Source organism: Xanthobacter aminoxidans (genome assembly GCF_043193615.1).
Taxonomy (GTDB): Bacteria; Pseudomonadota; Alphaproteobacteria; order Rhizobiales; family Xanthobacteraceae; genus Xanthobacter; species Xanthobacter aminoxidans.
This window is the reverse complement of sequence record NZ_JBAFUS010000007.1, coordinates 1-57,671: the sequence shown is the minus strand read 5'-3', so window position 1 is coordinate 57,671 and position 57,671 is coordinate 1. Positions and strand designations below refer to the sequence as shown.

Below are 57,671 nucleotides of genomic sequence, written 5' to 3'. Positions count from 1 at the left end.
GACAGCGGGTTGTCGAACACGCTGGGCGCGCCCGCCTCATAGGACTTGCGGGAGAGGATCTTCAGGCCCTTCGCATTCATCGGGATGCAGAAGGAGAGCGCATAGGGCTCCTCGCCCTTCTGCAAAGGCTGGATGCAGGTGACGAACACCTCGTTGGCCATGATGCCGCCGGTGGCCAGCATCTTGGCGCCGCGCACGGTGATGCCCGAGGTGTCCTCGTCCACGACGGCGGCGGAGAGGAAGGGGTCGGCCTGCTCGGCCGCATTCTTGGAGCGGTCGGCCTGCGGATTGATGATGACGTAGGTGAGATAGAGGTCGTTGTCGCGGGCGTAGCGGTAATAGTCCGCCAGCGCGCGGGCGCGGGCCGGGTCGTACAGCTCGAACTGGTCGAGGCCCATGTACATGCCGGAGATGCAGGAGGCGACGTGATCCGGCGCGCGGCCGAGGAAGCCGCCATGCAGCTCGGTCCAGGCCTCGAGGCCCCGGCGGCGGGTCTTCAGCTCCTCATAGCTGGTCGGAAGCTGCCAGATGCGGTTGGCGCGGGTGCCGGTGTCGGTCTCGAAGGTCATCAGCTCCCGGTTTTCCGGGGCGCTGTGGAAGTCGAACATCTTCCCGACCGAGGCGATGGACCGGCGGAAGGCGTGGTGGGTGGTGGCATCGGACAGGTTTTGGCCGTCGATGAAGATCTCGCGGCCGTCCTTCAGGCTCTGGATATGCTCGGCACCGGTCTTGATCATGGCAGGGTCCTCAAGTTCGGTTCAGCCGGCGACGGCCGCAAGCGTGCGGTAGCGTCCGGCATGGAAGATAAGCGGCTCGGCGGCAGCCGAGCGATGGGCGACGACGCGGGCGATGAAAACTTCGTGATCGCCGCCGTCGTGGATGGCGTGGGGCACGCACTCCAGATGCGCTGCCGCACCGGCAAGGAGCGGGGCGCCGCCATGGCCGCGCAGGTGGTCCACGCCGGACCACTTCTCGCCCTGGGCACGGGCGAAGCGGCCGGACAGGTCCTGCTGGTCGTGGGCGAGGACGGAGATGCCGTAGGCCGCCGCCGTGCGCAGAGCCGGCAGCGAAAGCGCCGAGCGGGCAACGGAAAACAGCACCAGCGGCGGGTCCAGCGAGACCGAATTGAACGAGCTCATGGTCATGCCGATGAGCGTTCCGTCGGCCGCCTCGGCCGCCACCACGGCGATGCCGGTCGCGAATGCCCCCAGCGTCTGGCGGAAGGCGCGCGGATCGAAGGCGGTGACGCTCGGAGAGCGGGGCGAAGACAGGGGGGGCGGCGAAGACATGGGGCAATGTCCACAGCACTTGATAGCTTTGTTATAAAGCTATTATCAAATGGGTGATGGACGTCAAGCCCCCTGCCCGGCTAAAAACATGTTGGCGTACCGCCCCTCTGCAGGGGGAGGGTCCACGGTGCGCGGGAGCACGCGTTCATGCCTCAGACGAAGAACGGGCGGGGCCGGAGGCCGCTGCCTTTGACAGCGTCACGCGCCGCCTTGCTGATCGATGGTTCGGACACCGAATTCCGTGAGCTGGTGCACGACATGCTGGCGTTCGCGGCCGCCATCCAGGAGGTGCGCAACCGCCTCGGCGGCCTCATCGGACTGTCGGGCACGCAGTACACGATCCTGATGTCCATCGCCCGCCTGACCGGCAAGGTGCCGGAACTGGGCGTCGCCACCCTCGCCGAGCACCTGCACCTGTCGGGCGCCTTCGTCACCATCGAGATCAACAAACTTGTCGCCGCGGGCCTCGTCAGCAAGGCCGTCAATCCCAGCGACCGCCGCCGGGTGCTGCTCTCCGTCACGCCCGAGGCCGAGCAGCGCCTCGCCGAGCTGACGCGGGTGCAGGCGCCGGCCAACGACACCCTGTTCGGCCCGCTCTCGGGGAGCGAATTCCGCGCCATGCGCTCCATCATCGCCAAACTCGCCGGCACCGGCGAACGCACCCTGAAGCTGATCGACTATCTGGCCCCCGACGGGAAAATCGAGACGGCGCGCGAGCAGGTCTCGCCGCTGGTGTGAGGGGGACGCCGCCCTCGCGCCCCGGACGCATGCAGCGACAGCGGAATGCGAGCCGGGGCCCAGCGCAAGGGTTCGCCGCAGGCGGCTCAAACCGAGGGTGTTGGGGGTGTCGCCGGCTTCGCCGACTTTTCCCCTGGGCCCCGGCTCGGCGCTCCGGCTGCGCCGTCGCTGGTCCGGGGCACGGGTTTCGTCCCTCTCCCGGACACCTCCCGCTCACCTTCTACAGATGCCCCGCCACGCCCCCGGCCCGCTCCGACACCATGCGGCCGTCGCTCATCTCGACGATGCGGTCGAAGATGTCCGACCAGCGCGGATCGTGGGTGACGACGCCCACCGCCACCTGCCGCTCGTCGGCCAGCGCGCGGAATACCTCCATCACCTGCCGGCCGCGCGTGCCGTCCAGCGCCGCCGTGGGCTCGTCCGCCAGCAGCAGCACCGGATCGTTGGCCAGAGCCCGGGCGATGGAGACGCGCTGCTGCTCGCCGCCGGAGAGCTGGGTGGGGTAATTGTCCTCGCGCTGGCCGAGGCCGAACTGGTCCAGCAGCTCCCGCGCCCGCTCCCGCGCCAGCTTCGGCCGCACGTCGTTGATCTCCAGCGCGATCTGCACGTTCTCCACCGCCGTGAGGAAGGGGATGAGGTTCGCTTTCTGGAAGATGAAGCCCACATGGGTGCGGCGGAAGTCGCGCAGGCTGTTGAGCTTGGTCTGCGGATCGGCGATGGGCCGGCCGCGGAAGTGGACAACACCGGTGGAGGGCGGCTCCAGCAGGCCGGCGATCATCAGAAAGGTGGTCTTGCCCGAGCCGGAGGGGCCGACGATGCCGGTCAGCTCCCCGGCATTCAGCGCCAGCGTCATGTCCGAGAGCGCGGCCACCGCATTGGGGCCGGAGAGGTAGATCTTGCTGGCGCCGCGCACCTCCATCACCACGTCCGGCGACGGCGGGGCGAGGCGGGGGGCCGGGGCAGCTCCCGCGAGGGCGCTCATGCCAGCACCTCCTGCGCCCGCACCCGCATGGCCCGGCGAATGGCGAACCAGCTGGCAAACAGGCTGATGAGGAAAAGCGTGAAGGCGATCCAGGCGAGGTCGTCCGGCAGCAGCAGCACGGTGCGCGGGAAGTTGGGATAGAGGGTGAAGGAGATGGCCAGCGCCACCCCATAGCCCAGCACGCCGATCCATAGTGCCTGCTGCACGATGAGCCCAATGATGACGCGATCCCGCGCGCCGATGAGCTTCAGAAGGGCGATCTGGTTGATCTTTTCCAGCGTCAGCATGTAGATCGTCAGCGCGATGATGGAGCCCGCCACCAGCAGCGTCATGGCGGTGAAGGCGAGGATCTGCACGCGCAGGCGCCACAGGCGGCCGTTCAGCAGCATGTCGCGCTCCTCGTCCTGGGTCAGCACCTCCACGTCGCCCCACGCCTTGATGCGGCGCTGCACCTCCTTCACGTCGGCATTGGGCTTCAGCTCCACCATCACCGCGGCGATGGAGCCTCCATCGCCCATGCCCATGCGCGAGCGGCCCTTGGCGAGCCGGTTCAGCAGCACGGCCTCGGAGGGCAGCACGCGGTTGATGGATTGCGCATCGGGAATGGTGACGAAGAACATGCCGTCGCCGCCCATGTCCACCTGGCCCTTGGTGAGGCCCACCACCGTGTAGTCGTCATGGCCGAGGCGGATCACGTCGCCCACCAGAAGCCCCGTGGACTGGTCGGCGATGGCCTCATAGCGGGTGGAGCGGAAGGCGCGCCCGTCGATGAGCGGGATCCAGGCGGCGGAATCCTTGGGGTAGTCCACCCCGGTCACGGCGAGGCGCACCGGCTTGCCGTCGATCGTGTATTGCTGGTTGTACTGGATGAAGCGGCGGGTGGAATCCACCCCCGGCACGCCCTCCACCCGCCGGTCGAGATTGGCCGGCACCGCCGAGGTCTCGGCGAAGGGGCCGGAGCGCCCGCCCTCCACCACCCACAGGTCGGCGCCGATGTCGTTGATGATGAGCAGCGCCTCGTGGACGATGCCGCGATAAAGGCCGATCATCCCCATGGTCGCCCCCAGCAGCATGCCGATGCCCACCGCCGTCAGCGCGAAGCGCAGGGCGGAAAAGCGCATGTCCTTCAGGGCGATGTTCATGTGAGAGGCCTCAGGGCAGCTTCGTGCCGAGGCTGACCGGCTGGAAGGCGTAGCGCCCCGCCGGGGCCAGCACCACGTCGCCCTCCTTCAGCCCGCGCGTCACCACCACGTTGGAGCCGCTGATGTAGCCGAGTGTCACCGGCGTCCAGGCCGCGCGGCCGCGCTGCGCCAGCCACACGCCGGCCCGGCCGTCGCGGCGGATCACCAGCGATTCCGGAATGCCGATGACCTGCTCCGGCGATTGCGCCTCCACCGCCACGTTGGCGCGCTGGCCCATGGCCCAGCTCTCGGGCAGGGAATCCAGCGTGATGTCGGCGGTGAACTCGCGCGTCTCCTGGTCCACCTGCCGTGACAGGCGCAGCACCTTGCCGTTCCACACCCGTCCGGGACCGGCGGCAAAGGTGATGCGCGCCGGCTGGCCGGCCTTGATGGTGGCGCGGGCGGACTCGTCGAAGCGGGCGGAAATGATGATGGAGGACAGCTCCACCACCTGCATCAAATTGGCCCCCGGCAGCAGCAGGTCGCCGGGATTGCGCTCGCGGGAGATGACCACGCCATCCAGCGGCGCGCTGATGGTGGCCTCGCCGAGGCGCGCCTCCAGCACCTTCACATTGGCCTCCTGCGAGAGCAGCTGCGCCCGCGCCCGCTCGATGCCGGCCTCCGAGCGCGCCATGTCCGCCTCCGCCTGCTTGAAGGCGGCTTCCGTGGTGGTCAGCTCCGCCTGCGAGGCGGCGTTGAGGCGCACGAGGGTCGTGCGGCGCTCGAACTCGATCTTGGTCTTGTCGAGGACCGCCTGCGCGCGGGCGCGATCGGCCTGCGCCTCCGTCACCATGCGCCCGGCGGCGCTCGCCTCCGCCTGGGCGGCGGCGAGCTGGTTCTGGAGATCGACGGATTCGAGGCGGGCCAGCACCTGCCCGCGCTTCACCGTGTCGTTGCGGTCAGCCTCGATGACTTTGAGAAAGCCCTGGATGCGGCTCGTCACCACCACGCGGTTTATGGCGTCGAGGATGCCGGGGCCGTTGATCTCGAGGCTCATCATCCGCAGGCGCACCTCGTGGTAGGCCACCGGCACCGGCAGCACATACCACCAGAAGCCGGCGCCACCCGCCGCGAGGATGAGGAGCATGACCACGGCGAAGCGCCGCCACCCGGCCGAATGGTCGGGCTTGAGGTGAACGGGCTGGACGCGCTCCGGCTTCACGAGCGCCCCCCGCGACGCGCGACGATGGGGGGTGCAAAGTCTTCGAAGAGGCTCACGCGGGCTGCTCCTCGTCCGCATCGACGATGGCGGTGCAGCCGTCGCCGCCGAGTTCCATCCGGTCCAGCACCTCCTCCAAGAGGCCGCGCCCTTCGGCGGGAGTCAAGGCGGTGAGATCGAAGCCGAGGCGGTAGGCGAGCCCGTCCGTGCTCTGGAAGGAGCGCAGGTCGAACTCGTTGATGGCGTAGCGCATGAGCCGCGAACTGACGGGCGCGACCTTGATGTGGCCGAGGTCCAGCACCTCGCTCTTGCCCTGCCGTTGCAGCGTGGAGGTGGTGGCGCCCCGCGTGAACCGGTCCGGCGCCTGCATGCCGGTCTGGTACAAAGCGAGATACGAGCCGGCGGCGATCACCTCGTCATGCACCACGCCGTCCAGCGCCGCATATTCGAACGGCACGTAGGGCATGGCCCGGTTAAGCTGGTCGGCAAGGCTTGCGGCCAGCGTCTCCAGCTTCGGCAGCGCGCGGGCCGGCGCCCGGAGCAAGGCCGAGCCGGCGACCCAGCTGATGAAGCCGTTGAGCCGGCGATCGGTGCGCATGGCGGTGGGCACGTTGAGCATCACGTCATCCACCCCGCCGCGCGCCGCCACCGTCTGGGCGACGGCGGCGATGAGCAGCGCCGTCTCGGTGACACCGGAGGCTCGGGCACGGGTTTGCAGCCGCTGCTGGCCGTCGGCACTGAGGAAGGCGAACATCTCGCCGGACGGCCCACCCTGGGTGAGGTCGAAGTTCGGCGCGAGGCCCTTGGCCCGGCGGCCGAAGTGCGGCACCGGGGGCGGGTCCACCGCATAGAGGCTGCGCAGATAGGCGTCGCGCTCGGCCATGAAGGCGGGGTCCGTCGCCCGCTCGAAGGTGTTGACGTAGGTCGCGACATCCATCTCCGGCGGCGGCAACGGGATGCCGAGGAAGGCCTGGAACAGCTCTTCCACGAACAGGCCGAGGGACCAGCCGTCGAACACCGTATGGTGTCCGTGCGCCACCACCACGTCGCCCTCCGGCCCGCAGCGCAGGACGGTGATGCGATAGGGCGGGTTGGTGAAGGGGTCCATCTCGTCGTCCATGAGGGCGACGATGCGGGCCTCGACTTCCGCCTCGCCGGCCTCCGGCATGTCCTCCACCACCAGCGGCGGCTCGCCGGGGGGCAGGATGAACACGCGCGGGCGCCCGTCGTCGCCCAGCACGAAGCGCGAGCGCAGCGCCTCCTGCCGTTCCTCCACCAGCTTGAGCGCGCGGCGCAGGCGTTCGAGGTCCATACGCGGGGTGATGCGGAAGGCGCGGTTGACCGTCCAGGCGGACCGGCAGGCATGGCCGGTCTCGGGCTTCAGGAAGGAGCGCAGCAGCAGCCCCTGCTTGAGCGAGAGGGGCACCTCCCGCTCGCCGCTCACATGCACCGGGCTGGACGCCGCCGCCACCGGCTCGGGCACCGCCGCTGCGGTGCGGCGCAGGGGTTCGGCGGGGGCGTGCCATGTGGCGTCGCAGACGCTTGCGGCACTGCCGCCGAGCGCCTCCAGCGTCGCGGCGAAGGCATCGAGGAAGGGGCGCCCGGCGCCAGCGTCGAAGGCCGCCGTGTCGAGGGCGAGCACGAGGCGCACGCCGTCGCCGTCCGCCACCGCATCGAGCCGCAGCTCGTTGAACGGATCGGCCAGCGCCGCCAGCGGGTCGGCGATGCCGAGCGCAGCGAGCGCCGAGGCAGCGGCCGCATCCACATAGGAGAAGCCCAGTTGCCGGAGCGCCGCCCCGGCGGCATTGAGCCTGGCGCCGAGGATGGATTCCAGCGCTGCCGTGTCGATGGCCCGATGGTCGCGGACCATGGCGAGACGCTGGCGGGTGCGGCGCACCAGCCGGTCGGCTTCGCCCAGCCGGTCCATAAGCAGAGGCACGGAGGTCGAGACCGGGCCGAGCAGCCCGTCGCGCCGCGCCGGATCGTGACACTCGATCACCAGCGCCTGTGCGTCGTGCCGCGTGGCGAGCGTGCGCGCAAGGGCGGTGAGCAGCAGCGCCTCCTGCTCGGCCGCCGGCAAGGCGGCGAAGCCGGGCATGTCGATGCGGGCGGTGAGGCGCCCCACCGGCCCACGATTGAGCCCGAAGCCGGCCGGCGCAAGCGCCAGCGAGCGCACCCCGGTCCGGAGCGCGGGCGGCACGGCGCGCAGCACTTCCTTCCAGAAGGCGAGATGGCGCCCCTGCTCCGGCGAGCCATCGGCCGGGCGGCCCTCCGCCGCGAAGGCGGTGAAGGGCGCGCCGGGAGCCGGGGCGGTGTGCACGGCCGTCAGCAAGGCGGCGAGCGCGAAATGGGGCGAGAGCGCATCCGCCGCCGCGCGGTGGGCGCGGGCATGGAGCGTCAGCGCGCCATCGGCACCCTTCGAGACGCCGAACCGCCACAGCGGCCCGGGCTGCGTCACCGGCGCGAGGGCGCCGGCGGAGGCCACCCATTCCAGGTCCGGCGCGCCGTTGAGCACGATGGCGCCGGTCTCGGTGACGGTGAGGCGCAAGGCGTCCTGCGCCGCAGTGAGGTCCGCCAGCGCCTGGGCCAACGCCTCGAAGGCCATGCCGGCCGGGACGGCGCGGGAGGCCGCCACCTCCAGCGCATCGCGCACCGCCTGCGTGGTCATGGGCCGGGTGGCGAGGGCGATGAGCGCCTCCTGTCGTACCAGCGGCCGGAAGGCGAGCGGGCCGGCGCTTCCGGCCGTCCCCTCCCCGCCCGCAGCAAGGGCTTCCGCGCTCGCCGCGCGCGCCTTCTGCGCCGCCTCGAACGTGGCGGCCACCACGCCGGAGAGGCCGGTGATGGTGGGGGTCTGCAGGAACTTGGCCACGGGGATGTTCACATCCACATGGGCCTCGATGCGGTTCTTCAGCTCGAAGGAGGAAAGGGAATCGAGCCCCAGCTCGGACAGCCGCCGGTCGGGCGGGATGTCGGCGGCGGCCACCTTCAGCACCTTCGCCACCTCGCCACGGATGAGATCGGCGAGCATGGCGTCCCACTGCTCGCGGGGGGCGGCGAGGAGATCGGCCTGGATGCGGGAGCGGCCGGCGGAGCGTTGCGCCAGCAGCGGCTTCACCCGGCCGGTGGCGGCGGTGCGGGCCAGCGCCCGGGCGATGGCGGTCCAGTCGGCGCGGGCGAAGGCGGGGTTTTCCTCCTCGGCGCGCAGCAGCGTTCCGAGCGAGGCGGCCGCCTCCGTGTCCGGCACCGGCTTCATGCCGATGCTTTCGAGATAATTGCCCAGCGCCTCGGAGCGGGCGACGAAGCCCGAGCCGGCGATGGAGCCCCACGCCACCGACGAGCCGGCGACACCCCGCCCCTTGCGGAACGAGCCCAGCGCGTTGAGGAAGGCGTTGGCGGCCGTGTAGTTCGCCTGTCCCGGGCTGCCGAGCACCTGCGCCAGCGAGGAGAAGCTGACGAAGAAGTCCGGCGCCACGCCATGCTTCGCCACCGCGCGGTGCAGGCTCCAGCCGCCGCCCACCTTGGGGCGGATGACGCGGCTGATCTGCGCCGCGTCGAGCTGGGCGAGGAAGCCGTCCTCGATCACCGCCGCGCCGTGGACGATGCCCTTGAGCGGCTTGTCGGAGGCGGCATGAGCCGCGATCACCGCCTCCACCGCTTCAGGATCGGTGACATCGAGGGCGAGCGGCACCACCTCGGTCCCCCGCGCCTGGATGGCCGCGATGGCCGGGGCGGAGTCCTCGTCCGGCGTGCCGTTGCGGCCGGCGAGCAGCAGGCGCCCGGCGCCGGCCCGGCTGAGATAATCTGCCACCGCGACACCGAAGCCGCGCAGGCCGCCGGTGACGAGATAGCTCGCCTCGCCGGAAAGCTGCATGGGCTGGGCGAGGTCGATCTCGACCTCCACCTCCGGCTCGTCGAAGGTCAGCACCACCTTGCCGATGTGCTGCGCCTTGGCGAACAGGCGCATGGCATCCGCCGCGCGGGATACCGGGAAGCGCGTCGCCACCAGCGGCCGGTAGGCGCCGCGCGCCACCTCCGCCTCCACCGCCCGCAGCAGCGAGGAGAGCCGCGCGGGGCGCTCGTCGGCGATGGTGGAGAGGTCGATGACGGAGTAGGAATTGTTGTAATAGAGGGACTTGAGCCCGATGGGCTTGTCCTGCGCAAGATCGCGCTTGCCGATCTCCACGAAGCGGCCGAACGGCGCGAGGCATTCCAGCCCCTTGTCGATGCCGGCGCCGGACAGGGCGTTCAGCACCACGTCCACGCCGCGCCCTTTTGTGGCCGCGCGCACGTCCTCGGCGAATTCGAGGCTGCGCGAGTTCATCACATGGACGATGCCCAGCGCCCTGAGGTGGTCACGCTTGGCGTCCGAGCCGGCGGAGGCGAGGATGTCGGCGCCGATGTTGCGTGCCACCTGGATGGCGGCAAGGCCGACGCCGCCGGTGGCGAGATGTACCAGCACCTGCTCCTCCGGCAGCAGGCGGCCGATGTCCACCAGCGAGTAATGGGCGGTCATGAAGGCGGCCGGCAGGGTGGCGGCGTCCTTCAGATCCACCGTATCCGGGACATGCATGAGGAAGCGGGCGTCGGCGGCGGCGAAGCGGCGCAGGAAGCCCTTGCCCATGCCCATCACCCGGTCGCCCGGCTTGAAGCCGGTGACGCCCTCGCCCACCATTTGGATGGTGCCGGCGAACTCAAGGCCCAGATTGCGCCACCACGCGCCCTCGCCGTCCTGCTCGTCCGGCAGGATGGAGGTGGCCGCCATGATGTCACGGAAGTTGAGGCCCACGGCCGCGACCTCCACCACCACCTCGCCCACCTTGGGGGTCGGATAGCGGCATTCGCGCAGCACCACATTGTCAATGACGCCAGGCTGGGTCATCGTCACGGTGAAGTTGGAGCTGTCGGTACCGGCCGCAATCACGCGGTGCTTCGGCGCCTGGGCGGCAAGCTCGCTCTGGCGCAGGCGCGGCACGAGGCGGCCGGGGCCGCGCAGCACGATCTCCGCCTCCGCACTCTCCTCCGCCACGGCCTGGGCCAGCGTTACGCCTGCGGCGATAGCCGAAAAATCCGCGTCCACATGGCGGACGGCGAATTCGGGGCATTCATTGGCGATGGTGCGGGTGAGGCCGAGGAGCGGCGCATCGGCGAGGCCGTCCGTGGTCATGGCTCCGTCGCCGGGCACCCGCCGCCCGGCGCGGCCGAGCACCACGAGGGTGGGCCGCAGGGGGGCGGTGCGCAGCAGGTCGAGCGCCTTGCCCACCGTGACGAGGCCGTTGGCCGCGGACTCCACCGCCGCCAGCAGCGCCTCGGTGGACAGAGCCTCGGCGTCCGCCAGATGGGTGCCGGCGGTGGCGGCATAGATGATGCCGACGAGTCCCTCCGGCGCCGCGAGCATCGCCTCCAGCCGGGCGGTGAAGGCATCGGCCTCCATGGCGAAGAGCGGGGCCGGGTCCATGGTCTCGACCGTGGATCCCTGTGCCTCCAAAGCGGCGACGAGCGGCGCGGTCTCGGCGGCATCGCCGGTCGCCAGCAGCCAGCGGCCGGTGCGCACCGGGGCCGGCGGCTTTTCCGCATCGCTCTCGTAGGTCTCGTCGATGACGACGGCGCCCTCGCCGGTGGACGCCTTCAGCGCGCCCAGCGTCTTCACCTGAAGGTTCTCCACCGCGAGCAGCGGCGTGCCGTCCAGCGCGTAGACGCGATAGATGCCGGTGTCGTCGCGCGGATCGGTGAAGAATTCGCAGATGACCTCGCTCGGCAGCGGGCCAGCCACCATCACCTTGCGGATGCCGATGGGGAGCATGAGGCGATACTTGCCTTCCACCTCCTCCATCTCCGGCAATGGCTCGCCGGGAATCCACAGGCCGGCGTCCACGTCGTCCACCACAAGACCGGCCTGCAGCACCGAGTCGAACAGGCCGGGGAAGGCGACGAACCCCGTCCGCCGCGCCGCCTCGCTGCTGACGATGCGCGCCACCGCATGGCGCGGGCCGGGCAGCCACAGCGCCTCCACGGCCTGGAAGGTGGGGCCGTAATCAAGCCCGTGGCGGGCGGTGAGGCGATAGAAATCCTCCCGCGTGATGGCCGGGGTGCCGGCGAGCACGGCGGGGTCGAACTTCGCCTTCGGCAAAGTGAACGCGTGCTGCCAGCCATAGGCCTCCACGCGTGGGCGCCAGTCCTCATCCGTGTCGCGCTTCAAGGAGGAGATGCGCAGGCGGCTTGTGACCGGATCGTACGAGGTGCGCAGCAGCACCACGTCGTCGGTGCCGATGGAGAGGGCCTCCATGATCTTGAAGTCGCGCAATTCCACCGGGGCCGCGCCGAACAGCTCGCGCAGCGCCGCCGCCATCATCTCCACATAGCCGACGGTCGGGAACAGGCAGTCCCCGCCGGGGCGATGGTCGGCGAGATACTTCAGGCTTTTCAGCGTGAGCTCGTTGGTCCAGGCCGGCTCCGGCCCGCTCTCGCGCCAGCCGAGCAGCGGGTGGCGGTCGGCATCGAACAGGAATTGCTTGGCCTCCAGCGGCAGCTGCACCAGGCGCTCATTGGCCCACGGGCGACGCGGCAGGGCGAGATGCTCCGCGCGGGCAGGCGCATCGGCCTGCGCATCCTTCGCCGCCTCGGTCCAGTCGAAGGCGACGCCGTTCACATAAAGGCTTGCCATGGAGCGGGCCATGACGAGGCGATCATCGCCCTGCCGCTCCAGCGAGGGCACGGCCACCACGGCGGCGTTGCGCTCCTGCGCGATGCCGTGGATCAGCGGCGTCACCGTGCGGTGCGGCCCCAGCTCCAGGAAGGCGTCGATGCCAAGATCGAGGCAGAAATCGATGGCCTTCTTGTAATTCACCGGCTGGCGCAAATTCTGCCACCAGTATTCGCTGTCGAACCGCGTCTCCAGCATGGCGGTGACGGTGGAGACGATGGGGATAGACGGCGGCTTCCAGTCGATCTCGCCCAGCCCGGCGCGGAACTTGGCCTCGCAATCGTCGAGGTGGGGCGAGTGCCAGCCGAAATCCATGGTGAGGCGGCGGGCGGTCACATCCGGGAACAGCCGGCGCACCTCGGCGAGCACCGCGTCCACCGGCGCTTCCATGCCGGAGATGGTCTGGGCGGTGGGGCCGTTATAGGCGGCCACCACCACGCTGCCGTCATCCGGCAGGAGGGGCGCGAGCTGGTCGTAAGTGACGCCCAGCGTCGCCATGGCGCCGCGCCGGGTGCTGCCGTGGGGGATGAGGCCGCGGTGGTAGATGATCTTCGCGCAGGTTTCGAGGTCGATGCAGCCGGCGATGTAGGTGGTCGCCACCTCGCCGAAGCTGTGGCCCACCAGCAGTTCCGGGGTGAGGCCGCGCTCGCGCCACATGCGGTAGAGGCCGACCTGCATGGTGAAGATGGAGGCCTGCGTCACGTCCGCATCATTGATGCGGGTCTTGTCCTCAGCCTTCAGCACCTCCTCCACCACGGACCAGCCGGTCCACGGCTTCAGCACGGCGTCGAATTCGTCCACGAAGGCGCGGTAGGTGGGCTCGGTGGTGAGCAGCTTGCGGCCCATGGCCCACCATTGTCCGCCCTGCCCCGAGAAGGTGAAGGCGAGCCGGCGCGGACGGGCGCGGCCGGTGATGACGTAGGGGGCGACGGCCTCCGCCTCCTCGGCCGGCGCATCGGCGCCCAGCGCCAGCATGCGCAGCTTGTACGGCAGATCCTGCGCGGCGCGGTCGGCGAGAAGGACCGCGCGCTCGCTCAGATGGTCGCGGCTGGTCTTCAGCACCTGCGAGAGGCTGTCATAGGACACGCCGGCGAGGGCGCCGCCCATGTCCACCGCCTCGGCCAGTTCCTCGGCCCAGAGGGCGAGCCCCGGCTTGCCGTTGGCAGAGAGGGGAATGAAGGCGGGATCATCCGAGGGCACGGCCCGCGCGGGCACGGCCTTCGCGGCGCGTCCCCCGCCGTGCCAACTCTCCACCGCCACCGAGGCATTGGTGCCGCCGAAGCCGAAGGAGTTGACCACGCTGAGGCGCACCCCGTCCTCGGCATCGTAGGGCGTCGGCTCCACCGGCACTTTCAGGCCGAGGGCGTCGAACGGGATGTTGGGGTTCGGCCGCTCGAAATTGAGGTTCGGTGGCACGATGCCGTGGTGCGCCGAGAGCACGATCTTGATGAGGCCGGCGATGCCGGAGGCGGATTCCAGATGGCCGAGATTGGGCTTGAAGGAGCCCACCAGCACCGGCCGGTCCACGCGGCCGGCGCCGAACACGCGGCCGATGGCGCTCGCCTCGATGGGGTCGCCCACCGGCGTGCCGGTGCCGTGCGCCTCCACATAGCCCACGTCCTCCGGGTCGATGCCCGTCTGTTCCAGCAGGCTGTTGAGCATGGCCGTCTGGGCCACGTCGCTGGGGGCGGTGAGGGTCGGCGTGCGGCCGTCCTGATTGACCGTCGAGCCGCGCAGCACGCCATAGATGCGGTCACCATCCGCCACCGCGCGGGCGAGCGGCTTCAGCAGCACGAGGCCGCAGCCCTCGCCGCGCACGAAGCCGTCGGCGCGGGCATCGAAGGTGTAGATGGCGCCGGTCGCGGACAGCATGTTGGCGCTGGAGAAGGCGACGAACGGGCCGGGGTCCAGCATCATGTTCACGCCGCCGGCCAGGGCCACGTCGCAGGTGCCCATGGAGAGATGGCGGATCGCCTGGTCCACCGCCACCAGCGCCGAGGAGCAGGCGGTGTCGAGGGCGATGCTCGGGCCGTTGAGGTCAAGCCGGTGGGAGATACGGTTGGCGGCGATGGAATAGGCCGAGCCGGTGCCGGCGAAGATGTCGGTGGCGACGCGCCGGTAGCGCTGGGAATAGCTGAAGTCGGACGTGGAAATACCGACGAACACGCCGGTGCGCTTCTTCTGCAGCGTGCGCAGGGTGATGCCGGAATCCTCGACGGTCTCGAACGCCACCTGCAGCAATAGCCGCTGCTGCGGGTCCATGGACATGACCTCGCGCGGGGCCATGTCGAAGAAGGCGGGATCAAAGTGGAACACGTCGCCGGTGAGGAAACCGCCCCATTTGGAATAGGAGCGCCCCGCGCATTCGGGGTCCGCATCGTAATAATTGCGGTAATTCCAGCGATCGGCCGGAATTTCCCGGATGCCGCATCGTTTGCCGACGAGGAAGGACCAATAATCGGCCCCGCTGGCGATGCCGCCGGGAAAACGGCAGCCGATGCCGACCACGGCGACGGCCAGGGATTCGGTGAGCCGGGGTTCGGCAAGCGTGTGGGAGGCGACGGCTTTCAGCTCGCCGTCGAGCAGATCGACACTGTCCATCGGAAGCGCCCCTTCCGTGTGATCCCGCACCGCAAAATAGGCTCATACCAAAAATGTTGTCATCACCAATTCTTGAGTGAGCGCATAAATACTTTTAAATGGTATTATGATACGAAGTATATTTACCAGACTACCGGTCATTCTGCTTCATTTCCGGGCAGCGTGAATGAAATAAATGCGCCAATACTGAAGCCTGCCCGCGGCCACACCTCCCTGCGGTTGTGCTGACGCGAAAAGGCCGCCGGCACGCAGCGCGCCGGCAGCCTTTTCGGCGATGATGATGGAGGCGGGCTCAGCCGTCCTCTTCCGCCGCCAGCAGCACGAGGTCGCTCAGGGTGAAGCGGTCGAAGTCGCGCAGCTCGCCCGGCGCGAGGATGGAAGCGTCGGAATGGCGCGCCAGCGTCCACAGCGCCTCGGCGACGATGCGGCTGCCCACCGGGCCGAGATGCTTGCCCGCCGGCCCGGCCGGATCGCCCGCCTCGGCGAGGATGTAGAACCACAGCGGCGTCGCCTCGCAGAACGGCAGAGCGGCAACGCGCTGGGCTTCGGGCAATGCGGCGAGCAGCGTGTCGTCGCGCAGCGGCCGGAGGCCGAGATGCTGCGCCACCGCCTGCCCGCTCGGCAGACCGAGCCGGTAGCCGCGCGACAGGTGCCGGAGCGCCGCCGCCTCCACCGTGTCCGGCGCGCCGGCGAGGATGGTGTCGAGCCGCCGCGCCCGCTGCGGCGCCTCCGCCTCCAGCGGCAGGAAGCCTTCCCAGGCGATGATGCGATCCGCCGGCAGGCCGTCCGGGCCGGAGCCGGAGGGGCCGAGGGCGGCGCGGGTGGAGAGCGCCGCCCCTTCCGCGTCCCTCAGGTGGCGGTTGTAGTCGTAGCTGGGCCGGGCGAGGCTGGGGGCGATGGCGAAGGCCGCCGCCCAGAATTCCACCGGGATGAAGATGTCCCCCGGCCGATCCTGCCGCCACAGCAGCGGCCCCTCGCTCATCACCTCCTCCACCACCGCCGGATCGGCGATCTTGGGCAGGAGGTCGAACAGCACCATCCATTGATAGCGCTGCCGCAGCGCCCGGCGCGCCGCCTCGAAGGAGCGGCCGGTGGAGACCAGCGCGTTGTGCGCCTTGAGGAAGGCGACGTGGAGCTGGCTGAGCGGCAGGCTGCGGTCGTTGCGCGCGTCGCTCATGCGCGGCACGCGATCACGGGCCGGGTCGAGGGCGCGGGGCAGGCGCGGCAGGTCGTTGCGCGCGCCCTTGCGCGGCGGCAGCGCCGGCTCGCCCAGCGGGTTGCGCCACACCTCGCCCAGCAGCATCCGCCGCACGGCGGCGGGATCGCGCGGCGCGTCATAGATGGATTCGAGATCGAGGCAGCCGGACCGGCGGTTGAACAGGGTGGAGAAGGTGCCCAGAGGAACGAAGGCCGGGGCGCCCGCGAGCGCCGCCTCCTCCGCCGGCCGGCGCTCCCAGACGAGATCGTTGAGCACGAACTCCACCAGGAAGGCATAGGCGGCGGGAATGTCGGCATCGCCCTCGGCGCGGCGGCGCGGCGGGCGCCCGCTCGGCGCCTCGGCGCAGGCGCCCATGGCGGTGGCGAGGCGGGCGAGATCCTTCAGCGTCCGCGGTCCCTCGCCGATGCCGCGCGAGGGCGTCGCCAGCGTCGGGAACATGCGGCCGAAGCCATGGTCGCTCGGCCGCGCCCCCGCCTCGATGGCAAGGCTCCGGACGCGCGCGCTGATCGCCTCCCGGGTCGAGGGGCGCTGCTCGTCGCTTCCGGTGGTCATCTCAAGGGGCCTTTCGACACGCATTCTGGGGCACGCTCCTCTGATGCCCCCGCCCCGGGGCTCCCCCATACGTCACCATTTCAACGGTTCGGTCAGCATCATCCGAATGGGGGATGACCCCCTTTCGGACGTCTTGCAGCTTGAGGTGGTTGTGCAATGCTGCGCTCACGATCTCCGTGGGCCGCCCGTCGGCATCGGCGGGCGCCAGGGCAAGCCTCAAGGCACACTCTAAGTCGCCGTCCGGTCCTCGCGGGGTGGACCATGGCGGCCCATCGGATCATGGCGACGCGATCGCCGGCCCGGCCGGAGATATCGCCGCGCGAAAAATGGGACGGACATGGGCGAACTCGATCACTACTCCCGCCTCGTCGGGGACGTTTACGAGCTTTCCGGCGATCCCCGTCAGTGGGGCATCCTGCTCGAAGGCGTCACCCGCTTCATCGACGGGCGCGTCGGCCAGCTCGCGGTCTTCAGCCTCAAGCAGCAGACCAAGCCCACCTGGCGCGTGTGGGGCCACGATCACAACGACTACAAGACCTTCCTCTATCGCCACGCGACGGAAGACCCCCGCCTCTCCTACATCCTCTCCAATCCCGGCCGCGTCATCTGCGGCGAGGACGGGGTGGACCCCGACCAGTTCCGCGCCTCGGCCCTGTTCCGCGAGGTGGTGGAGCCCATGGACATCGAGCATTCGCTCGTCTCCTACTTCGCCCAGGAAGCCGACGTGATGGCCACCATCTGCGCCATGCGCGGCCGTGCGCAGGGGCCGTTCGGGCAGGCGGAGCGGCAGAAGCTCGGCCTCGTGGTGCCGCACCTCAGGCGCGCGTTCGAGCTTTACGCGCTGCTCGACGAGGCGAAGGCGAAGGTGGGCGACATCGCCGCCGCCCTCGACATCGTGGATGCCGGCATTTTCCTGGTGGACGCGGAGATGCACGTCGCCCACGTCAACCGGGCCGGCGAGAGCATGGTGAAGTCCGGCGACATCACTGTCCGGCAGGGCAAGCTCGCCTTCCGCGACGACCGCGCCTCCCGGCAGGTGGCCTCCGCCGTCGCGCTGGCACTGGCCGCCGCGCGGGGCGAGGCCAACATCACCCATGCCGAGCACATGGAAGTGCCGCGCGCGGGCGAGGATGCCGGCCCCTACCGGGTGTCGCTGCATCCGCTGCCGGCGGGCGAGGGCAGCCCGCGCCTCGCCACCCGCTCGCAGATCGCGGTGGTGGTGCGCCAGCCCGGACGCGGCGGGGCGGACGTGGCGCGGCGCATCCAGACCACCTTCAAGCTCACGCCCTCCGAGGCGGCGCTGGCGGCGGCGCTGGCGGTGGGGGCCTCCCTCGCCGACTTCGCCCAGCAGCGCAACGTGGCGCTCTCCACCGCGCGCAGCCAGCTGAAGGCGCTCTACGAGAAGACCGGCACCAACCGGCAGGGCGAACTTGTCGCGCGGCTGCGCGAGAGCGTCGACCTGTCGCTGGTCTGACGGTTCATCGCGCACCGGTTCATCGCGCATTCATGGCGCGTGGACATCATACGGCCGCGCCCGAGATGGCGCGGCCGCTCACGATTGAGGGGTTCAAACGGGCGTCTTCCGGCAGGGGCCGCAGACGCAGGACGATCCGGGGGCAAGAATGCTGGGGCGCAAGGGTCTGATCCTCGGGGCGGGGATCATCGGGTTTCTGGGGCTGGCCGCCCTCACCGACGCCATCATGTCGCGCAACGAGGCGCCGGCCGAGCCGGGCAAGGCGCAGCCGCTCGACCAGGGCTGGTCGAAGGAGATGCGCGAGCAGTTCTATTTCACCTCGCAGGGCTCCCAGCTGATGCCCTACGCCATGCTGCGGGCGCTGGAGCAGCCGCTGTCCGACAAGCTGTTCCTCGATCCCGCCCATGTGGCGGAGATGGGCTTCCTGCCGGCGGACGGCCCCTCGGCCCTCAATCCGGACGGCCTGCCCATCGGCTTCGTGAAGGACCCGCGCCCCGGCACGAGCGCGCTCGGCCCCATGGTGGGGCTCACCTGCGCCGCCTGCCACACCGCCGACATCGAGGCGAAGACCGGCGCGCGCATCCGCATCGACGGCGGCGCCTCGCAGGGGGACTACCAGCTTCTGATGGCGCGCCTCAGCAAGGCGCTCGACATCACCCTCGCCGATCCCGCCAAGTTCCACCGCTTCGCGGCGCGGCTCGTGGCCATGGACCCCAAGGCCGTGCGCCCGGCGCTGGAAGCTCTCGCCACCGAGATCCGGCGGCTGGAGGCCGCCTCCTGGACGCCGGTGCCCTACGGCCGCGGGCGGCTCGATGCCTTCGGCCACATCCTGAACGCGGTCTCCGCCACCGCGCTCAACGAGCCGGCCAACTACCGCATCCCCGACGCGCCGGTGAGCTACCCCTTCCTGTGGACCACGCCATGGCAGCGCTACGTGCAGTGGAACGGCGTCGCCGGCAACCCGCTCGGCCGCAATCTCGGCGAGGTGCTGGGCGTGTTCGGCCATCCGGACTTCGCCAACGGCAACCTCAGGGACGCCAGCTCCACGGCGCTCGGCGACAATCTGGTCCACCTGGAAGCCTGGGTCTCCACGCTGAAGCCGCCGCCGTGGCCGGAGAAGGAGCTGGGCAAGGTGGACGCCGCCAAGGCGAAGCGCGGCGCCGAGCTGTTCAAGGCCAATTGCGCCGGCTGCCACGGCGGCCCCGACTATCGCCTCACCCCCGCCGCCGAGACCGAGGGCGGGCGGCAGTGGCTGGCCGTCTCCATGGTGAACATCGACACCGTGAAGACCGACCCGAAGATGGCGATGAACTTCATCACCCGCTACGCCAAGCCCGGCCCCTTCGCGCCCCTGCTCGGGGCCGCGCCGCACTCCCAGGACGGCAAGGAAGTGCTCGCCGGCTCGCTGCTGCTGGCGGCGGTGACCACCCTCACCGAGAACAATCTGCGCGCCCGCGGCATCACCGGCGATGCACGCAAGGCCGCCTATGGCTGGCGCTTCGCCCCCGGCAGCGACACGCCGCAATCCGGCTGGCTGCTGCCGCCGAGCTACAAGGCCGGCCCGCTGGCCGGCGTGTGGGCGACGGGGCCGTTCCTGCACAACGGTTCGGTGCCCACCATCTATGACCTGCTCTCCCCCGAGGAGGAGCGCCCGGCGGTGTTCTATGTGGGCTCGAAGCGCTTCGACGCGGAGAAGCTGGGCTTCGTCTCGTCCTACGACTCGATCCCCGAGGCGGAGCGGGTGCGCGTGTCGCGCTTCGACACCGCCCTGCCCGGCAATTCCAATCGCGGCCACGCCTTCCCCACCGGGGCGAAGCTCTCCCCCGAGGATCGCTACGCCATCATCGAATATCTCAAGGTCCTGGAGGGCCCCGATGTCCGTCCCTGAGGCCGCGGCGCGCGTGCGCCCCTACACGCCCTATCTCGACAAGCTCGCCGCCGTCCGCCCCGCCGAGCGCTGGCCGCTGGCGCGGGGCTGGATTTCCAGCGAGCCCCGCCCCTTCTTCGCCGAGTTGCGCGCCCACGCCCCGGTCTACGAGACCAGCGAGGTGACGCTCATCGCCAAGCGGGCGGACGTGATCGAGATCCTGTCCGTGCCGAAGGTGTTCACCGTCGATCTCTACAAACCCAAGATGGGCGACTTCATGCTCGCCATGGACGAGACGGTGGTGAACTACCGCGACAAGTCCGTGATGCGCGCCATCCTCGCCTGGGACGACCTGCCGAAGATCCGCGCCGCCGTGGCCGAGATCGCCGACGCCGCGCTGAACGCAGCAGGGTCCGAGATTGAGGCGGTGCAGAAGCTAGCGCGGCTCGTGCCCCTGCGCATCGTGCAGCGCTTCTTCGGCATCAAGGGGCCGGACGCCGACCTGCTCGACTGGTCCTATGCCAACCAGATGGATCAGTTCAACAATTTGCCCTACGACGACCGCCCGGACGCCGACGCCATCCATCAGGCGGCGGAGGACAGCCGAGTGAAGCTGCGGGCCCTGTTCGCCGCCCTCATCCCGGCCCGCATCGCCGAGATCAAGGCCGGCACCGCGCCGGACGACAGCCTCACCCGCATCCTCAGCCTCAATCTGCCGGCGGCGGACCATTTCGGCATGGACCGGGTGGTCATCAACATCGGCGGCCTGCTCATCGGCGCCATCGAGACCACGGCGGAAGCCGCCATCAACGCTTTGGCCGAACTCTTCGCCCGGCCGGAAGTGCTCAGCGATGCGCGGGCGGCCGCCAAGGCGGGGGATGACGCCGTGTTCGACGGCTATGTGTGGGAGGCGCTGCGCTTCTCGCCCATCGTCGCCTTCATGTTCCGCGAGGCGGCCTCTACCTACACGCTGGCCAAGGGCACGGCGCGGGAGAAGGTGCTGGGCACGGGCACGGTGGTGCTCCCCCTGAGCCTCTCCGCCATGTTCGACCCGGATTTCGTGCCGGAGCCGGATGCCTTCAAGTCGGACCGGCCGTTCCACACCTACCTGCATTTCGGCTACGGGCACCACGAATGCCTCGGCCGCTATGTGGGCGGCACCATGATCCCCGAGATCGTGAAGCGCGTGCTTCTGCGCCCCGCCGCCCGCCCGCTGGCGCCGGTGGACATGGCGGGCACGCCGTTTCCCCAGACCTATCGCATCGGCCTGACCTAAGGGCCTATAGTTCGGGGATGGCTCCCGTTCCCGACATTCCCCCCGCGCTCTGCCAGCCCGCGCCCGCCGCGAAACCTGCTGCCAAACCTGCCGCAAAGCCCTCGGGCAAGGCGGCGGAGGCGCGGCAGGCGGCGGTCGCCAAATATGGCGAGACGCTCTTCTACCGCGCCGGGGACGACCTCTTCGCCTTCCCCGCGCGCTATGCCCTCGCGCCGCCGGAGCTGGGACTGCTGGGCTGCCTCATCCGCAGCCGGGAGACCGCCTTCGCCTTTCCCCTCTCGGACATGGCCGCTGCCATGGCGGCCCATGCCGCGACCCCGGGCGTCGCGCCGCCGCGTGCGGCAGGGACTGCGCAAGCCGCACCGGCGGCGGATGACCCGACCATCCGCGTCACCGCCTTCCATCTCGGCCCCCACCCCGACTTCGCCGGCATGACCAAGACCATCGCCAGCGTGCGGCGGGAGGACAAACGGCAGGGCTTCCTCAACGATCTGGAGCGGTTTCCGGCAGCGGGCGGCGATTATCTGGTGCGCATCTCCGAGGATCGCGGCGTGCTCGCCCGCCTGCCGGCGCGCCTCGATGCCGCCGACGCCCGCGCGCAGCTCTGGTTCCAGACGCCCGTCTGGTCCGCCGCCGTGGAGGTGCCGGCCAGCAGCCTGCCCCGCTGGGACACCATCCACGCCGCCATCGACGCCTTCGTGGCGCAGCATCTGGTGAAGGGCTATTTCAAGCGCTAGAGCGCCTGGATACCGGCACGGCGCGCAACAAAGTTTTGATTCCCGCGCCCGTTCCCGGTAAGCCTCGCCGGCTGGAGGGCGTGCCGGAAGCCTGCGACGCAGGCGGATCGGGTCCCGCGGTCTCCGTCCCCGAGTTGGAGGGGCGTTTCATCCGGCGGACGGACTTCATCCGCCAGGGCGTCGCGCTCCAGACGCGCGAACGCCAATGACACACAACGACGCTCCCCTCTCCGACGCTCCGATTTCCCTCGCGGATTTGCGTTCCGAGATCGACCGCATCGACGCGGCCATGCACCAGCTGCTCATGGAGCGCAGCGAGATCATCGACCGCCTGGTGCAGGTGAAGCACACGCAGGGCACCGAGGGGGGCTCCGCCTTCCGCCCCGCCCGCGAGGCGGACATGATGCGCCGGCTGGTGGAGCGCCACCACGGCCTGCTGCCGCTCGACACGGTGGAGAGCATCTGGCGCGTCATCATCGCCACCTTCACCTATGTCCAGGCGCCTTATTCGGTCCACGCCGATCTCTCCGGCGGCGAAGCACCCATGCGCGACAGCGCGCGCTTCCATTTCGGTTTCACCGTGCCGTTCCTGCCCCACATGGGCGCGCGCGGCGTGATCGATGCGGTGGCCGGCTCGCGCGGCGATCTCGGCCTGCTGGCCGCCGCCCCCTCTCCCTCCGCCGCCGACCCCTGGTGGACGGCGCTGGAGGCGGAAGGCGCCCCCAAGATCATCGCCCGCCTGCCCTTCGTGGAGCGCGACGACCACCCCGCCGGCCTGCCGGTGTTCGTGGTGTCCCACCCCATCGCGGATGCCGCCGTGCGCGAGGTCCGCGTCTATTCGCTGCGCGTGACGGGATGGAGCGCGGCCGCCGGCCGTGCCATACCCGCCTTCGCCGAGGTGGTGGTGGCGCCGGATGAAGCCCTCGACGGCGCCGCCTTGCTCGTGTCCCTGCCCCCCGGCCATGCCGTGGACGAGGTGACGGGCGCCCTCACTGAAGCGGGCGCGGGCATCCGCGCCGTCGCCGAGGTTGGCAGCCACGCCGCCACCCACAAGGTGGTGCGCCCCGCCGCCCGGCCGTGAAGAAAGATTGTCTGGAGTTACCCGAGATGTCCGCCGTGCTGAACGACCCGATCCCCACCGGCCGGCCTGAGCCGAAGCCGGGCGTGCTCGCCATCGAGGCCTATGTGCCGGGCAAGAGCCACGCGCCGGGGGTGGAGAAGGTGTTCAAGCTCTCCTCCAACGAGACCCCCCTCGGCCCGAGCGAGAAGGCGGTCGCCGCCTTCGCCGAGGCCGGGCTCAAGCTGGAGGACTATCCCGACGGCTCCGCCCGCGCTTTGCGCGAGGCCATCGCCAAGGCCAACGGGCTTGATCCCGAGCGCATCATCTGCGGCGCCGGCTCGGACGAGATCCTGAACCTCGTGACCCACACCTATGTGGGCGCGGGCGACGAGGTGATCTATTCGGAGCACGGCTTCCTCGTCTACAAGATCGCGACGCTGGCCGCCGGCGGCGTGCCTGTCGTGGCGAAGGAACGCGACCTCACGGCCGACGTGGACGCTTTGCTCGCGCTGGTGACGCCGAAGACGCGGCTCGTCTTCCTCGCCAACCCGAACAACCCCACCGGCACCTATTTGCCGTTCGACGAGGTGAAGCGCCTGCACGCGGGCCTGCCCTCCAACGTGCTGTTGGTGCTGGACGCGGCCTATGCCGAATACGTCCGCCGCAACGACTACGAGACCGGGCTGGAGCTGGCGCTCTCCGCCGAGAACGTGCTCATGACCCGCACCTTCTCCAAGATCCACGGCCTCGCCGCGCTGCGCATCGGCTGGGCGGTGGGCCCGGCCCATGTCATCGACGCCATGAACCGCATCCGCGGGCCGTTCAACATGAACACCCCGGCCCTGCTGGCCGGCGCGGCGGCCATCGCCGATGCCGCCCATGTGGAGAAGTCGGTCGCCCACAATTCCAAGTGGCTGCCCTGGCTCACCGGCAAGATCGAGGCGCTCGGGCTGAAGGTGACGCCCTCGGTGGCCAACTTCCTGCTCATCCACTTCCCGGAGGAGCCCGGCCGCACGGCGAAGGAGGCGGATGCCTTCCTCATGCGCCGTGGCCTGGTGCTGCGGCAGGTGGCGAGCTACGGCCTGCCCAACGCCTTGCGCATGACGGTGGGCACGCAGGAGGCCAACGAGCTGGTGGTCGCCGCGCTGACCGAGTTCATGGCGGGCGGCGCGGCGGGGCCCACCAAGTGATCCAGCCCCTCGTGCCGCGCCTCGCCATCATCGGCGCGGGCCTCATCGGCTCGTCGCTTGCCCGCGCCGCGCGGGAGAAGCATCTCGCCGGCACCCTCGTCGTCGCCGACGCCGACCCCGCCGTGTGCGAACGCGTGCGGCAGCTCGGCTTCGCCGACGTGGTGACGCAAGACGCCGGGGAGGCCGCCGAAGGCTCCGACATCGTGGTCGTCGCCGTGCCGGTCGGCGCCTCCGGCAAGGTCGCCGAGGTGGTGGGGCCGCGCCTGAAGCCCGGCGCCATCCTCTCGGACGTGGGATCGGTGAAGGGCTTCGTGGTGGAGGCCATGGCCCCCCATGTGCCGGCCCACGCCCATCTCATCCCCGCCCATCCGGTAGCCGGCACGGAATTCTCCGGCCCCGACGCGGGCTTCGCCACCTTGTTCGAGAACCGCTGGTGCATCGTCACCCCGCCCGAAGGGGCGGACCCTCAGGCGGTGGCGCGCATCGTCGGCCTATGGCGGGCGGCGGGGGCGAATGTGGAGACCATGAGCGCCCAGCACCATGATCTGGTGCTGGCCATCACCAGCCATGTGCCGCACCTCATCGCCTACAACATCGTGGGCACGGCGGCGCATCTGGAGGAGACGCTGACCTCCGAGGTCATCAAGTTCTCCGCCGGCGGCTTCCGCGACTTCACCCGCATCGCCTCCTCCGACCCCACCATGTGGCGCGACGTGTTCCTGACCAACCGGGACGCCGTGCTGGAGATGCTCGGCCGCTTCACCGAGGACCTGACGGCGTTGCAGCGGGCCATCCGCTACGGCGACGGGGATGTCCTGTTCGAGCACTTCGCCCGCACCCGCGCCATCCGCCGCTCCATCATCGAGCAGGGCCAGGAGACCGCCGCCCCCGACTTCGGCCGCCGCGCGGCGGAAAAGCCGAAGCACGAGGACAGCTGACCCTCGGGAAAAGCGCGCCGGCCAATGTGACGCACGGAATATGACGCACAGGCAGGCCCTGTCACACCCGCGTGTCATGGGGCCTGTAGGGACCGGCGTCACCATTCCGCCGAAGTCTCGCGCGACCTGAGAGGGGTTCGCCCCGACACAAGGAAGTAGATTCGGATGCTGGCGCGCCTGCTGCCCGTCGTCATGCTGCTCGCCGCGGCGCTCCTGCCCGGGGTGGCGGAGGCCCATCCCCACGTCTGGGTGACCATGAAGACCGAGGTGGTCTACGGCGCCGACGGCAAGCTCACCGCCCTCAAGCAGGCCTGGACCTTCGACGACGCCTTCACCGCCTTCGCCTTGCAGGGGCTGGAAAAGCAGAAGGACGGCAGCTATGGCGACGACGTGCTGAAGCCGCTCGCCGAAGTGAATGTTACCTCCCTGAAGGAATATGACTATTTCGTCCGGGGGAAGACCGCCACCGGCAAGCTAGCCTTCAAGGACCCGGTGGATTATTACCTCACCTACGAGAACGAGCTGCTGACCCTGCACTTCACCTTGCCGCTGGCCAAGCCCATCGCGGTGAAGGGGGCGGCCACCATCGAGATCTATGATCCGACCGTGTTCGTCTCCTTCTCCTTCGCCGACAACGATCCGGTGAAGATGGTCGCGGCGCCGGCCGGCTGCACGCAGGAAGTCACCTCGCCGGAGCCGCCGGCCAGCTCGACGCTCAATGAGGCCTTCTTCGCCGGGCTCACGGCGGGCAGCACCTACGGCGCCCAGTTTGCGGACAAGATCACGGTGAAGTGCCCGTGAGCGGGTTCCCTGCGGCGGTCCCCGGGCGGATGCGCCGGGCGGGGATGATCGTTCTAGGGCTCGGCGCCGTGGTGCTGTTCGCCCTGCTGGTGGCGCTGGTGCTCTATCCAGACCTCGCCTTCGCGCAGGGTTTCGGCCCGCCCGGGGGCGGCGGACCAAAGGCGACGCCCTTCGGCCTCGGCGGCGGCGGCGCGCCGCCCTCCGGCATCACCGGCTTCATCCTCGCCAAGCAGTCGGAATTCTACCGCGCGCTGGTGGGGGCTGTGCGCGCGGCCAAAAAGGATGGCAATGCCACCTTCCTCCTCGCCGGCCTGTCCTTCGCCTACGGCGTGTTCCATGCCGCCGGCCCCGGACACGGCAAGGCGGTGATCTCCTCCTATCTCCTCGCCGATGGCGGCACGCTGCGCCGGGGCGCGGCCCTGTCGCTGGCTGCCGGCATGGTGCAGGCGGTGGCGGCCATCCTGTTCGTCGGCATCCTCGCGCTGGCGCTGGGGGCGACCGCCGTCTCCATGGCGCAGGCCATGACGGTGGTGGAGGTCGCGGCCTATGGCGGCATCGGCCTGTTCGGGCTTTATCTCGCGATCGTGAAGGGCCGCGCCCTGGTTGCTGCGGCGCGGGGGGATGTCGGCCACATCCATGCCGCCGACTGCGATTGCGGCGACAAGCACGCCCCCGACCCCGCGCTTCTCGCCGGACAGGGCGGATGGAAGCGCGCCGCCGTCGCCGTGGTCTCGGCCGGGGCGCGGCCGTGCTCCGGCGCCATCCTCGTGCTCACCTTCGCCTTGTCGCAGGGCGTGTTCCTGAGCGGCGTCGCCTCCGCTTTCGCCATGGGCCTCGGCACCGCCGCCACCGTGACGGCCATCGCCGCCATCGCCGTCTATGGCAAACGGCTCGCCGTGCGCATCGCCGGGCGGGACACCAAATGGTCCGTCATGGCCCGGCTGGGGGTGGAGCTTGGCGCCGCCCTGCTGGTGATGCTGTTCGGCTTCGGCCTGCTCACCGGCTATCTCGAAAGCGAGCGCCTGCTGCCGGGCTAAGCTCCCGCAGCGCAGCCAAATTCGGTTGCGATGCACCAAAATTCGTCACGCCCAGCTTTTCGGCAATTTCGTTGCGCCTTGAATTGGAACAACGAAATTGCCGGGTGCGACACTCCGTGCCAGCCTAAAGGCGAACGGTGCGCGTGATTTCCACGCGACGCCGTCCCCTGCCCGGCCCCGCTGGAGGCGTCGCGATGGCTCTGAAGCCTGTTTCGCTCGACGACAAATATGACCTGTCCCAGGAGCGCGTGTTCGTGTCGGGCACGCAGGCCCTGGTCCGCCTCGCCTTGATGCAGAAGGAGCGCGACCGGCGCGCCGGCCTCAACACGGCCGGCTATGTCACCGGCTATCGCGGCTCCCCCCTCGGCGGGCTCGACCAGCAGTTCCTGCGCGCCGAGAAGGTCCTGAAGGCCAACGACATCAAGTTCATGTCCGGCCTCAACGAGGATCTCGCCGCCACCGCGCTCTGGGGCTCCCAGCAGGCGGAGCTGCGCGGGGAAGGCAAGTTCGATGGCGTGTTCGGCCTCTGGTACGGCAAGGGGCCGGGCGTCGACCGCTCCGGCGACGTGTTCCGCCACGCCAACAACGCCGGCACCTCCCGCCATGGCGGCGTGCTCGCCCTCATGGGCGACGACCACACCTGCGAAAGCTCCACCACCGCCCACCAGAGCGAATTCCACTTCGTCGACGTGATGATACCGGTGCTGAACCCGGCGGGCGTGCAGGAGATCATCGATTACGGCCTCTACGGCTGGGCGCTCTCCCGCTTCGCCGGCACCTGGGTCGGCCTCAAGGCGGTGAAGGACACCATCGAGTCCACCGGCATCGTGGACGGGCGGCTGGATCGCGTGCGCATCGAGCCGGCGCTGGGCTTCGAGATGCCCCCCGGCGGCCTCAACATCCGCCTCGGCGACACGCCGCTGGCGCAGGAGGAGCGGCTTCAGGAGTTCAAGCGCGACGCGGTGCTGCACTTCCTGCGCGCCAACCGCCTCAACCGCTTCATCACCTCCGGCGGCGCCCGCCCGCGCATCGGCATCGCCACCGTGGGCAAGTCGTACCTCGACGTCCGCCTCGCGCTGGACGAGCTGGGCATCGACGAGGTGCGCGCCAACGATCTCGGCATCCGCATCTGGAAGGTGGCCTGCCCCTGGCCGCTGGAGACGCAGGGCCTCTACGAGTTCGCCAAGGGCCTCGACCTCATCATGGTGGTGGAGGAGAAGCGCTCCCTCATCGAGGTGCAGGTGCGCGAGGAATTGTACGGCACCGCCAACCAGCCCGTCTGCATCGGCAAGAAGGACGAGCAGGGCCGCTGGCTGTTCCCGGTGAAGGGCGCGCTGGACCCCAACGACATCGCCATCCAGCTCGGCCGCCGGCTCCTCGCCTATGGCGACATCCCGGACATCGCCGCGCGCGTGGCGGAGCTGGAGGAGGCGCAGCGGGTGCTCGCCGCCACCTCCGACGTGGCGACCCGCATTCCCTATTTCTGCTCCGGCTGCCCGCACAATTCGTCCACCAAGGTGCCCGAGGGCATGCGCGCCTATGCCGGCATCGGCTGCCACTACATGGTGCAATGGATGGACCGGGAGACCACCGGCTTCACCCAGATGGGCGGCGAGGGCGCCAACTGGATCGGCGAATCCTCTTTCTCCAAGCGCGGCCACGTCTTCCAGAACCTCGGCGACGGCACCTACAACCATTCGGGCTATCTGGCGCTCCGCGCCTCCTGCGCCGCCAAGGTGAACGTCACCTACAAGATCCTCTTCAACGATGCCGTCGCCATGACCGGCGGCCAGAAGCATGACGGCGACCTCACCGTCCCGGTCATCGCCCGGCAGGTGGCGGCGGAAGGGGTGGAGCGGGTCGTCGTCGTCACCGACGAGCCGGGGAAATACCCCGCGAATACGCTCTGGCCCTCAGGCCTCACCATCCACCACCGCGACGAGCTGGACGCCGTGCAGCGGGAGCTGGCGGCCATTCCCGGCGTCACGGTGATGATCTACGACCAGACCTGCGCCTCCGAGAAGCGTCGGCGCAGGAAGCGCGGCCAGTTTCCCGATCCGGACAAGCGCGTGCTCATCAACGAGCGCGTCTGCGAGGGCTGCGGCGATTGCGGGGTGAAGTCCAACTGCGTCTCCGTGCAGCCGCTGGAGACCGAATTCGGCCGCAAGCGCGAGATCGACCAGTCGTCCTGCAACAAGGACTTCTCCTGCGTGAACGGCTTCTGCCCCTCCTTCGTCACCGTGAAGGGCGCCAAGCCGAAGAAGAGCGCGGGCGCGGCGGCCGGCGCCGACAGCTGGCCGGAGCTGCCGGAGCCGGCACATCCCGAGATCCACGGCACCTATGGCGTCATCGCCACCGGGGTGGGCGGCACCGGCGTCGTCACCATCGGCGCCATCCTCGGCATGGCGGCGCATCTGGAAGGCAAGGCCTGCGGCATGATCGACATGGCCGGCCTCGCCCAGAAGGGTGGCGCCGTCTACAGCCACATCCGCCTCGCCAACGACCCCGCCGACATCACCGCCATCCGCGTGCCGGCGCGCGGGGCGGACGTGGTGCTGGGCGGCGATCTGGTGGTGGCCGGCACCAAGAAGGTGCTGGCGGCGGTGAAGCCGGGCAAGACCATCGTGGTGGTGAACACCCACGAGGTGCTGCCCGGCGACTTCACCCGCAATGCCGACTATTCGCTGCCCACCGAGCGCATCAAGCGCACCATCCGCGATCTGGTGGGCGAGCCGCAGACCCACTTCATCGAGGCGAGCCGCCTCGCCCAGGCGCTGTTCGGCAATGCGCTGGCGCAGAACATCTTCATGGTGGGCTACGCCTACCAGTTCGGCGCCCTGCCCCTCTCGGCCGCCGCCATCGAGCGGGCCATCGAGCTGAACGGGGAAGCGGTGGCCATGAACAAGGCCGCCTTCCTCTGGGGCCGCCGCGCCGCCCACGATCCCAAGGCGGTGGAGGCCATCGCGACGCCCAAGGGCACGGTCTCCAGCGACGCCCGGCGCCTCTCCCAGAGCCTCGATGAGGTGATCGCCCGCCGCGTGGCCGATCTCACGCGCTACCAGAACGCCGCCTATGCGGCCCGCTACACCGCGCTGGTGGACAAGGTGCGCGCGGCCGAGCAGGCCAAGACGCCCGGCCGTGGCGGTCTCGCCGAGGCGGTGGCGAAGAATTTCTACAAGCTCATGGCCTACAAGGACGAATACGAGGTCGCCCGGCTCTATGCCGACGGCGCCTTCCGCGCCCAGGCGGACGCGGCCTTCGACGGCGATCTCAGGTTCGAGTTCTACCTCGCCCCGCCGCTCCTCGCCCGCCGCAACGACGCGACGGGGGAGCCGCGCAAGATCACCCTCGGGCCGTGGATGATGAAGGGCTTTTCCCTGCTGGCGAAGCTGAAGGGCCTGCGCGGCACGGCGCTGGATGTGTTCGGCTACACGGAAGAACGCAAGACCGAGCGGGCGCTGATCGCGGAGTATGAGCGCACGGTGGGCGAGCTGCTGGCGAAGCTCGATCCCGCCAACCATGCGCTCGCCGTCGCCATCGCCTCCATCCCGGAGAAGATCCGCGGCTTCGGTCCCGTGAAGGTGCGGCACCTGGAGGCCGCCAAGGCCGAGGAGAAGGACCTCCTCGCCCGCTTCCGCAACCCGCCGGCCCCGACGGCGGTCGCGGCGGAGTAAGCGGGGTTCCCTTCTCCCCGCGCGGGAGAAGGTGGATCGCGGCGCGAGCCGCGAGACGGATGAGGGGGCGCGGGCACAGCTTCCGCTCGCGCAGCGGTCATGCCTGAACCACCGTCATGCCCGGGCTTGTCCCGGGTATCCACGTGGATCGGCTGGGAATAAATCCGCGGCGCCAGGCTCTTTCGGCCCGACGTGGATGGCCGGGACAAGCCCGGCCATGACGACAGTCCTCAACACGATGCGGCCGGAAGGCTATGGCGGTTGCGCGAACGCAGCCGCCGCCCCTCAGTTCCCGCCCAGCATCGCCTTCAGCTCGGCGCGGAACTCGCCCTCGATGTCGGGGCGGGACAGCGCATAGGCGACGTTGGCCATGAGGAAGCCGATCTTCGAGCCGCAGTCATAGACCGCGCCGTCGAACCGCACCGCGTAGAACGGCTCGGTTTCCTTCAGCTTCAGCATGGAATCGGTGAGCTGGATCTCGTTACCGGCGCCGCGCTCCTGCTTGGCGAGCAGGTCGAAGATGCCGGGCTGGAGAATGTAGCGGCCGGAGATGGCGAGGTTGCTCGGCGCGGTGCCGGCCTTGGGCTTCTCGACCATCTGGGTGATGGCCTTGGCGCCCTTCGCCGCATCGGCTCCGGTGCCGACGATGCCGTACTGGTGGGTCTGGTCGTCAGGCACCTCGTACACCGCCACCACGTTGCCGCCGGTCTCGTTGTAGGCCTCGACCATGGAGCCGAGGCAGCCGTGGCCGTTGCCATTGCCGGCCTTGGGCATGTGCAGCATGTCCGGCAGCAGCAGCGCGAACGGCTCGTCGCCGATGATGTCGCGCGCGCACCATACCGCATGGCCGAGGCCCAGGGGCAGCTGCTGGCGGGTGAAGGAGGTGGTGCCGGCCTTGGGCGTGTCGCGGTCGAGCTGTTCCAGCTCCTTGACCTTGCCGCGCTCCTGAAGCGTGCGCTCCAGCTCGAACTGGCGGTCGAAATGGTCCTCGATCACCGCCTTGTTGCGGCCGGTGACGAAAACGATGTGCTCGATGCCGGCGGCGCGGGCTTCGTCCACCACGTGCTGCACGACGGGCCGGTCCACCACCGTCAGCATCTCCTTCGGCACCGCCTTGGTCGCCGGAAGGAAGCGCGTGCCGAGGCCCGCGACGGGTAGGATCGCCTTGCGAATGGGTCTACGCATCTTGAGTAATGCCCCTCCTGAATACCCACGCCCGTCGTCTAGCACAGCTCGGCGCGGACGGCGCCCTGCGCGGCACGCCGCCGCCTGTCAACCTTTCCTGCCCCTATGGCAGCCGAGTGGCAACGGCAGAGATCGCGGCCGTGTTCCCCAACTTCGGTTAATGCCGCCCCAACGGCATACCCGCCGCTGAAACTTGCCATCCATTAACCGCGACGCAACCATATTGCCGCCCAGTAGGAGCCTCAGACGATCATCCCGGCGCCCTCGCGGCAGGCCGGAAAGGGAAGGCTTTCAAGATGGCATCGACGACGCGCGAAAGGACCACCTTCGGAAGCGGCGTGGCCGTGACGCTCGCGCTGTTTGCCGGTCTCGTCAGCCCCGCCGCTGGACAGGCCCAGACGACCGGCTCCATCTTCGGCTTCCCGCCGGCCCAGCAGACCCCGCCGGCCGGCGCCGGCCATCCGCTGATGACGCCGCAGGCCATCGCCCAGGCCGAGGCGAACTTCCCCCAGTGCATCGCCAATCTGTGGCCGCTGGCCCAGTCCAAGGGCGTCTCCCGCCGCACCTTCGAGACGTACACCGCTTCGCTGCAACCGCAGATGAAGATCATGGACTATCTCGACAGCCAGCCGGAATTCTCCAAGCCCATCGGCGCCTATGTGAACATGCTCGTCACCGAGACGCGCGTGAAGAAGGGCCGGGAGATTCTGGAGCGCTACAAGCCCATCTTCGACCGGGCGGAAAAGGCCTATGGCGTCGACCGCTACGCCGTGACCGCCATCTGGGGCATCGAATCCACCTATGGCGACCCGGACGGCATCGGCCGGCGCAACGTGCTGGAATCCACCGCCACCCTCGCCTGCATCGGCCGGCGGCAGGACTATTTCCGTGACGAGTTCATCGCCACCCTGCAGATCCTGGAAAAGGGCGACGTGCCCTACGACCACCTGAAGGGGTCGTGGGCGGGCGCGTTCGGCCCCACCCAGTTCATGCCCACCTCGTTCCAGCGCTTCGCGGTGGACTTCGACGGCGACGGCAAGCGCAACGTGGTGGATTCCATCCCCGACATCATCGCCTCCACCGCCAACAATCTGAAGCTGGACGGCTGGGAATTCGGCAAGGCGTGGGGCTATGAGGTGGCGCTGCCGCAGGGCTTCGACTACCGCCTCGCCAGCCGCAGCAACAAGAAGACGCTGGGGGAATGGAACGCGCTCGGCGTGCGCCGCGCCAACGGCGTCGCCTTCCCGCGCCCCACCGATACCGCCTATCTGCTGCTGCCGGGCGGCGCCAACGGCCCCGCCTTCCTGATGATGCGGAATTTCGACGCCATCCTGAAGTACAACCCGGCCGACGCCTACGCCCTCGCCATCGGCCATCTCGCCGACCGGCTGCGCGGCGGCGGCGCCTTCGTCCAGTCCTGGCCGAAGGAGGAGCGCGGCCTCTCCAAGGCCGAGCGGCAGGAAATCCAGGGCCGGCTCGCCCAGATGGGCTACGACATCGGCAACGTGGACGGCATCCTCGGCCAGAAGAGCCGCGTCGCCATCCAGGACTATCAGGCCCGCGCCGGCCTGCTGCCGGACGGCTATCCCGACCTCGTCCTGCTCCAGCAGATGCGCCGCTGAGGGGCGGGGCGCCGGCTTCGTCTCACCGCGTCTTCGTCATGCCCGGGCTTGTCCCGGGCATCCACGTGGTAAGGCCGGGCACGGACGCCAAACCTTTGCACCAGCGGAACGACGTGGATGGCCGGGACAAGCCCGGCCATGACGGTGGTTCTCGTATCGCGTGTCCCCGCACGCCTCGACCGGCAGAGACGCCCCTCTCACACCAGCCCCTCCACCGCCTCCGTCAGCCGCTCCAGATCCTCCGGGCGGGACAGGCGGTGGTCGCCGTCCTTGATGAGGGAGAACACCACGTCGTCCTCGGCGAGGCAGCTCACGAGGCGCATGGCGTGTTCCCACGGCACGTCCTCGTCCCGCGCGCCCTGAAGGATGCGCACCGGGCAGCCCACCGCGAACGGCGCGCCGAGCAGCAGATGGCGGCGCCCGTCCTCGATCAGCTCGCGGGTGATGACATAGGGCTCCTCGCCATAGAGCGTCGGCTTGAGGAAGCGCCCGGAGGTCTCGATCAGCTCGCGCACCGGGGGCGGGAACTTGTCCCACATGAGGGCCTCGGTGAAGTCCGGCGCCGGCGCCACCAGCACCAGCCCCTTCAGCCTTTTCTCCCCCCGCGCCGCGAGGGCGCGGGCCAGCAGCAGCGCGATCCAGCCGCCCATGGACGAGCCGATGACCACCTGTTCGCCGGAGGTGGCGTGGTCGAACACCGCCAGCGCCTCGTTGAGCCAGCGCGAGACGGTGCTCTCCTCGAACGCCCCGCCCGATGCGCCATGGCCGGAATAGTCGAACCGTACATTGGCCTGCCCCCGCGCCTGCGCCCAGCGGGCGAGGTGCTCGGCCTTGGTGCCGGTCATGTCGGACTTGAAGCCGCCGAGCCAGAACAGGCCGGGCGCCGCGCCGGGGATGGCGCGGATGGCGATGGCGCGGCCATCCACGTCGAGGGTGGAGGCGGTTTCGCCGGGAATGGTCTCGGTCATGGGGGCGTCCGCTCAGCCGAAGGTGGCGAAATAGCGCGCGATGATGCGGGAATAGATGCGGGTCAGCACCTCGAGGTCGGCGACGGGCGTCGCCTCGTCCACCTTGTGCATGGTCTGGCCGACGAGGCCAAACTCCACCACCGGGCAGATGTCCTTGATGAAGCGCGCATCCGAGGTACCACCGGAGGTGGAGGCCTCCGGCCGCCGGCCGGTCTCCGCCTCCACCGCATCCGCCACCAGCTCCACGAAGGGTCCGGGGGCGGTGAGGAAGCTCTGGCTGGCGCCGGGCTGGAAGGCGAGATCGTAGGTAAGGCCGGCGCCGTCGATCCGGCGGATGATCTCGGACTTCAGCGTCTCCAGCGAATAGAGGTCGTTGAAGCGCACGTTGAAGCGGGCGGTGGCCTCGGCCGGAATCAGGTTGAACACCGGATTGCCCACATCGATGGAGACCACCTCCAGATTGGAGGGCGGGAAGAAGTCCGAGCCGTGGTCGAGGGGCGCCGACGTCAGCTCGCCCACCAGCTTCAGGAGGCGCGGAATGGGATTGTCGGCGAGGTGCGGATAGGCGACGTGCCCCTGCACCCCCTTCACCGTGAGGATGCCGGAGAGGCTGCCGCGCCGGCCCACCTTGAAGGCATCGCCCATGGCGTTGGGGTTGGTGGGCTCGCCGAGGACGCAGTGGTCGATGACCTCGCCCCTCTCCTTCAGCCACTCCACCACCTTCACCGTGCCGTCGAGGGCCGGGCCTTCCTCGTCGCCGGTGATGAGGAAGGAGAGGCTGCCGGTCTCCGGCCGGCCATGGCTGAGCGCGGCGGCGAGGAAGGCGGCCACCGCCCCCTTCATGTCCACCGCGCCGCGGCCGAAGAGCTTGCCATCCTCCACGGTGCCGGCGAACGGCCCATGCAGCCAGTGGGCGGGATCGCCCTCGGGCACCACGTCCACATGGCCGGCGAAGCAGAGGTTGGGCGAGCCGGTGCCGATGCGGGCGTAGATGTTGGGGATGGGGATGCCGCCGCTGTCGAAGGTCAGGCGCTCCACATGGTACCCGAAGGCCTCCAGACGGCGGGCGACGATTTCCAGCGCGCCGCCCGAATCGGGGGTGACGGACGGCGCCCGGATCAGTTCGGTCGCCAGCGTCAGCGCATCGGGGACGTTTGCCCGCAGCTCGGGCTTGACGGAAGCATCGGCGGTCATCAGGAAAGCCTCATCGCTACCGGGGGATGACGAGATAGCGGCAAAGGTGCGGGTCTTTCCAGCGCTTTTGTCGCGGTTTGGGGCGACCTTTACGCCTTTATCCCCCATCCGCCACGAGGCTGCCGCCTTCGGGCGACAGGAACGCCGCCGCGGAGGTTCAATATGAAGGTGAAGACGTCCGCGGCCTTTCTGGTCGCGCTCGCCCTGTCGGTTTTCCCCCTGGCCCAGGCCGGCGCCCAGCAGGCCGCCAGCCCGCCGGCGCAGGGACAACAGCAGGGACAGGGCCAGACACAGGGCCACGGACAGGCTGCGCCCGCCGCCGCCGCGCCCAATGCTGCCGCCGCGCCCCCCGCCGCAGCCGGCACCCCCGCGCCCGCCGCCGGCGATGCCACGCCGACGCAGCCGGTGGCCAAGCCCGCGCCGGTGCCGCCCGATCCGACCATCGTCGCCGCCCGCGAGAAGATGGAGGCGGCCCGCTCCGCCCTCGATTCCATCGACGCCGCCCTCGCGGTGGAAGGCCTGCGCCCCGGCGACCTCGATGAACTGCGCCAGCGCCTCGATCCGGCCCGCAAGGACCTCGCCGCCGTCTCCGACCAGATCGCTCCCCGCGTCGCCGATGCGGAGAGCCGCCTCAGCGGCCTCGGCCCCAAGCCCGCCGAAGGCGCCACCGAGGAGCCGACCGTCGCCGCCGACCGCGAGCGGCTCACCAAGATCTCCGCCGAACTCGGCGCCGTCCTGAAGCAGAACCGCGCGCTGGTGCTGCGCGGCGACCAGATTTCCGACCGCATCAGCTCGCGCCGCCGCGCCTTGTTCACCGGCCAGCTGTTCGAGCGGGTGGATTCGGTCCTCGACCCCGACCTGTGGACCAACGCCTTCAACGCGCTGAATTCCGAGTTCCGCGCGCTGCGCTACTTCGGCAACGACTGGCGCGCCTATTCGGTGCGGCGCCTGTCGCCGCTGGCCGTCATCGGCATCGTCATCGGCGGCCTCGCCATCATGGCGGCCGTGGTGGCGGGCGGACGCCTGCTGCGCAAGCGCCTGCGCACCCCCGCGCCGGCCGAGGGCGAGAGCTTCACCCGCCTGCGCGCGGCGCGCGAGGCGATGAAGGTGCTGTTCCTGAACGCCACGGTCGCGCCGGCCGCAGCCATGGCCGCCATCGCCTTCATCGGCGCCTTCGAGATCATTCCGCCCCGCGCCGAGGAGCTGGTGCAGGGCATCCTCATCGCCATCTTCATCAAGGCCATCGGCAACGCCGTGGGCCGCGCCTTCCTGGCGCCGAACGAGCCATGGCGCCGCCTGCCGCCGCTCTCGGACGGCGCTGCCGCCCTCACCTTCCGCTATTTCTCCTTCACCGTGTGGACGCTGGCCATCGCGGCCGCGCTCAACGCCCTGCACCGGGTGCTGTTCGCGCCCGTGGGACTGACGGTGGTGACGAGCGCGATCATGTCGCTGCTCATCGCCGGCTTCATCTCGCGCTTCCTCGTCGGCGCCGCCCGCGCGGAGGCCGATGCGGATACGACGAAGGACTCGGCGACCACCGACGCCGCGGCCATCGCCGCCACCGGCCCGGCACCGGCACCGCCGCGCTACATCCGCCTGTTCGTGTGGGTGGCGGTGTTCGCGCTCATCGGGGCGCTGGTGGCCGGCTACATCAGCTTCGCGGCCTTCGTCGCCGCGCGCATGGTCATCGCCGCCGCCGTGCTCGGCGTGCTCTATCTGCTCTACGCCCTCATCGATGCCTTCTTCGGCGAGGGACTTTCGGCCGAGACCCATCGCGCGCGGATGATCTCCAGCATGCTGGGCCTGAAGCCGGAGCGGGTGGAGCTGATCGGCGTCATCGCCTCCGGCCTGCTCAAGCTCCAGCTCTTTGTCGTCGCCGCCTTCCTCATCGTCGGCAGCTGGGGCACCTCCACCGCCGACATGATGGAGACGGTGGAGCGCGTCTCCTTCGGCGTGCGCATCGGCAACGCCACCATCACGCTGTGGAGCGTGGTCTATGCCGTGCTGCTGCTGCTCGTCAGCCTCGCGGCGGCGCGCGGCCTGCAGAAATGGGTGTCGAGCGCCCTCCTGCCCCGCACGGGGCTTGAGCCCTCGCTGCAATCCTCCATCTCCACCATCGTCGGCTATGTAGGCACCATCATCGCCGTGATGGTCGCCATGGGGCAGCTGGGGCTGAACCTCGAGAACATCGCGCTGGTCGCCGGTGCCCTCTCGGTCGGTATCGGTTTCGGCCTTCAGTCGGTGGTGTCGAACTTCGTCTCCGGCCTGATCCTGCTCGCCGAGCGGCCGATCCGGGTGGGCGACACCATCAACGTGAAGGGCGAGGAAGGCTATGTGCGACGCATCTCGGTGCGTTCCACCGAGATCGAGACCTTCGAGCGCGCCACGGTGATCGTCCCCAATGCCGACCTCATCACCGGCATGGTGAAGAACTGGACGCACTCCAACACCACCGGCCGCATCATCGTCGCCGTCACCGTCTCCTATGACAGCGACCCGGAGGAGGTGCGCGACATCCTGGTCGGCTGCGCCTGCGACCATCCGCAGGTGCTCCAGACGCCGCCGCCGCGCGTGTTCCTGATGAAGTTCGCCGACGCCGGCATCGTGTTCGAGCTGCGCTGCGTGGTGGCCAACGTGGACTATGCGTTGACCGTGAAGAGCGACCTGCACTTCCAGGTGCTCTCGCGCTTCCGCAAGGCGCATGTGGGCATGGTGGCCCAGCCCTGGGCGGCGCTGGCCCGCGCCCCCCGCGACATGGTGCCCCCGCCGCCGTCGCCGCCCGATCCGCTGCAATAGGCCGGGGCCGGGAGGGCCGGGCGCGCTAACGCTTCCTCAACCCTCCCGGCGCACAAGACAGGGGGAATGCCGGGGGCCCGCCCCCCGAAAGCCCGCCCGAAAAGGCCAGCCGGAAGCCGAGACATGCGCGAACAGATTCTCCGCCGCTCCCTCCTCGCCGGTGCCGGCCTTGCGCTTCTCGCCGTCCTCGCCGGCTGCGCCACCACCGAGCAGATCGACACCCAGCCGGCCTTCTACATCAACCTCGCCAAGACCGGTAAGCCGGTGGACGCCGCCGCCGCGGCCTCCCTCCTCTCCGACTACCGGACCGCGCGCGGCCTGCCGGCGGTGACCATCGACGACACGCTGAGCCGCCTCGCCCAGGACCAGGCCAACGCCATGGCCAAGGCGGACAACCTCTCCCACGAAGTGGGCGGGCGCAATTTCATCACCCGCATCAAGGCCTCGGGCTATGACGCGAAGCGGGCGGTGGAGAATGTGGGCGCCGGCTACCACACCTTGGCCGAGGCCTTCTCCGGCTGGCGCGATTCCCCCTCGCACAACAAGAACATGCTGGAGCCGGGCGTGACCCGCATGGGCATCGCCACGGCCAACGCCCCCAATTCCAAGTACAAGGTCTATTGGGCGCTGATCCTCGCCCAGCCGGACGACGCCTCGCGCTGAGGGATTATTGCCCTGAAGGCCCGTGCGCTTGACTCATGGGCCTTCGGTCAAAGCCCGCGCGGCGCCTGAGCGCGGCCCGCACGGCCTCGGTCGAAGGCCGAGGCGGATGGCATGACAGCCAAGCTGCGCATGTTCGTGATCGTGCGGTACGGGCGGAGGGCTTTCCCGCCGGGCCTTTCTCTGGCCTAATCAGCGCGTTGATACGTGACAGGCAGGAGAGGAAGATGAAGCGGATCGCTTTCGTCGTGTGCGCCCTGAGCGTCCTCGCCGGCCCGGCGCTCGCGTGCCCGGGCATGACCAACGCCTCCATCGGCGACACCACCACCACCGCCAGCAATCCGGTGACCCAGAAGGGCGGCTGATTTCGGCGCGCGCGCCTCGGCTTCCTCCCGGAAGGAACCTCCGTTCCCCGGCCCTCGGGCCGGGGCTTTTTTATGCACGGAACGCAAAAGGCCGGCGGGATGCCCCGCCGGCCTTTTATGCTCCTTGCCACGCTCAAGCGCCGCGCGGGCTGATCGCGGGCCCCCTGAGGCAAGCTCACGGGCCCGCCGCGCCCTCACATGTGGATGGCGCGCTTCTCCACGGCCATGGCCGCTTCCTTCACCGCTTCCGAGCGGGTGGGATGGGCGTGGCAGGTGCGGGCGAGGTCTTCCGACGAGCCGCCGAACTCCATCAGCACCGCGCATTCGTGGATCATCTCGCCAGCCTCGGGGCCGATGATGTGGGCGCCCAGCACCTTGTCGGTGGCGGCGTCGGCGATGATCTTCACGAAGCCGTCCGTGGTGTTGTTCACCTTGGTGCGGCCGTTGGCGGTGAAGGGGAACTTGCCGACCTTGTAGGCGACGCCCGCGGCCTTCAGATCGTCCTCGGTCTTGCCGACGGAAGCGACCTCCGGGAAGGTGTAGACCACGCCGGGGATCACGTCATAGTTCACGTGGCCCGCCTTGCCGGCCAGCTGCTCCGCCAGCGCCACGCCCTCGTCCTCGGCCTTGTGGGCGAGCATGGGGCCGACGATCACGTCGCCGATGGCGTAGATGCCGGGCACGTTGGTGGCGAAGTGATGGTCGGTGACCACGCGGCCGCGCGCATCCTTGGCAACACCCGCCTCCTCCAACCCGAGGCCGGCGGTGAAGGGGATGCGGCCGATGGCGACCAGCACCACGTCCGCCTCCAGCACCTCGGCGGCGCCGCCGGCGGCGGGCTCCACCGAGACCTTGAGCGTCTTGCCCTTGGTGTCGACGCCCGTGACCTTGGTGCCGAGCTTGAAGGTGAAGCCCTGCTTGTCGAGGATACGCTGGAAGGACTTGGCCACGTCCGAATCCATGCCGGGCAGGATGCGGTCGAGGAATTCCACCACGGTGACCTGCGCACCGAGGCGGCGCCACACCGAGCCCAGTTCCAGGCCGATGACACCCGCGCCCACCACGACGAGCTTGCCGGGCACCTTGGGCAGCTTCAGCGCGCCGGTGGAGGAGACGATGCGCTCCTCGTCGATGGTCACGCCCGGCAGCGGGGCGACGTCGGAGCCAGTGGCGATGACGATGTTCTTCGTCTCCAGCACCTCGACCTTGCCGTCGGCGTTGAGGGTGACTTCCACCTTGCCGGGGCCGAGAATCTTGCCGGCGCCCATGTAGACGTCGACCTTGTTCTTCTTCAGCAGGAACTCGACGCCCTTCACGTTGCCGTCCACGCCGCGGTCCTTGAAGGCCAGCATGGCGGGCAGATCGAGCTTGGGAGCCGGGACTCCGATGCCCATCTCGCCGAACTTGTGGCCGGCTTCCTCGAACAGCTCGGAGGCATAGAGCAGCGCCTTGGAGGGGATGCAGCCCACGTTCAGGCAGGTGCCACCATGGGTGCCGCGCTTCTCCACCACCGCGACCTTGAGGCCGAGCTGGGCCGCGCGAATGGCGCACACATAGCCGCCGGGGCCGGTGCCGATGATGGTGAGATCGTAGGACATCGATGAAGTCTCCAGACCTCGATCACGCCGTCGTCCGCTCCGGGACCGCATCCATCGCGATGCCGGGCGGCCGGCTCCGATCAAGGTGATGTGGGCTGCCACAGCCCGATAGGAATTCGCCGGCCACCAAGCCGGAAAGGCAAAGGGGAGCCCTTAGGGCTCCCCTCACATCCTCACAGATCCAGCACGAGACGCGCGGGATCTTCCAGGGTCTCCTTCACGCGCACCAGGAAGGTCACGGCCTCGCGGCCGTCGACGATGCGGTGGTCGTAGGAGAGGGCGAGGTACATCATCGGGCGGATCACGATCTGCCCCTTGATCACCACCGGGCGCTCCTCGATGCGGTGCATGCCGAGGATGCCCGACTGCGGCGCATTGAGGATGGGGGTGGACATCAGCGAGCCGTAGATGCCGCCGTTGGTGATGGTGAAGGTGCCGCCCTGCATCTCCTCGATGCCGAGCTTGCCGTCACGCGCCTTGCGGCCGTAGCCAGCGATGGCCTTCTCGATCTCGGCGACGGAGAGCAGGTCCGCGTCGCGCACCACCGGAACCACGAGGCCCTTCTCGGTGCCCACCGCGATACCGATGTTGTAGTAGTTCTTGTAGACGAGGTCCTGGCCGTCGATCTCGGCGTTCACCGCCGGGATGTCCTTCAGCGCCGCGATCACCGCCTTGGTGAAGAAGCCCATGAAGCCGAGCTTGGTGCCGTGCTTCTTCTCGAACGCATCCTTGAACTGGCTGCGCAGGCTCATCACCGCGGTCATGTCCACGTCGTTGAACGTGGTGAGCATGGCGGCGGTGTTCTGGGCGTCCTTCAGGCGGCGCGCGATGGTCTGGCGCAGCTTGGTCATCTTCACCCGCTCCTCGCGGGCGGCGTCGGTCGGCGCGGAGGGGGCGCGCACCGCAACCGGGGCGGGCGCAGCGGCGGCCGACGCGCCGGCGGCGATGGCCGCCAGCATGTCGCCCTTGGTGACGCGGCCGTCCTTGCCGGAGCCGGAGACGTCGGCCGGGTTCACGCCGGTCTCGGCGGCGATGCGGCCAACGGCCGGGCCGTTGCTGCCGGCCGCAACAGCGGCGGCGGGAGCGGCGGCAGGAGCCGGCGCGGGTGCAGCGGCGGGAGCGGGAGCTGCGGCGGCAGCGGCCGGAGCGGCCTCGGCGCCCGAGCCGGCGCCGATATTGCCGAGCAGCGCGCCAACACCGACGGTCTCGCCGTCCTTGGCGATGATCTCGGAGAGGACGCCCGAGGCCGGAGCCGGCACCTCGACGGTCACCTTGTCGGTCTCGAGCTCCACCAGCGGCTCATCGGCCTTGACGGCCTCGCCGGGCTTCTTGAACCACTTGCCGATGGTCGCCTCGGTAACGGACTCGCCCAGGGTGGGCACGCGGATCTCGGTCATTGTGTTCGCCCCTTGAGGGGGCCTCCCTCAGACTTCGGCTTGGGCCGGGCGTGGCGCCCGGCGCTCGATGAGCGACAGAATGGGCATCACCGCATAGGTGAAGCCCAGGTCCGCCTTGATGACGGGATCCCGAAGCGAGAGGCCGGTCGCGGCGGCCTCGTCGGGTACTTCGATGACGGCCATCCCCCAGATGCCCGCCGGGTCCGCCACCGGACCGACGGCGAGGGCCGTGCCGGCCTCCGCCTCGGCCTGCCAGAAGGCGAAGTGCGCGCCCATGGCGTCCATCTCGGCCGCGCTCGCGTCCGAGGGAAAGCTCGGGCGCGGCGGGGAGAGGCGGAGCAGGAAGTGCGGCACGGCGCGTCCTCTTTCGGGGCGGTTCTTCGGGTGTCGGATCAGCCCAGGGCTTCCTCAAGGAAGGCCTTGAGCTGCGCCATGTGCTTGGACATGAGGCCGGTGGCCGTGGCGGCCGACGCCGGACGGCCGGCATAGCGCGGACGCCGCGCGGCACCGCCCGCCTGCTCCAGCACCCACTCCAGATAGGGCTGCACGAAGGCCCAGGACCCCTGGTTCTTCGGCTCCTCCTGGCACCACACGACCTCGGCATTCTTGAAGCGGCCGAGCTCCTGCACCAGCGTCTTGAGCGGGAACGGATAGAGCTGCTCCACGCGCAGCAGGTAGACGTCGTCCACGCCCCGCTTCTCGCGCTCCTCCAGCAGGTCGTAATAGACCTTGCCCGAGGACAGCACGACGCGGCGGATCTTGTCGTCCGGCTGGAGCTTGATGGTGTTCTCGTCCGGGTGCGACTGGGCGTCGTCCCACAGCACGCGGTGGAAGGTGGTGCCGGTCACCATGTCCGACAGGTTGGACACCGCCCGCTTGTGGCGCAGCAGCGACTTGGGCGTCATCAGGATGAGCGGCTTGCGGAATTCCCGCTTCATCTGCCGGCGCAGGATGTGGAAGTAGTTGGCCGGGGTGGTGACGTTGGCCACCTGCATGTTGTCCTCGGCGCACAGCTGCAGATAGCGCTCGAGGCGGGCGGAGGAGTGCTCCGGACCCTGGCCCTCATAGCCGTGCGGCAGCAGGCAGACGAGGCCGGACATGCGCAGCCACTTGCGCTCGCCCGAGGAGATGAACTGGTCGAACACCACCTGCGCGCCGTTGGCGAAGTCGCCGAACTGCGCCTCCCAGAGCACCAAGGTGTTGGGCTCGGACAGCGTGTAGCCGTACTCGAAGCCGAGCACCGCCTCTTCCGAGAGCATCGAATTGATGACCTCGTACTTGGCCTGGGTCTCGGAGAGGTGGTTGAACGGCTTGTAGCGGGCCTCGGTCTCCTGGTCGAGCAGCACCGAGTGGCGCTGGGAGAAGGTCCCGCGCTCCACGTCCTGGCCCGACAGGCGGACCGGGTGGCCTTCCAGCAGAAGGGAGGAGAAGGCGAGCGCCTCGCCGGTCGCCCAGTCGATGCCCTTGCCGTCCTCGATCGCCTTCTTGCGGTTGTCGAGGAAGCGCTGGATGGTGCGGTGGACCTGGAAGCCCTCCGGCACGGTGGTGATCTTCGCGCCGATGGCCTTCAGCTCGTCTTCCGGCAGGCCGGTGTTGCCGCGGCGCGGATCGTCATCCTCGTGGGTGGGCTTGAAGCCGGCCCAGCGACCGTCGAGCCAGTCGGCCTTGTTGGGCTTGTAGGCCTGGCCGGCCTCGTGCTCGGCCTCGAGGCGGTCGCGCCACGCATTGCGCATGGTGTCCACCTCACCGGCAGTCACCACGCCCTCGGCTTCCAGCTTCTTGGTGTACAGCTCAAGCACGCTCGCGTGCTGGCGGATCACCTTGTACATCTTCGGCTGGGTGAACGCGGGCTCGTCACCCTCGTTGTGGCCGAAGCGGCGGTAGCAGAACATGTCCACCACCACCGGCTTGTGGAAGCGCTGGCGGAACTCGGTGGCCACCTTGGCGCAGAACACCACGGATTCCGGATCGTCGCCGTTGCAGTGGAAGATCGGCGCCTCGATCATCTTCGCCACATCCGACGGATAGGGCGAGGAGCGCGAATAACGCGGATTGGTGGTGAAGCCGATCTGGTTGTTGATGATGAAGTGGATCGAACCGCCCGTGCGGTGACCCTTCAGGCCGGAGAGGCCGAGGCACTCGGCCACCACGCCCTGGCCGGCGAAGGCGGCATCGCCGTGCAGCAGCAGCGGCAGCACCTTGGTCCGCTCGGTGTCGCCCAGCTGGTCCTGCTTGGCGCGGGCCTTGCCCAGCACCACCGGATCGACGATCTCGAGGTGCGACGGGTTGGCGGTCAGCGACAGGTGGACCTTGTTGTTGTCGAACTCGCGGTCGGACGAGGCGCCGAGGTGATACTTCACGTCGCCCGAGCCTTCCACGTCGTCGGGGGCCCAGGAGCCACCCTTGAACTCGTGGAACAGGGCGCGGTGCGGCTTGCCCATCACCTGGGTCAGCACGTTCAGACGGCCGCGGTGGGCCATGCCGAACACGATGTCCTTCACGCCCAGATTGCCGCCGCGCTTGATGATCTGCTCCAGCGCCGGGATCAGGCTCTCGCCGCCGTCGAGGCCGAAGCGCTTGGTGCCGGTGAACTTCACATCGAGGAACTTCTCGAAGCCCTCGGCCTCCACCAGCTTGTTGAGGATGGCGCGCTTGCCCTCGCGGGTGAAGGTGACTTCCTTGTCCGGCCCCTCAATGCGCTCCTGGATCCAGGCCTTCTCCTCCGGGGAAGAGATGTGCATGAACTCGACGCCGATGGAGGCGCAATAGGTGCGGCGCAGGATGGCGACCATCTGGCGGACGGTCGCGAATTCGAGGCCCAGCACGTGGTCGATGAAGATCTTGCGGTCGAGGTCGGCCTCGTAGAAGCCGTAGGAGGCCGGATCCAGCTCCGGCGCCTCGCGCGGCGGTGTCAGGCCGAGCGGGTCGAGATTGGCGTGCAGGTGGCCGCGCATGCGGTAGGCGCGGATCATCATCAGCGCCTTGACGGAATCGCGGGTGGCCTGCTGCACCTCGGTGGCGGAGAACTCGACGCCGGACTTCTGCGCCTTGGCCTTCACCTTGTCGGCGATGGCCTTCTCCACCTCGATCCACTGGCCGTCCATGGCCGAGACCAGCTCGCCATTGGCGTGCACCGGCCAGTTGGGCTTCTTCCAGGAGGCGCCGCGGGCGTTCTCTATCACCTGGTTGGGATCGTCCTTCAACGCCGCGAAGAAGGCCTGCCACTCAGCGCTGACCGAATTGGGATCGGTCTCATAGCGGGCGTAGAGATCCTCGATCCAGGCGGCATTGGCGCCATAGAGGAAGGAGGTGTTCAGGAATACGTCGTTCTGTTCCGCGCGCGACATGGGCTTGTTCCCGGAAGACCGTGGCGCCTCACTCTCCTTGAGCGCATTTCGCGCGGAAAATGAAGCCCCAAGGCCGCTCGTCTGCCACAAATCCGGCGCCCGGCCCTTGCCGGACGCCCCGTCACCCCTGCGAGGCTCGTGGCGGCCTTCGACAGCAGTGCTCGACAACCTTCATATGGGCAGGGCGGCCACCGGCCGAAAGGCCGGCGCCTCGCCCCGTCCGAACCGCGCTCGCCAGTCGCCGAACTTCATGGCGATTGCGCGGCGGATGCCCTTGCGGGAGCGGAATTCCAAGGCTTTCGCCCAGGTCCCCGCCCCCCGGTCAATCCTGTTGGCGATCCCCCGGCCGGGCCGGGGGACGGCCCTCAGCCCTTCAGCACCTCGACGAGGGTCTTGCCGAGGCGCGCCGGCGAGGGCGACACGCGGATGCCCGCCGCCTCCATGGCCGCGATCTTGTCCTCGGCGCCGCCCTTGCCGCCGGAGATGATGGCACCGGCATGGCCCATGCGACGGCCGGGAGGGGCCGTGCGGCCGGCGATGAAGCCCACCATCGGCTTCTTGCGGCCCTTCTTCGCCTCATCGGCGATGAACTGCGCCGCATCTTCCTCGGCCGAACCGCCGATCTCGCCGATCATGACGATCGACTCGGTCTTGGGGTCGGCGAGGAACATCTCCAGCACGTCGATGAATTCCGTGCCCTTCACAGGATCACCGCCGATGCCCACCGCCGAGGTCTGGCCGAGGCCTTCCTGGGTGGTCTGGAACACGGCTTCGTAGGTCAGCGTGCCGGAGCGCGAGACGATGCCCACCGAGCCGGTCTTGAAGATGTTGGCCGGCATGATGCCGATCTTCGACTGGCCGGCGGTGACGATGCCGGGGCAGTTGGGGCCGATGAGGCGCGACTTGGAGCCGGACAGGGCGCGCTTCACCTTCACCATGTCGAGCACCGGGATGCCCTCGGTGATGCAGACGATGAGCGGGATCTCCGCGTCGATCGCCTCGAGGATGGCGTCGGCGGCGCCCGGAGGCGGCACATAGATCACCGAGGCGTCGGCGCCGGTGGCTTCCTTGGCCTCGATCACGGTGTCGAACACCGGCAGGTTGAGGTGGGTGGTGCCACCCTTGCCCGGCGAGGTGCCGCCGACCATCTTCGTCCCGTAGGCGATGGCCTGCTGGGCGTGGAAGGTGCCGTTCTTGCCGGTGAAGCCCTGGGTGATGACCTTGGTGTTGGCGTCGATCAGCACGGACATCACGCAGCTTCCTTCTTCACGGCCGCGACGATCTTCTGCGCCGCATCATCGAGATCATCGGCGGGGATCACATTGAGCCCGCTCTCACGGATGATCTGCTTGCCTTCTTCCACATTGGTGCCTTCGAGGCGCACCACGAGGGGCACCTGGAGGCCGACCGCCTTCACCGCCGCGATCACGCCGTTGGCGATCACGTCGCACTTCATGATGCCGCCGAAGATGTTGACGAGGATGCCCTTCACGTTCGGGTCGGCGGTGATGATCTTGAACGCCGCCGTCACCTTCTCCTCGTTGGCGCCGCCGCCCACGTCGAGGAAGTTCGCCGGGCTCTCGCCGTAGAGCTGGATGATGTCGAGGGTCGCCATGGCGAGGCCCGCGCCGTTGACCATGCAGCCGATGGTGCCGTCGAGGGCGATGTAGGCGAGGTCGTACTTGGACGCCTCGATCTCCTTCTCGTCCTCTTCCGTCAGGTCGCGCAGCTCGACGAGCTTGGGATGGCGGAACAGGGAGTTGGAATCGAAGGACACCTTGGCGTCGAGCACGCGCAGGTTGCCGTCCTTGGTGACGATGAGCGGGTTGATCTCCAGCATCGCCATGTCGGTCTCGACGAAGGCGGTGTAGAGCACCTCGGCCAGCTTGCCGGCCTGCTTGGCGAGCTCGCCGGACAGGCCGAGGGCCTTGGCGATCTTGCGGCCGTGGAAGCCCTGCACGCCGGTCACCGGGTCCACCGAGAAGGTCACGATCTTCTCAGGGGTGGAGTGGGCGACTTCCTCGATGTCCATGCCGCCTTCGGTGGAGACCACGAAGGCCACGCGCGAGGTGACGCGGTCCACGAGCAGGGAGATGTAGAACTCCTTCTCGATGTCCGAGCCTTCCTCGATGTAGAGGCGGTTCACCTGCTTGCCGGCCGGGCCGGTCTGGATGGTGACGAGGGTGCGGCCGAGCATCTGGCCGACGAACTCCTTCACCTCATCCACGGACTTGGCGAGGCGCACGCCGCCCTTCTCGCCGGCCTCGGGCTCCTTGAACTTGCCCTTGCCACGGCCGCCGGCGTGAATCTGCGACTTCACCACCCAGAGCGGGCCACCCAGCTCCTTGGCGGCGGCTTCCGCCTCCTCGACCTTCAGCACGGGAATGCCGCGCGAGACCGGGGCGCCGAAGCTCTTCAGCAGCGCCTTGGCCTGATACTCGTGAATATTCATCTTCCGTGTCCCTCAGGGTTGCGATGTGTCCCTTTCCCCGCCCCGGTCCGTCCCGGGTCCCGCGCAATTGCGGGACCGCCCGGTCAAGACCGCCTCCACCGCAGAAGGGGGACCCGCGCCACCGCCCCGGCCCGAAGGACTGGAGCGAGGATGCGGTCTCCCCCGAGGAGGGGAACACTCGTCTCCTTCACCACGCCGGTTGTACCCCGGCACGAAAACGGCGCGCCTTGCGGCACGCCGTCATGAGCGAGATCACTTCCCGAGGCCGGGTGCGATCTTCAGGCAGGCCTCCACCAGTCCTTCGACTGCGGCGACCGATCTTTCGAACATGGCGCGCTCGGACCGGTCGAGCTCGACCTCCACGATACGCTCCACCCCCCGCGCGCCGATGACGGCCGGCACGCCGAGATAGATGTCCCTGAGCCCGTATTCCCCATCGAGCCGTGCGGCGACCGGGAGCAGGCGCTTCTTGTCCTTCAGGTAGCTCTCCGCCATGGCGATGGCGGCGGCGGCCGGCGCGTAGAAGGCCGAGCCGGTCTTGAGCAGGTTGACGATCTCCGCCCCGCCGTCCCGCACGCGCTGGACGATGGCGGCGATGCGCTCCTCGCTGGTCCAGCCCATGCGGATGAGGTCCGGCACCGGGATGCCGCCCACGGCAGAATAGCGCACCAGCGGCACCATGGTATCGCCGTGCCCGCCCATGACGAAGGCGGTCACATCCTCCACCGAGACGCCGAACTCCTCGGAGAGGAAGAAGCGGAAGCGGGCGGAATCCAGCACGCCGGCCATGCCCACCACCTTCTCCGGCGGCAGGCCGCTGGTGCGCTGGAGCGCCCAGACCATGGCATCGAGCGGATTGGTGATGCAGATGACGAAAGCGTCAGGCGCATATTTGCGCAGGCCCGCGCCCACCTGCTCCATCACCTTGAGGTTGATGGCGAGGAGGTCGTCGCGGCTCATGCCCGGCTTGCGCGGCACGCCGGCGGTGACGATCACCACGTCGGCACCGGCGATGGCATCATAGCTGGAGGCGCCCCAGATGCCCGCGTCGAACCCCTCCACGGGGGCGAGCTGGGCGAGGTCCAGGGCCTTGCCGTCGGGAACGCCGTCGGCGACGTCGAACAGCACGATGTCGCCCAGTTCCTTCAGTCCAGCCAGAAGGGCGAGCGTACCGCCGATCTGGCCGGCCCCGATGAGGGCGATCTTGTTGCGGGCCATCCCAAATCCCCGGTAACCGCTGCGGAGCCGGCACATGAGACGAGCCGCCGCAGGAACGCGGCGCTTGACTACTCCCATCCGTCCGGGGGTTCAAGCCGGCCGCACTGCACAAATAGTGGCATCGAGCGGGATTTTGCCGCAAAAACGGGTCGTTTTGCGCCGATTTTCTGCTGATTTGCACCATGCGGAAAACCATCCCGCAGAGCGGTGCAGCGGCCTACCACCGGCCACGCCTGAAAAGGCGACGTGTGCGCCCGCTCGGGCGGCATGACGCTCGTGCCCGCCCGGCGGCAGGGCGAGGCGGCAAGGGACCGGCGCAGCGCCGTGCGATCTGGAAAAGCCCGGAAAGCCAGAGGGGAAGGCGCGCGGGGGCCGGCATGGTCCGCCCGAATGGGGCAGGATCACACGGCTTCTGGCCTTGCGTAAGGGATCTGGGCGGTTCTGGCGCCACCCATGCGCCGGGTCCGGACGCGCGCCCGGACCGGGGCCAGCCCACCGCGGGGACCGGCCCGGGGGTCTTGGCACGCGGCCGGGATCATCCGCGCAGTGGCCATCGGCGCGCATCGGCGCCGGTTCTCAAGGAAATCTGCCCTCTCCCCGCACACGGCCGAGCGACCAGCCGGATGAAAAAATAAAACAACGTCAACATCAACGAACAAAAAGCAGGGAGAGGGCAGCCGGCCGGAGCACTTCGGGGCACTCCGGCGGAAGGGTGGCCCCGCCTTCATCCGCGCGGCTGCGCGGAGGGGCGGGGCGAGACGGTCTCAGCTTCCGGTCTTGAGCGAGCCGAGCTGGACGAAGGCGGGCTTGGCGGCGGGGGCCGCCGGGCGGTTCGGATCGTGCTCCTTCAGCACCTTGAACACCCGTTCCGCCATGGGGTTGGACTTGATGAAGTCGGCATAGGCCTGCCCCAGCATGGTCTGGGCGGCGGAATAGATCTCCTCCTCGCTCATGCCGTCGAACTCGGCGGAGACGAGGTACTGGCCCATGCGCCGCAGGATATGGAGGCGCAGCACCTGCAGCACTTCCGGCTGGTATTCCACCTGCAGCACCTCGAAGAACTCCTCGGCGCTTCCGAGAGACTTCAGCTTGTCGATGATGGACATGTCGCTCTTTCTCCTGTCGATCAGCCCAAGTCTGGTCAACCCAAGTCCGGCCAACCCAAGTCCGGGATGTCAGGCCGCCTCGTCCGCGCTCGCCGGCCGGCCGCGCTGGCGCTCGCCCTGCAGGTGGGTGAGGCGGGCCTCGAGGAACTCGATCCGGTCCAGCAGGGAGACGATGGCCTCGCCCACCGGGTCCGGCATGAGATGGTGCTCAAGGTCGATGCGGCCGTCGCCGAGCTTGCGGCGGTCCGAGGTGGGCTTCACCACCCGGCCGGGAATACCCACCACCGTCATGGCCGGCGGGACATCCTCGATCACCACCGAATTGGCGCCGACCCGGCAGCCGGCCCCCACCGTGATCGGCCCGAGGATCTTGGCGCCCGCGCCCACCAGCACGCCGTTGCGCAGGGTGGGATGGCGCTTGCCCGCCGTCCAGGACGTGCCGCCCAGGGTCACGCCATGGTACAGGGTGACATCATCGCCGATCTCGGCGGTCTCGCCGATCACCACGCACGCGCCGTGATCGATGAAGAAGCGCCGGCCAATGGTGGCGCCGGGGTGGATGTCTACATTGGTCAGGAAACGGCCCAGCCAGGAGAGGAAGCGGGCCGGGAACTTCACCCCCCGCCGCCACAGCCGGCTGGCGAGCCGATGCCAGATGATGGCGTGGACGCCGGGATAGGTGAGCACGATCTCGAACGTGTGCCGGGCCGCCGGGTCCCGCGCCTTCACGCAGTTCACGTCCTCGCGGATCAGCTGCCACACCGTGAAGGACGCAGCCGGCGCATCCAGCGCGGTCGCCGTGGCGAGGGGCACCTCGGTACCGTGCCACTTGGGGCTTCCCATGATCATGGATCAGGCTCCCATCACGGCGGCGTGGCGGCGCTTCAGCGCTTCTTCGGTGAAGCTGTCCTCGTAGAGGCGACGCAGCACCTGGGGCGTCACCGTCTCCTTGGTGCGCACCGAGAAGTCGCGCACCCGGGCGAGGATGGCGCGACCCCGCGCCTCGTCCACCGCCAGCCCCTCGTCGGCGAGGGCCTTGGAGATGGCGGCAAGGCCGGAATGCTTGCCCAGCACCACGCGGTGGGAGCGGCCGAGCAGTTCCGGGTTCAGCGCCTCGTAGGTGCCGCGATCCTTCAGCAGGCCCGCAACATGGATGCCGCTCTCGTGGGTGAACACGTCCTCGCCCACGATGGCCTTGGTGCGCGGCATGGCGCGGCCGGCGGCGGCCATCACCTTCTCCGCCAGCGGGCGCAGGGCGCGCGGGTCGATGCCGCTTTCGGCGCGGGCGGTCTGGCGCAGGGCGATGGCCACTTCCTCCAGCGCCGCATTGCCGGCCCGCTCGCCGAGACCGACCACGGTCACGCTGGCATGGCGGGCGCCGCCGGTCACAGCTGCGAGGGTGTTGGCGGTGGCGAGGCCCAGATCGTCGTGGGCGTGGAACTCGATCTCAAGGTCCGTGGCATTGGCGACGCGCCGCACCAGCGCATAGGTGGAGAAGGGATCGAGCACACCAAGCGTATCGGCGAGGCGCAGGCGGAAGGCGCCCGCCTCCCGCGCCACCTCGGCCACCCGGCACAGGAAATCGGGATCGGCGCGGGAGGCGTCCTCGCAGCCGATGGCCACCGTGAAGCCGAGCTTGGTGGCCAGCGTCGCCACATGCTTCAGGGCCGCGAGCGCCCAGTCGCGATCGCGGTTCAATTTGCCCTTGAGCTGGCGGTCGGAAGTGGGAATGGAGAGATTGACGTAGCTGACCCCGGCGGAGACCGCCGCGAACAGGTCTTCCTCGCTCATGCGGCACCAAGCTGCGACCCGCAGCGGCAGCTTGAGCGAGACGATGGAGCGCAGCGTCTCGATCTCCTCGTCGCCCATGGCGGGCGTGCCGGCCTCGATCTCGGGCACGCCGGCGGCGGCGAGCGCCTCGGCGATCTCGATCTTCTCCTTGCGGGTGAAGGCGACGCCCGGCGCCTGCTCGCCATCGCGGAGCGTGGTGTCGTTGAGGAAGACCGTGCGGGCGGCCGCAGCCCCTGCCGCCGAACCGCCAGCCTCCGCCGAGGACCGGCCGGAGCGCCCAGATGTCACCGATGGAGACTTCGCGAGCATGGTGTCTTCCTCAAGTCCCGTGACCCTAAGTCCCTTGGCCCTGAACCGCGCCTGTGGTGAGCCGGAGCATCGAAGCCGCCCACCATTCGCCAGCAGCGCCTGACAAGGATCACGCAAACCGCGTGCCATTGCCGCAAGCCATTCTGGAATCGATGGAAATCAGGGAGCGCCCAGCTGTCGCAAAGCCGACAGCCGGCAAGCTTGTCCGAGGTTCGACAGGATCACGACAGACGAGACACGTGCGACACACCGTGTTGTCGGTATCGAACATACGTATAATTACGTAGTCGCCCGGTCCCGTCCGGTCATTTCTTGCCGGGGCCGGACGAATTCACGGGTGAGGGTAGATCATCCGGTGCGAGAGCCGGTGGCTGGCGCCGATCAGGCCGGGCCGATCACCACCTTCACGTCGGCGGGCTTCGCCCAATAGGGCGCCGACGTCACCAGCACATGGGCGCCAGCCGCAGCATAGGCGGCGGCGTTGGAGAGATTGACGCCGCCGGCCGCCGCCACCTTCGTGCCGGGAGAATGTTCCGCGGTGAGGGCGACCACCTGCCGGATGTCGTCCGGCGTCATCTTCTCGCACTGGAGCACGTCCGGCCGCGCGGGCAGCACGGCCTCGGCCTCCTCCAGCGTCTTCACCTCCACCACCACCTTCTTCTCCGGCGCCTGCCGGCGCAGCCGCGCGATGCCCTCGGCGGGATCGGCGAGGAAGGCGGCGTGCTCGGGAAACAGCAGCAGCGTCTCGGACAGGCCGAGCCGGTGCGGGAAGGCGCCGCCGGCGCGGATGGCGGCGATCATCTGCGCCTTGGCGCCGGGCAGGGTCTTGCGCGTGGTCACCACCGCCACCTCGGGCGACACCGCCTGGGCTGCGGCCACGATGTCGGCGGTGAGGGTGGCGATGCCGGAGAGATATTCCACCAGCGTCTGCGCCACCTTCCACGCCCGGAAGATGGGGCCGGCCGCGCCCTCGGCGAGAAGGAAGGTGTCGCCCTGCGGCACCCGCGCGCCGCTCGCCGCCAGCAGGTCGGCCCTGGCGCCGGCCGTGAGGAAAAGCTCGCGCGCGAGTTCCACCCCGCACAGCGTGGTGTCGCCGCGCACGGCCATGGAGAGGCGCGCGTCGCGCCCGGCGAGGCCGAGGCTTTCGGTCGTGAGGTCGCCATAGGGCGCATCCTCGGCGAGGAGGGCATCCACCGTCGCTTGTGTCCACCAACGGTAGGTCATGCGCCGCGTCCTCGCTCAGTCCCGATACAGCAGGATTAGCGTGGGCAGACCGCAGGGTCCACGAGACAAAGCGCGACGCGACACTTGGACGTCAGACCGGGGCCGCGGCCCGGGCCTCTTTGGTCGCGCGCCGCAGCAGCGTGAGGCATTCGATGGTGGAGGCGAGGTCCAGCGCGGAGAAGCCATCCAGCGTCTCGGGGGTCGGATCGGCACCACGGGCGAGCAGCCTCTCCACCACGCCGGCCTTGCCGGCGGAGGCGGCATACATCAGCGCCGTGGCGCCATTGTCGTTGGCGCTGTCGAGGGCGATGCCCGCGTCCACCAGCGCATCGATGATGTGGAGATGATCGCCCACGCAGGCGATCCACAGCGCCGTGTTGCCGTCCGCATTGCGGATGTCGAGGGCCGCGCCGGCGGCGATGAGGGCGGCGGCGGTGTCGGGGAGGCCTTCGGCGCAGGCCTTCATCAGCGGCGTCATGCCGTTCTCGGCGGTGGCGTTCAGCCCATCCGGGGGAAAGCCACGGCTGGCGATCCAGGCCGAGAGCGCGGGGTCGAGCACGGCGGCGGACTGTTGCGACTGCACGTGGCTGAACCAGGCCTCATAGCCGCCGTCCACGCTCGTCACGTCGCAGAAGCCAAAATCCGACAAGGCCTGCGCATACTCCTGGCTGGCGTTGCCGTGATAGCAATAGATCACCACCGGCTGCGCCTTCGGCGTGGTGCCGATGATGTCGCCGAGATTGCCGAACGCCATGTTCCGCGCGCCCGCCACATGGCCGGCGGCGTAGGAATTGGCGTCGCGCACATCGAGCAGCAGGGCCTTGCCCGTGCCCACGATGGCCACCGCCTCCGCGACGCCGATGCGGCGGAAGGGCGTGCGATGTTTCATGATGGTCTCCCCAAATCCGGCGCCGATCCCGCTCAGGCGCCCCGGCCGGGATAGGCCGGCTCGGTGGTGATGCGGTCGTCGACGGCGGCGCGCCCGACGGTGAAGTGGTAGATGGACTGGAAAGCTGCGCCTTCGAGCCCCAGCAGCTGGTGCAAATCGTCGTCGAAGAAGCAGCCGATGCCGGTGCCGCGGAAGCCCGCCGCCTCCGCCTCCAGATAGAGCGACTGGCCGACCATGCCCGCCTCCCAATGGAGCTGACGGTAGCGCCACGCCTCCGCCGTCACCAGCGGCTCGAACTCTGCCAGCATGGCAAGGGCGAACGAGCTGTCGCTGGCGATGGCCTGATGGCAGCTCACGGTGCGGGCGATGCCCCGGCAGTCGGTTTCCACCAGCCGATAGAGCGGCAGGTGCGCCGGCACGCCTTCCGGCTTTTCCCATGTGAAGTCGGAGCGCAGCGCGGCCTTGAGAGCGGCGAGCACGCCGTCCCGGCGCGGCAGGGCATAGAGGCCGGAGGCGAGCCCCTCCACCCGGTGGACGAACAGAAGCGGGTGGACGCGGGGCTCGAAGGGGGCGGCATCGAACGGCACCGCCGCGCGCGGCAGCAGCGCATCCATGAGGCCGAGGAACACGTCGCGGGGCATCATGCTGCCCTTGGCCGTGAAGCGCTGCGCGCTCCGCCGGCCGAGGATGACCGACGCCGCCCGCGCCTCGCCGGTCGCCTCGCGGGGCGGAAGGGCGGGAGCCGCCACCGCCTTCCCCGCCTTCGCGCCGACGAGATGGGTGGCAAGGCTCACCTGATCGATCACCGGCCAGCGATAGAGCGGATGCCGGTCCAGCACATTGGCGCGCCCCATCCACCGCCCACCCACCGGCAGCGGCGGTAAAGCCGACAGATCGCCGCCGGCCGGAGCCAGCGCGATCAGGATGTCGGGGTCTTCCCGCTCGGCCCCGGCGAAGTCCGCCGCCCGGTCGAGGCCGATGCGGCGCGCGATGTCGGCGCTGGAGGCCTCCACCAGATGCGCCGTCCAGCCGAGGCACGCGGCGGCGTAACGCACGGCGGCCAGCGCGTGGCCGAGATCCAGCTGGCAATAGCGGAAGGCGCGCTCGCCATATTTCCACGCCTCGCGCCAATGGATGGACGACAGCGCGAGGAACAGGGACGGCGCCCCGCCGGCCGGCCCGAACCTCTGCTCCATGGCGAAGCCGGAGGCGCCCGCCACCACCACCACATCCGGCCCCGGCGGCGCGAAGCGATGCTCCAGCGCATGGTCGCGGCTGACATAGTGATGCACGCCATCGTCGAGACCGGCGATGCGCCCGGCGATCACATAGGCCTCGGTGGGGTGCAGATTGCCGCTGGAGGGATTGCAGCGCAGCGCCCAGCGATCCGGGCCGAGCTGCTTCCAGGCGGCAAGGCCGAAGGAGAGTTCGAGCAGCAAGGCGACGGAGGCAAGGTCCAGCGGCGCGGGCGCGACGCCGCCCGACACCATTTCCGAAAAGGAAACGCCGAGCCCTTCCGCCGCCAGCGGCAGAGCGGTGCGCGGTGCGCCCTCATACTCCCGGAACGGATTGGGCTGCATGTCCCAGTCCAGCGTCTCGGGGCCGGCGGCGTAGCCCTTCAGGCTGTGCTTGGTGCGGGCGTGGTAGGCCAGCGCCGCCTCGAAGGGACGCGCGGGGGGCAGCAGCGCGTTCATGTTCAGGACGCCTTCCGTTCGCCGGGGTCGGGACAGGGATGGGCCTCGCCGGGATGGGAGCAGCCCTCCAGAGGCCTCGCCCCCGGCATGGCCGACCCCAGCAGGGAGGTGACGGGCTCACGGTCGAAGCCGGCGCAGCGGGCGCCCTCCACCTCCACCAACGGGCGGCGGATGAGCAATGGCTCCGCCAGCATCAGCGCGATGGCCGCCTCGGCCTCCACCGCCTCGGGCTTGACCTCACCCGACTTCACCTTCGGCGCCGCCGGATTGAACCAGGTGGCGACCGGCGTCGCGCCGAAGAAGCTCTTCAGGCGCTCGGCCGTCCACGGCTCGGTCAGGAGGCTGCGGACATCCAGCGTGTGGCCGGCATTGGCGAGGGCGAGCTTCTGCCGGGCATTGGTGCCGCAGCCCGGCTTCTCCCAGAAGGTGACGTGGGCCACGGCGCCCTACTTCATCACGGAGAGCTGCACGAGCTGCGCGCCGCCGTCGCGGCCAAGCACCGTATCCACCTTCTTGCGCACGCCCTCCAGCGTCAGCGGCTTCACCACCGCGCCATGGGCGCCGGCCTTCAGCCCGCTCACCGCCACCGCCTCTTCCGACTTGTCGGTGACGATGAGGATGCGCACGCCGGGAAACTTCGTCTTCATCTCGCCGATCAGCGCATCGCCACGCGCCTTGAGCAGGCCGACGCCGAGCAGGACCACGTGCGGCATCAGCCAGCCCTGCCCCTTCTCATAGGCCTCCTCGGGGGTGGCGAGCTCGTGGGTCTCGATCTCGTCGTGCAGCATGAACTGGAGCGCCGCGCGGGTGATCTCGTCCTCGTCCACCACGAAGACACGCCGCTGGTCCACCGCCTTGGACGTCTCAACGCCGATCTGCATCTGTCGCCTCGCTCATGACTTGCGTTTATCGCGCGCCGATCCCCGTCGTCGGCACCGCCCGCCTGCTGCGGCGGGCCGGGTTCGGGACCACGGCCGTCCGCGCGCGAGCGGGTTGATGGACCGTCAAGCAAGTTCCGTTCCTCGCCCGCAACCACAGTCCTGGACGGGATTGCTCCGGCGACGGCGCGTCGAGCGCACGGCATATGTCCCAATCCCGACACACGACCCGTACCTGTCGGGTTCGACACACCATCCGAAAGGCCAAGGAAGGCCCCCTCACGCCCCCGGAATTTGATTGAGATCAAAGGCCTGCGGGGTGTCGGGGCGAGTGGCACGCTGGTTGCTCCTGCCATGGCGCAACAGCGAGTGAGGGCTGAGTGCACGCCTAGGCCGCCGCCAGCGATGCGCTCCTTCCCGTAACCCGCGGGGCGTTTCCGATCGATATTGCTGACGAGAGAAACGGCCTCGCGCCAATTCGCGCGGTGGTCTTCCAAAGTAGG

40 protein-coding genes (1 of these 40 running past the window's edge) are annotated in these 57,671 nt (G+C 69.3%); 15 read left to right on the top strand and 25 right to left on the bottom strand.

What is annotated here, in order from left to right; all coding sequences use genetic code 11:
* Both V5F74_RS23355 and V5F74_RS23350 read right to left on the bottom strand, forming a co-directional pair.
* Nucleotides 1–737: the beginning of a 4-hydroxyphenylacetate 3-hydroxylase family protein gene (locus V5F74_RS23355; protein WP_394010139.1), read on the bottom strand. Its footprint begins 751 nt before the window's first position; 737 of the gene's 1,488 nt are visible here — the first part of the coding sequence; it begins with the start codon at nt 735–737; its stop codon lies beyond the left edge, outside the window.
* A gap of 21 nt (nt 738–758) precedes the next feature.
* Complete coding sequence (locus tag V5F74_RS23350) at nt 759–1,289, bottom strand: flavin reductase family protein (protein WP_051678839.1); 531 nt, start codon at nt 1,287–1,289, stop codon at nt 759–761.
* Between the two features lie 189 nt (nt 1,290–1,478).
* Here V5F74_RS23350 and V5F74_RS23345 point away from each other — a divergent pair, with 189 nt between their 5' ends.
* Complete coding sequence (locus V5F74_RS23345; protein WP_245279280.1) at nt 1,479–2,027, top strand: MarR family winged helix-turn-helix transcriptional regulator; 549 nt, start codon at nt 1,479–1,481, stop codon at nt 2,025–2,027.
* Nucleotides 2,028–2,247: 220 nt separating this feature from the next.
* On the opposite strand, the gene V5F74_RS23340 is transcribed toward V5F74_RS23345, so the two are convergent.
* The 5 genes from V5F74_RS23340 to V5F74_RS23320 form a co-directional block, all read right to left on the bottom strand.
* On the bottom strand, nt 2,248–3,009 hold the full coding sequence (locus V5F74_RS23340; RefSeq protein ID WP_024280979.1) for an ABC transporter ATP-binding protein: 762 nt from the start codon (nt 3,007–3,009) through the stop codon (nt 2,248–2,250).
* Nucleotides 3,006–4,151: an ABC transporter permease gene (locus V5F74_RS23335; protein WP_024280980.1), complete on the bottom strand. Its 1,146-nt coding sequence runs from the start codon at nt 4,149–4,151 to the stop codon at nt 3,006–3,008. Before V5F74_RS23335 ends, V5F74_RS23340 begins: the two co-directional genes overlap by 4 nt.
* A gap of 10 nt (nt 4,152–4,161) precedes the next feature.
* Complete coding sequence (locus V5F74_RS23330) at nt 4,162–5,352, bottom strand: efflux RND transporter periplasmic adaptor subunit (protein ID WP_051678840.1); 1,191 nt, start codon at nt 5,350–5,352, stop codon at nt 4,162–4,164.
* A 52-nt stretch (nt 5,353–5,404) separates the two neighbouring features.
* Entirely contained in the window at nt 5,405–14,650 is a 9,246-nt protein-coding gene (locus V5F74_RS23325) for an SDR family NAD(P)-dependent oxidoreductase (RefSeq protein WP_394010138.1), read from the bottom strand.
* Between the two features lie 292 nt (nt 14,651–14,942).
* Nucleotides 14,943–16,421, bottom strand: coding sequence for a hypothetical protein (locus V5F74_RS23320; RefSeq protein ID WP_394010137.1), 1,479 nt, complete (start codon nt 16,419–16,421; stop codon nt 14,943–14,945).
* A gap of 337 nt (nt 16,422–16,758) precedes the next feature.
* On the opposite strand from V5F74_RS23320, the gene V5F74_RS23315 reads away from it, so the two are divergent.
* The 10 genes from V5F74_RS23315 to V5F74_RS23270 all read left to right on the top strand — a co-directional run bounded on the left by V5F74_RS23315 (nt 16,759) and on the right by V5F74_RS23270 (nt 30,475).
* On the top strand, nt 16,759–17,895 hold the full coding sequence (locus V5F74_RS23315) for a helix-turn-helix transcriptional regulator (RefSeq protein WP_029555873.1): 1,137 nt from the start codon (nt 16,759–16,761) through the stop codon (nt 17,893–17,895).
* Between the two features lie 148 nt (nt 17,896–18,043).
* Nucleotides 18,044–19,783 (top strand): di-heme-cytochrome C peroxidase, encoded by a 1,740-nt coding sequence (locus V5F74_RS23310; protein WP_394010136.1) that lies wholly within the window; start codon nt 18,044–18,046, stop codon nt 19,781–19,783.
* Entirely contained in the window at nt 19,770–21,038 is a 1,269-nt protein-coding gene (locus tag V5F74_RS23305) for a cytochrome P450 (RefSeq protein WP_394010135.1), read from the top strand. The genes V5F74_RS23310 and V5F74_RS23305 overlap by 14 nt, the downstream gene beginning before the upstream one ends.
* A gap of 17 nt (nt 21,039–21,055) precedes the next feature.
* Nucleotides 21,056–21,775, top strand: a complete 720-nt coding sequence (locus V5F74_RS23300; RefSeq protein WP_394010134.1) for a hypothetical protein — start codon at nt 21,056–21,058, stop codon at nt 21,773–21,775.
* A 205-nt stretch (nt 21,776–21,980) separates the two neighbouring features.
* Nucleotides 21,981–22,856: a chorismate mutase gene (locus V5F74_RS23295; protein WP_394010133.1), complete on the top strand. Its 876-nt coding sequence runs from the start codon at nt 21,981–21,983 to the stop codon at nt 22,854–22,856.
* A gap of 26 nt (nt 22,857–22,882) precedes the next feature.
* Entirely contained in the window at nt 22,883–24,025 is a 1,143-nt protein-coding gene (gene hisC, locus V5F74_RS23290) for a histidinol-phosphate transaminase (protein ID WP_394010132.1), read from the top strand.
* The gene (locus V5F74_RS23285) at nt 24,022–24,963 is read left to right on the top strand and encodes a prephenate/arogenate dehydrogenase family protein (RefSeq protein ID WP_394010131.1); all 942 of its coding nucleotides are present in this window, start codon (nt 24,022–24,024) and stop codon (nt 24,961–24,963) included. Before hisC ends, V5F74_RS23285 begins: the two co-directional genes overlap by 4 nt.
* Before the next feature lie 165 nt (nt 24,964–25,128).
* A complete protein-coding gene (locus tag V5F74_RS23280) occupies nt 25,129–25,764 on the top strand; it encodes a DUF1007 family protein (protein ID WP_029555880.1) in 636 nt (211 codons plus the stop codon).
* A 44-nt stretch (nt 25,765–25,808) separates the two neighbouring features.
* Nucleotides 25,809–26,801: a nickel/cobalt transporter gene (locus V5F74_RS23275; protein WP_038192715.1), complete on the top strand. Its 993-nt coding sequence runs from the start codon at nt 25,809–25,811 to the stop codon at nt 26,799–26,801.
* 194 nt (nt 26,802–26,995) lie between these two features.
* Entirely contained in the window at nt 26,996–30,475 is a 3,480-nt protein-coding gene (locus tag V5F74_RS23270; RefSeq protein ID WP_394010130.1) for an indolepyruvate ferredoxin oxidoreductase family protein, read from the top strand.
* A gap of 285 nt (nt 30,476–30,760) precedes the next feature.
* Here V5F74_RS23270 and galU read toward each other — a convergent pair whose 3' ends face one another.
* Nucleotides 30,761–31,660: a UTP--glucose-1-phosphate uridylyltransferase GalU gene (galU, locus tag V5F74_RS23265; RefSeq protein WP_374253044.1), complete on the bottom strand. Its 900-nt coding sequence runs from the start codon at nt 31,658–31,660 to the stop codon at nt 30,761–30,763.
* Nucleotides 31,661–31,956: 296 nt separating this feature from the next.
* Between galU and V5F74_RS23260 the strand changes: the two genes are divergently transcribed.
* Nucleotides 31,957–33,282: a lytic murein transglycosylase gene (locus V5F74_RS23260; RefSeq protein WP_250168692.1), complete on the top strand. Its 1,326-nt coding sequence runs from the start codon at nt 31,957–31,959 to the stop codon at nt 33,280–33,282.
* A 197-nt stretch (nt 33,283–33,479) separates the two neighbouring features.
* On the opposite strand, the gene V5F74_RS23255 is transcribed toward V5F74_RS23260, so the two are convergent.
* Both V5F74_RS23255 and dapE read right to left on the bottom strand, forming a co-directional pair.
* Nucleotides 33,480–34,250: an alpha/beta hydrolase gene (locus tag V5F74_RS23255; protein WP_394010129.1), complete on the bottom strand. Its 771-nt coding sequence runs from the start codon at nt 34,248–34,250 to the stop codon at nt 33,480–33,482.
* A 12-nt stretch (nt 34,251–34,262) separates the two neighbouring features.
* A complete protein-coding gene (gene dapE / locus V5F74_RS23250) occupies nt 34,263–35,444 on the bottom strand; it encodes a succinyl-diaminopimelate desuccinylase (RefSeq protein ID WP_394010128.1) in 1,182 nt (393 codons plus the stop codon).
* A 162-nt stretch (nt 35,445–35,606) separates the two neighbouring features.
* Here dapE and V5F74_RS23245 point away from each other — a divergent pair, with 162 nt between their 5' ends.
* The 3 genes from V5F74_RS23245 (at nt 35,607) to V5F74_RS23235 (ending at nt 39,265) form a co-directional block, all read left to right on the top strand.
* Nucleotides 35,607–38,240, top strand: a complete 2,634-nt coding sequence (locus tag V5F74_RS23245) for a DUF3772 domain-containing protein (protein ID WP_394010127.1) — start codon at nt 35,607–35,609, stop codon at nt 38,238–38,240.
* A 123-nt stretch (nt 38,241–38,363) separates the two neighbouring features.
* On the top strand, nt 38,364–38,903 hold the full coding sequence (locus V5F74_RS23240) for a CAP domain-containing protein (RefSeq protein ID WP_029555888.1): 540 nt from the start codon (nt 38,364–38,366) through the stop codon (nt 38,901–38,903).
* Between the two features lie 224 nt (nt 38,904–39,127).
* Nucleotides 39,128–39,265: a hypothetical protein gene (locus V5F74_RS23235; protein ID WP_155982391.1), complete on the top strand. Its 138-nt coding sequence runs from the start codon at nt 39,128–39,130 to the stop codon at nt 39,263–39,265.
* Between the two features lie 194 nt (nt 39,266–39,459).
* Here V5F74_RS23235 and lpdA read toward each other — a convergent pair whose 3' ends face one another.
* The 15 genes from lpdA to V5F74_RS23160 all read right to left on the bottom strand — a co-directional run bounded on the left by lpdA (nt 39,460) and on the right by V5F74_RS23160 (nt 57,171).
* Nucleotides 39,460–40,863: a dihydrolipoyl dehydrogenase gene (gene lpdA / locus V5F74_RS23230; protein WP_029555889.1), complete on the bottom strand. Its 1,404-nt coding sequence runs from the start codon at nt 40,861–40,863 to the stop codon at nt 39,460–39,462.
* A gap of 173 nt (nt 40,864–41,036) precedes the next feature.
* Nucleotides 41,037–42,260 (bottom strand): 2-oxoglutarate dehydrogenase complex dihydrolipoyllysine-residue succinyltransferase, encoded by a 1,224-nt coding sequence (gene odhB, locus V5F74_RS23225; RefSeq protein WP_394010126.1) that lies wholly within the window; start codon nt 42,258–42,260, stop codon nt 41,037–41,039.
* 27 nt (nt 42,261–42,287) lie between these two features.
* A complete protein-coding gene (locus tag V5F74_RS23220; protein ID WP_024281006.1) occupies nt 42,288–42,614 on the bottom strand; it encodes a YciI family protein in 327 nt (108 codons plus the stop codon).
* 38 nt (nt 42,615–42,652) lie between these two features.
* Nucleotides 42,653–45,607, bottom strand: coding sequence for a 2-oxoglutarate dehydrogenase E1 component (locus tag V5F74_RS23215; RefSeq protein WP_029555891.1), 2,955 nt, complete (start codon nt 45,605–45,607; stop codon nt 42,653–42,655).
* Between the two features lie 365 nt (nt 45,608–45,972).
* Nucleotides 45,973–46,857, bottom strand: coding sequence for a succinate--CoA ligase subunit alpha (gene sucD / locus V5F74_RS23210; protein WP_024281008.1), 885 nt, complete (start codon nt 46,855–46,857; stop codon nt 45,973–45,975).
* On the bottom strand, nt 46,857–48,059 hold the full coding sequence (gene sucC, locus V5F74_RS23205) for an ADP-forming succinate--CoA ligase subunit beta (RefSeq protein WP_250168736.1): 1,203 nt from the start codon (nt 48,057–48,059) through the stop codon (nt 46,857–46,859). The genes sucD and sucC overlap by 1 nt, the downstream gene beginning before the upstream one ends.
* A 252-nt stretch (nt 48,060–48,311) precedes the next feature.
* On the bottom strand, nt 48,312–49,277 hold the full coding sequence (gene mdh / locus V5F74_RS23200; protein WP_374250490.1) for a malate dehydrogenase: 966 nt from the start codon (nt 49,275–49,277) through the stop codon (nt 48,312–48,314).
* A gap of 764 nt (nt 49,278–50,041) precedes the next feature.
* A complete protein-coding gene (gene nifW, locus V5F74_RS23195) occupies nt 50,042–50,383 on the bottom strand; it encodes a nitrogenase stabilizing/protective protein NifW (protein WP_168457300.1) in 342 nt (113 codons plus the stop codon).
* A gap of 69 nt (nt 50,384–50,452) precedes the next feature.
* Complete coding sequence (gene cysE / locus V5F74_RS23190; RefSeq protein WP_029555895.1) at nt 50,453–51,232, bottom strand: serine O-acetyltransferase; 780 nt, start codon at nt 51,230–51,232, stop codon at nt 50,453–50,455.
* Between the two features lie 3 nt (nt 51,233–51,235).
* Nucleotides 51,236–52,483 (bottom strand): homocitrate synthase, encoded by a 1,248-nt coding sequence (gene nifV, locus V5F74_RS23185; protein ID WP_029555896.1) that lies wholly within the window; start codon nt 52,481–52,483, stop codon nt 51,236–51,238.
* Between the two features lie 381 nt (nt 52,484–52,864).
* Nucleotides 52,865–53,707 carry a ModD protein gene (gene modD / locus V5F74_RS23180; protein ID WP_394010124.1) on the bottom strand — a complete coding sequence of 281 codons (843 nt, stop codon included), beginning with the start codon at nt 53,705–53,707 and terminating at the stop codon, nt 52,865–52,867.
* 91 nt (nt 53,708–53,798) lie between these two features.
* Entirely contained in the window at nt 53,799–54,596 is a 798-nt protein-coding gene (locus V5F74_RS23175) for an ankyrin repeat domain-containing protein (RefSeq protein WP_394010123.1), read from the bottom strand.
* Between the two features lie 32 nt (nt 54,597–54,628).
* On the bottom strand, nt 54,629–56,290 hold the full coding sequence (locus V5F74_RS23170; protein WP_394010122.1) for a SagB/ThcOx family dehydrogenase: 1,662 nt from the start codon (nt 56,288–56,290) through the stop codon (nt 54,629–54,631).
* A 2-nt stretch (nt 56,291–56,292) separates the two neighbouring features.
* Nucleotides 56,293–56,730: an ArsC/Spx/MgsR family protein gene (locus V5F74_RS23165; protein ID WP_394010121.1), complete on the bottom strand. Its 438-nt coding sequence runs from the start codon at nt 56,728–56,730 to the stop codon at nt 56,293–56,295.
* Between the two features lie 6 nt (nt 56,731–56,736).
* On the bottom strand, nt 56,737–57,171 hold the full coding sequence (locus V5F74_RS23160) for a response regulator transcription factor (protein ID WP_024281020.1): 435 nt from the start codon (nt 57,169–57,171) through the stop codon (nt 56,737–56,739).
* Nucleotides 57,172–57,671 lie beyond the last annotated feature (500 nt).

Bases quoted from the DNA above. Each gene is read 5' to 3' on its own strand.
- V5F74_RS23350 (WP_051678839.1), bottom strand. From the start codon at position 1,289: ATGTCTTCGCCGCCCCCCCTGTCTTCGCCCCGCTCTCCGAGCGTCACC.
- V5F74_RS23340 (WP_024280979.1), bottom strand. From the start codon at position 3,009: ATGAGCGCCCTCGCGGGAGCTGCCCCGGCCCCCCGCCTCGCCCCGCCG.
- V5F74_RS23335 (WP_024280980.1), bottom strand. From the start codon at position 4,151: ATGAACATCGCCCTGAAGGACATGCGCTTTTCCGCCCTGCGCTTCGCG.
- V5F74_RS23325 (WP_394010138.1), bottom strand. From the start codon at position 14,650: ATGGACAGTGTCGATCTGCTCGACGGCGAGCTGAAAGCCGTCGCCTCC.
- V5F74_RS23320 (WP_394010137.1), bottom strand. From the start codon at position 16,421: ATGACCACCGGAAGCGACGAGCAGCGCCCCTCGACCCGGGAGGCGATC.
- V5F74_RS23315 (WP_029555873.1), top strand. From the start codon at position 16,759: ATGGGCGAACTCGATCACTACTCCCGCCTCGTCGGGGACGTTTACGAG.
- V5F74_RS23310 (WP_394010136.1), top strand. From the start codon at position 18,044: ATGCTGGGGCGCAAGGGTCTGATCCTCGGGGCGGGGATCATCGGGTTT.
- V5F74_RS23305 (WP_394010135.1), top strand. From the start codon at position 19,770: ATGTCCGTCCCTGAGGCCGCGGCGCGCGTGCGCCCCTACACGCCCTAT.
- V5F74_RS23300 (WP_394010134.1), top strand. From the start codon at position 21,056: ATGGCTCCCGTTCCCGACATTCCCCCCGCGCTCTGCCAGCCCGCGCCC.
- V5F74_RS23295 (WP_394010133.1), top strand. From the start codon at position 21,981: ATGACACACAACGACGCTCCCCTCTCCGACGCTCCGATTTCCCTCGCG.
- hisC (WP_394010132.1), top strand. From the start codon at position 22,883: ATGTCCGCCGTGCTGAACGACCCGATCCCCACCGGCCGGCCTGAGCCG.
- V5F74_RS23280 (WP_029555880.1), top strand. From the start codon at position 25,129: ATGCTGGCGCGCCTGCTGCCCGTCGTCATGCTGCTCGCCGCGGCGCTC.
- V5F74_RS23275 (WP_038192715.1), top strand. From the start codon at position 25,809: ATGATCGTTCTAGGGCTCGGCGCCGTGGTGCTGTTCGCCCTGCTGGTG.
- V5F74_RS23270 (WP_394010130.1), top strand. From the start codon at position 26,996: ATGGCTCTGAAGCCTGTTTCGCTCGACGACAAATATGACCTGTCCCAG.
- galU (WP_374253044.1), bottom strand. From the start codon at position 31,660: ATGCGTAGACCCATTCGCAAGGCGATCCTACCCGTCGCGGGCCTCGGC.
- V5F74_RS23260 (WP_250168692.1), top strand. From the start codon at position 31,957: ATGGCATCGACGACGCGCGAAAGGACCACCTTCGGAAGCGGCGTGGCC.
- V5F74_RS23255 (WP_394010129.1), bottom strand. From the start codon at position 34,250: ATGACCGAGACCATTCCCGGCGAAACCGCCTCCACCCTCGACGTGGAT.
- dapE (WP_394010128.1), bottom strand. From the start codon at position 35,444: ATGACCGCCGATGCTTCCGTCAAGCCCGAGCTGCGGGCAAACGTCCCC.
- V5F74_RS23245 (WP_394010127.1), top strand. From the start codon at position 35,607: ATGAAGGTGAAGACGTCCGCGGCCTTTCTGGTCGCGCTCGCCCTGTCG.
- V5F74_RS23240 (WP_029555888.1), top strand. From the start codon at position 38,364: ATGCGCGAACAGATTCTCCGCCGCTCCCTCCTCGCCGGTGCCGGCCTT.
- V5F74_RS23235 (WP_155982391.1), top strand. From the start codon at position 39,128: ATGAAGCGGATCGCTTTCGTCGTGTGCGCCCTGAGCGTCCTCGCCGGC.
- lpdA (WP_029555889.1), bottom strand. From the start codon at position 40,863: ATGTCCTACGATCTCACCATCATCGGCACCGGCCCCGGCGGCTATGTG.
- odhB (WP_394010126.1), bottom strand. From the start codon at position 42,260: ATGACCGAGATCCGCGTGCCCACCCTGGGCGAGTCCGTTACCGAGGCG.
- V5F74_RS23215 (WP_029555891.1), bottom strand. From the start codon at position 45,607: ATGTCGCGCGCGGAACAGAACGACGTATTCCTGAACACCTCCTTCCTC.
- sucD (WP_024281008.1), bottom strand. From the start codon at position 46,857: ATGTCCGTGCTGATCGACGCCAACACCAAGGTCATCACCCAGGGCTTC.
- sucC (WP_250168736.1), bottom strand. From the start codon at position 48,059: ATGAATATTCACGAGTATCAGGCCAAGGCGCTGCTGAAGAGCTTCGGC.
- mdh (WP_374250490.1), bottom strand. From the start codon at position 49,277: ATGGCCCGCAACAAGATCGCCCTCATCGGGGCCGGCCAGATCGGCGGT.
- nifW (WP_168457300.1), bottom strand. From the start codon at position 50,383: ATGTCCATCATCGACAAGCTGAAGTCTCTCGGAAGCGCCGAGGAGTTC.
- cysE (WP_029555895.1), bottom strand. From the start codon at position 51,232: ATGATCATGGGAAGCCCCAAGTGGCACGGTACCGAGGTGCCCCTCGCC.
- nifV (WP_029555896.1), bottom strand. From the start codon at position 52,483: ATGCTCGCGAAGTCTCCATCGGTGACATCTGGGCGCTCCGGCCGGTCC.
- modD (WP_394010124.1), bottom strand. From the start codon at position 53,707: ATGACCTACCGTTGGTGGACACAAGCGACGGTGGATGCCCTCCTCGCC.
- V5F74_RS23175 (WP_394010123.1), bottom strand. From the start codon at position 54,596: ATGAAACATCGCACGCCCTTCCGCCGCATCGGCGTCGCGGAGGCGGTG.
- V5F74_RS23170 (WP_394010122.1), bottom strand. From the start codon at position 56,290: ATGAACGCGCTGCTGCCCCCCGCGCGTCCCTTCGAGGCGGCGCTGGCC.
- V5F74_RS23160 (WP_024281020.1), bottom strand. From the start codon at position 57,171: ATGCAGATCGGCGTTGAGACGTCCAAGGCGGTGGACCAGCGGCGTGTC.